Annotated in this window: 54 protein-coding genes (1 of these 54 only partly in view); 28 read left to right on the plus strand and 26 right to left on the minus strand. The window is 68.2% G+C overall.

Annotated features, from left to right (window positions below):
- Nucleotides 1-33: 33 nt before the first annotated feature.
- Both AZG88_RS35630 and AZG88_RS35635 read right to left on the minus strand, forming a co-directional pair.
- Entirely contained in the window at nt 34-897 is an 864-nt protein-coding gene (locus AZG88_RS35630; protein ID WP_005243707.1) for a MaoC/PaaZ C-terminal domain-containing protein, read from the minus strand.
- A complete protein-coding gene (locus tag AZG88_RS35635; RefSeq protein ID WP_005243705.1) occupies nt 897-2,243 on the minus strand; it encodes a 3-oxoacyl-ACP reductase in 1,347 nt (448 codons plus the stop codon). Before AZG88_RS35635 ends, AZG88_RS35630 begins: the two co-directional genes overlap by 1 nt.
- 130 nt (nt 2,244-2,373) lie before the next feature.
- Between AZG88_RS35635 and AZG88_RS35640 the strand changes: the two genes are divergently transcribed.
- Nucleotides 2,374-3,708, plus strand: coding sequence for an acetyl-CoA C-acetyltransferase (locus tag AZG88_RS35640; RefSeq protein WP_061700443.1), 1,335 nt, complete (start codon nt 2,374-2,376; stop codon nt 3,706-3,708).
- Nucleotides 3,709-4,038: 330 nt separating this feature from the next.
- Nucleotides 4,039-6,312: a VanW family protein gene (locus AZG88_RS35645; RefSeq protein WP_061700444.1), complete on the plus strand. Its 2,274-nt coding sequence runs from the start codon at nt 4,039-4,041 to the stop codon at nt 6,310-6,312.
- 43 nt (nt 6,313-6,355) lie between these two features.
- On the opposite strand, the gene AZG88_RS35650 is transcribed toward AZG88_RS35645, so the two are convergent.
- The 4 genes from AZG88_RS35650 to AZG88_RS35665 all read right to left on the minus strand — a co-directional run bounded on the left by AZG88_RS35650 (nt 6,356) and on the right by AZG88_RS35665 (nt 11,247).
- Nucleotides 6,356-7,339, minus strand: coding sequence for a hypothetical protein (locus AZG88_RS35650; RefSeq protein ID WP_061700445.1), 984 nt, complete (start codon nt 7,337-7,339; stop codon nt 6,356-6,358).
- Between the two features lie 229 nt (nt 7,340-7,568).
- Nucleotides 7,569-9,404 carry an acyl-CoA dehydrogenase gene (locus AZG88_RS35655; RefSeq protein ID WP_005243698.1) on the minus strand — a complete coding sequence of 612 codons (1,836 nt, stop codon included), beginning with the start codon at nt 9,402-9,404 and terminating at the stop codon, nt 7,569-7,571.
- An 82-nt stretch (nt 9,405-9,486) separates the two neighbouring features.
- On the minus strand, nt 9,487-10,110 hold the full coding sequence (locus AZG88_RS35660) for a class I SAM-dependent methyltransferase (RefSeq protein ID WP_061700446.1): 624 nt from the start codon (nt 10,108-10,110) through the stop codon (nt 9,487-9,489).
- 21 nt (nt 10,111-10,131) lie between these two features.
- A complete protein-coding gene (locus tag AZG88_RS35665) occupies nt 10,132-11,247 on the minus strand; it encodes a DUF4185 domain-containing protein (RefSeq protein ID WP_025431974.1) in 1,116 nt (371 codons plus the stop codon).
- A gap of 285 nt (nt 11,248-11,532) precedes the next feature.
- On the opposite strand from AZG88_RS35665, the gene AZG88_RS35670 reads away from it, so the two are divergent.
- The gene (locus tag AZG88_RS35670) at nt 11,533-12,552 is read left to right on the plus strand and encodes a beta-ketoacyl-ACP synthase III (RefSeq protein WP_005243692.1); all 1,020 of its coding nucleotides are present in this window, start codon (nt 11,533-11,535) and stop codon (nt 12,550-12,552) included.
- Nucleotides 12,553-12,586: 34 nt separating this feature from the next.
- Complete coding sequence (locus AZG88_RS35675; RefSeq protein ID WP_005243690.1) at nt 12,587-13,210, plus strand: DUF3060 domain-containing protein; 624 nt, start codon at nt 12,587-12,589, stop codon at nt 13,208-13,210.
- On the opposite strand, the gene AZG88_RS35680 is transcribed toward AZG88_RS35675, so the two are convergent.
- From AZG88_RS35680 to AZG88_RS35690, 3 genes are all read right to left on the minus strand, one after another.
- On the minus strand, nt 13,211-13,972 hold the full coding sequence (locus AZG88_RS35680) for an HNH endonuclease family protein (protein WP_061042453.1): 762 nt from the start codon (nt 13,970-13,972) through the stop codon (nt 13,211-13,213). It abuts the gene before it with no gap.
- Nucleotides 13,973-14,046: 74 nt separating this feature from the next.
- Nucleotides 14,047-15,207: an alkaline phosphatase family protein gene (locus tag AZG88_RS35685; protein ID WP_005258515.1), complete on the minus strand. Its 1,161-nt coding sequence runs from the start codon at nt 15,205-15,207 to the stop codon at nt 14,047-14,049.
- 59 nt (nt 15,208-15,266) lie between these two features.
- The gene (locus AZG88_RS35690) at nt 15,267-16,640 is read right to left on the minus strand and encodes a cytochrome P450 (RefSeq protein ID WP_061700447.1); all 1,374 of its coding nucleotides are present in this window, start codon (nt 16,638-16,640) and stop codon (nt 15,267-15,269) included.
- 87 nt (nt 16,641-16,727) lie between these two features.
- On the opposite strand from AZG88_RS35690, the gene AZG88_RS35695 reads away from it, so the two are divergent.
- Together AZG88_RS35695 and AZG88_RS35700 are read left to right on the plus strand one after the other, a co-directional pair.
- Nucleotides 16,728-17,345, plus strand: a complete 618-nt coding sequence (locus tag AZG88_RS35695) for a TetR/AcrR family transcriptional regulator (protein WP_061700448.1) — start codon at nt 16,728-16,730, stop codon at nt 17,343-17,345.
- 49 nt (nt 17,346-17,394) lie between these two features.
- Complete coding sequence (locus AZG88_RS35700; protein ID WP_005258512.1) at nt 17,395-18,324, plus strand: alpha/beta fold hydrolase; 930 nt, start codon at nt 17,395-17,397, stop codon at nt 18,322-18,324.
- Nucleotides 18,325-18,357: 33 nt separating this feature from the next.
- On the opposite strand, the gene AZG88_RS35705 is transcribed toward AZG88_RS35700, so the two are convergent.
- Nucleotides 18,358-19,131, minus strand: coding sequence for a VOC family protein (locus AZG88_RS35705; protein ID WP_005243682.1), 774 nt, complete (start codon nt 19,129-19,131; stop codon nt 18,358-18,360).
- A 111-nt stretch (nt 19,132-19,242) separates the two neighbouring features.
- Between AZG88_RS35705 and AZG88_RS35710 the strand changes: the two genes are divergently transcribed.
- Complete coding sequence (locus AZG88_RS35710; RefSeq protein ID WP_025431976.1) at nt 19,243-20,529, plus strand: alpha-hydroxy-acid oxidizing protein; 1,287 nt, start codon at nt 19,243-19,245, stop codon at nt 20,527-20,529.
- A 4-nt stretch (nt 20,530-20,533) separates the two neighbouring features.
- On the opposite strand, the gene AZG88_RS35715 is transcribed toward AZG88_RS35710, so the two are convergent.
- Together AZG88_RS35715 and AZG88_RS35720 are read right to left on the minus strand one after the other, a co-directional pair.
- Entirely contained in the window at nt 20,534-20,830 is a 297-nt protein-coding gene (locus AZG88_RS35715; protein ID WP_025431977.1) for a response regulator transcription factor, read from the minus strand.
- Between the two features lie 106 nt (nt 20,831-20,936).
- A complete protein-coding gene (locus AZG88_RS35720) occupies nt 20,937-22,031 on the minus strand; it encodes a GmrSD restriction endonuclease domain-containing protein (protein WP_061042449.1) in 1,095 nt (364 codons plus the stop codon).
- Between the two features lie 143 nt (nt 22,032-22,174).
- On the opposite strand from AZG88_RS35720, the gene AZG88_RS35725 reads away from it, so the two are divergent.
- The 3 genes from AZG88_RS35725 to AZG88_RS35735 all read left to right on the plus strand — a co-directional run bounded on the left by AZG88_RS35725 (nt 22,175) and on the right by AZG88_RS35735 (nt 24,263).
- Nucleotides 22,175-23,197, plus strand: coding sequence for an alpha/beta hydrolase (locus AZG88_RS35725; protein ID WP_061700449.1), 1,023 nt, complete (start codon nt 22,175-22,177; stop codon nt 23,195-23,197).
- On the plus strand, nt 23,194-23,655 hold the full coding sequence (gene arfB, locus AZG88_RS35730) for an alternative ribosome rescue aminoacyl-tRNA hydrolase ArfB (RefSeq protein WP_061700450.1): 462 nt from the start codon (nt 23,194-23,196) through the stop codon (nt 23,653-23,655). Before AZG88_RS35725 ends, arfB begins: the two co-directional genes overlap by 4 nt.
- A gap of 125 nt (nt 23,656-23,780) precedes the next feature.
- Nucleotides 23,781-24,263 (plus strand): sigma factor-like helix-turn-helix DNA-binding protein, encoded by a 483-nt coding sequence (locus tag AZG88_RS35735; protein ID WP_061042446.1) that lies wholly within the window; start codon nt 23,781-23,783, stop codon nt 24,261-24,263.
- Nucleotides 24,264-24,269: 6 nt separating this feature from the next.
- Here the strand turns inward: AZG88_RS35735 and AZG88_RS35740 are convergent, their stop codons facing one another.
- From AZG88_RS35740 to AZG88_RS35755, 4 genes are read right to left on the minus strand one after another with little or no spacing between them, the layout of a single operon-like run.
- A complete protein-coding gene (locus AZG88_RS35740) occupies nt 24,270-24,620 on the minus strand; it encodes a VOC family protein (protein WP_005243670.1) in 351 nt (116 codons plus the stop codon).
- Nucleotides 24,621-24,660: 40 nt separating this feature from the next.
- A complete protein-coding gene (locus AZG88_RS35745) occupies nt 24,661-25,224 on the minus strand; it encodes an SRPBCC family protein (protein WP_005243668.1) in 564 nt (187 codons plus the stop codon).
- A complete protein-coding gene (locus AZG88_RS35750; protein ID WP_005258499.1) occupies nt 25,221-25,538 on the minus strand; it encodes an ArsR/SmtB family transcription factor in 318 nt (105 codons plus the stop codon). Before AZG88_RS35750 ends, AZG88_RS35745 begins: the two co-directional genes overlap by 4 nt.
- 32 nt (nt 25,539-25,570) lie before the next feature.
- The gene (locus tag AZG88_RS35755; protein ID WP_061700451.1) at nt 25,571-26,188 is read right to left on the minus strand and encodes a TetR/AcrR family transcriptional regulator; all 618 of its coding nucleotides are present in this window, start codon (nt 26,186-26,188) and stop codon (nt 25,571-25,573) included.
- Between the two features lie 125 nt (nt 26,189-26,313).
- Between AZG88_RS35755 and AZG88_RS35760 the strand changes: the two genes are divergently transcribed.
- From AZG88_RS35760 to AZG88_RS35805, 10 genes are all read left to right on the plus strand, one after another.
- The gene (locus AZG88_RS35760) at nt 26,314-27,240 is read left to right on the plus strand and encodes an AurF N-oxygenase family protein (RefSeq protein ID WP_005243663.1); all 927 of its coding nucleotides are present in this window, start codon (nt 26,314-26,316) and stop codon (nt 27,238-27,240) included.
- A complete protein-coding gene (locus tag AZG88_RS35765) occupies nt 27,237-29,048 on the plus strand; it encodes a DUF4873 domain-containing protein (protein ID WP_061700468.1) in 1,812 nt (603 codons plus the stop codon). Before AZG88_RS35760 ends, AZG88_RS35765 begins: the two co-directional genes overlap by 4 nt.
- Nucleotides 29,049-29,099: 51 nt before the next feature.
- Complete coding sequence (locus AZG88_RS35770; protein WP_061042481.1) at nt 29,100-30,242, plus strand: XdhC family protein; 1,143 nt, start codon at nt 29,100-29,102, stop codon at nt 30,240-30,242.
- A gap of 76 nt (nt 30,243-30,318) precedes the next feature.
- Nucleotides 30,319-31,224 carry an FAD binding domain-containing protein gene (locus AZG88_RS35775; RefSeq protein ID WP_061700452.1) on the plus strand — a complete coding sequence of 302 codons (906 nt, stop codon included), beginning with the start codon at nt 30,319-30,321 and terminating at the stop codon, nt 31,222-31,224.
- 2 nt (nt 31,225-31,226) lie between these two features.
- A complete protein-coding gene (locus tag AZG88_RS35780; protein WP_005243655.1) occupies nt 31,227-31,811 on the plus strand; it encodes a (2Fe-2S)-binding protein in 585 nt (194 codons plus the stop codon).
- Nucleotides 31,808-34,210 carry an aerobic carbon-monoxide dehydrogenase large subunit gene (locus AZG88_RS35785; RefSeq protein WP_005243653.1) on the plus strand — a complete coding sequence of 801 codons (2,403 nt, stop codon included), beginning with the start codon at nt 31,808-31,810 and terminating at the stop codon, nt 34,208-34,210. Before AZG88_RS35780 ends, AZG88_RS35785 begins: the two co-directional genes overlap by 4 nt.
- A 29-nt stretch (nt 34,211-34,239) precedes the next feature.
- Nucleotides 34,240-35,133, plus strand: a complete 894-nt coding sequence (locus tag AZG88_RS35790; protein ID WP_061700453.1) for an XdhC family protein — start codon at nt 34,240-34,242, stop codon at nt 35,131-35,133.
- The gene (locus AZG88_RS35795; protein WP_061700454.1) at nt 35,130-36,017 is read left to right on the plus strand and encodes an AAA family ATPase; all 888 of its coding nucleotides are present in this window, start codon (nt 35,130-35,132) and stop codon (nt 36,015-36,017) included. Before AZG88_RS35790 ends, AZG88_RS35795 begins: the two co-directional genes overlap by 4 nt.
- Nucleotides 36,018-36,029: 12 nt before the next feature.
- A complete protein-coding gene (locus AZG88_RS35800; RefSeq protein WP_005243647.1) occupies nt 36,030-36,671 on the plus strand; it encodes an SRPBCC family protein in 642 nt (213 codons plus the stop codon).
- Nucleotides 36,668-37,888, plus strand: a complete 1,221-nt coding sequence (locus AZG88_RS35805; protein ID WP_061042440.1) for a vWA domain-containing protein — start codon at nt 36,668-36,670, stop codon at nt 37,886-37,888. The genes AZG88_RS35800 and AZG88_RS35805 overlap by 4 nt, the downstream gene beginning before the upstream one ends.
- A gap of 410 nt (nt 37,889-38,298) precedes the next feature.
- Here the strand turns inward: AZG88_RS35805 and ligD are convergent, their stop codons facing one another.
- Nucleotides 38,299-39,270: a non-homologous end-joining DNA ligase gene (gene ligD / locus AZG88_RS35810; protein ID WP_005243643.1), complete on the minus strand. Its 972-nt coding sequence runs from the start codon at nt 39,268-39,270 to the stop codon at nt 38,299-38,301.
- A 114-nt stretch (nt 39,271-39,384) separates the two neighbouring features.
- A complete protein-coding gene (locus AZG88_RS35815; RefSeq protein ID WP_005243642.1) occupies nt 39,385-39,822 on the minus strand; it encodes a PAS domain S-box protein in 438 nt (145 codons plus the stop codon).
- Between the two features lie 170 nt (nt 39,823-39,992).
- Here AZG88_RS35815 and AZG88_RS35820 point away from each other — a divergent pair, with 170 nt between their 5' ends.
- Nucleotides 39,993-40,481 carry an FBP domain-containing protein gene (locus AZG88_RS35820; protein ID WP_061700455.1) on the plus strand — a complete coding sequence of 163 codons (489 nt, stop codon included), beginning with the start codon at nt 39,993-39,995 and terminating at the stop codon, nt 40,479-40,481.
- Between the two features lie 206 nt (nt 40,482-40,687).
- Here the strand turns inward: AZG88_RS35820 and AZG88_RS35825 are convergent, their stop codons facing one another.
- Entirely contained in the window at nt 40,688-41,806 is a 1,119-nt protein-coding gene (locus tag AZG88_RS35825; RefSeq protein WP_061700456.1) for an AbrB family transcriptional regulator, read from the minus strand.
- A gap of 93 nt (nt 41,807-41,899) precedes the next feature.
- On the opposite strand from AZG88_RS35825, the gene AZG88_RS35830 reads away from it, so the two are divergent.
- Nucleotides 41,900-42,598 carry a GntR family transcriptional regulator gene (locus AZG88_RS35830; RefSeq protein WP_061042438.1) on the plus strand — a complete coding sequence of 233 codons (699 nt, stop codon included), beginning with the start codon at nt 41,900-41,902 and terminating at the stop codon, nt 42,596-42,598.
- Between the two features lie 9 nt (nt 42,599-42,607).
- On the opposite strand, the gene AZG88_RS35835 is transcribed toward AZG88_RS35830, so the two are convergent.
- From AZG88_RS35835 to AZG88_RS35855, 5 genes are all read right to left on the minus strand, one after another.
- Nucleotides 42,608-43,987 (minus strand): tripartite tricarboxylate transporter permease, encoded by a 1,380-nt coding sequence (locus AZG88_RS35835; protein WP_061042437.1) that lies wholly within the window; start codon nt 43,985-43,987, stop codon nt 42,608-42,610.
- On the minus strand, nt 43,984-44,463 hold the full coding sequence (locus AZG88_RS35840) for a hypothetical protein (protein ID WP_061042436.1): 480 nt from the start codon (nt 44,461-44,463) through the stop codon (nt 43,984-43,986). The genes AZG88_RS35835 and AZG88_RS35840 overlap by 4 nt, the downstream gene beginning before the upstream one ends.
- Nucleotides 44,464-44,494: 31 nt before the next feature.
- The gene (locus AZG88_RS35845; protein WP_082833555.1) at nt 44,495-45,463 is read right to left on the minus strand and encodes a hydroxymethylglutaryl-CoA lyase; all 969 of its coding nucleotides are present in this window, start codon (nt 45,461-45,463) and stop codon (nt 44,495-44,497) included.
- A gap of 1 nt (nt 45,464) precedes the next feature.
- On the minus strand, nt 45,465-46,739 hold the full coding sequence (locus tag AZG88_RS35850; protein WP_005243630.1) for a hydroxymethylglutaryl-CoA reductase, degradative: 1,275 nt from the start codon (nt 46,737-46,739) through the stop codon (nt 45,465-45,467).
- Between the two features lie 150 nt (nt 46,740-46,889).
- Nucleotides 46,890-48,794, minus strand: coding sequence for a helix-turn-helix domain-containing protein (locus AZG88_RS35855; protein ID WP_061700457.1), 1,905 nt, complete (start codon nt 48,792-48,794; stop codon nt 46,890-46,892).
- Between the two features lie 141 nt (nt 48,795-48,935).
- Between AZG88_RS35855 and AZG88_RS35860 the strand changes: the two genes are divergently transcribed.
- Nucleotides 48,936-50,003, plus strand: a complete 1,068-nt coding sequence (locus tag AZG88_RS35860; RefSeq protein ID WP_080578212.1) for a LacI family DNA-binding transcriptional regulator — start codon at nt 48,936-48,938, stop codon at nt 50,001-50,003.
- Between the two features lie 13 nt (nt 50,004-50,016).
- Here the strand turns inward: AZG88_RS35860 and AZG88_RS35865 are convergent, their stop codons facing one another.
- Complete coding sequence (locus tag AZG88_RS35865) at nt 50,017-51,201, minus strand: FAD-dependent oxidoreductase (RefSeq protein WP_061700458.1); 1,185 nt, start codon at nt 51,199-51,201, stop codon at nt 50,017-50,019.
- A 273-nt stretch (nt 51,202-51,474) separates the two neighbouring features.
- On the opposite strand from AZG88_RS35865, the gene AZG88_RS35870 reads away from it, so the two are divergent.
- Together AZG88_RS35870 and AZG88_RS35875 are read left to right on the plus strand one after the other, a co-directional pair.
- A complete protein-coding gene (locus tag AZG88_RS35870) occupies nt 51,475-52,653 on the plus strand; it encodes a Gfo/Idh/MocA family protein (RefSeq protein WP_005243624.1) in 1,179 nt (392 codons plus the stop codon).
- A 50-nt stretch (nt 52,654-52,703) separates the two neighbouring features.
- Nucleotides 52,704-53,705 carry a sugar phosphate isomerase/epimerase family protein gene (locus AZG88_RS35875; protein WP_005243623.1) on the plus strand — a complete coding sequence of 334 codons (1,002 nt, stop codon included), beginning with the start codon at nt 52,704-52,706 and terminating at the stop codon, nt 53,703-53,705.
- A 76-nt stretch (nt 53,706-53,781) separates the two neighbouring features.
- On the opposite strand, the gene AZG88_RS35880 is transcribed toward AZG88_RS35875, so the two are convergent.
- Nucleotides 53,782-54,681 carry a LysR family transcriptional regulator gene (locus AZG88_RS35880; RefSeq protein ID WP_005243622.1) on the minus strand — a complete coding sequence of 300 codons (900 nt, stop codon included), beginning with the start codon at nt 54,679-54,681 and terminating at the stop codon, nt 53,782-53,784.
- 83 nt (nt 54,682-54,764) lie between these two features.
- Here AZG88_RS35880 and AZG88_RS35885 point away from each other — a divergent pair, with 83 nt between their 5' ends.
- The 3 genes in view from AZG88_RS35885 to AZG88_RS35895 are tightly spaced (at most 42 nt apart) and all read left to right on the plus strand, a layout consistent with a single transcriptional unit that may run on beyond the window.
- Nucleotides 54,765-55,655: an EamA family transporter gene (locus tag AZG88_RS35885; protein WP_082764537.1), complete on the plus strand. Its 891-nt coding sequence runs from the start codon at nt 54,765-54,767 to the stop codon at nt 55,653-55,655.
- 42 nt (nt 55,656-55,697) lie between these two features.
- Nucleotides 55,698-56,282, plus strand: coding sequence for a biotin transporter BioY (locus AZG88_RS35890; protein WP_007299149.1), 585 nt, complete (start codon nt 55,698-55,700; stop codon nt 56,280-56,282).
- Nucleotides 56,279-56,409, plus strand: the start of a protein-coding gene (locus AZG88_RS35895; RefSeq protein WP_061700459.1) for a class I adenylate-forming enzyme family protein. Its footprint extends 991 nt past the window's final position; the window shows 131 of its 1,122 coding nt (coding positions 1-131); its start codon is at nt 56,279-56,281; its stop codon lies off the right edge, out of view. The genes AZG88_RS35890 and AZG88_RS35895 overlap by 4 nt, the downstream gene beginning before the upstream one ends.

Consider the following 56,409-nt stretch of genomic DNA (forward strand, 5'->3'; position numbering starts at 1 on the left):
CGGCGTCGAAAGGTACATTCGCCCGGGCAGCAGCTACCGCAGCGTCGCGGTGAGGTGCGGGTACCCCTTCTTCGGGTGCTTGATCGACAGATCCCAGCCGTCGCCGGTCTGATCGGCGTACACGTTCAGCGTCGACGGCAGCAGGATCGGCTTGCCGAAGCGCACGCTGTACGTGACGGCGTCCGGGATCCGGCCCTCCACCGACCCGAGGACGGCGGCAGCACTCCACATGCCGTGCGCGATGCTCTTCGGGAATCCGAAAGCCTTGGCGCCCAACGTCGACACGTGAATCGGGTTCCGGTCGCCGGACACCGCGGCATACTTGCCGATCGTCTTCTGATCGACCCGCAGCGTCCGCAGCGGACGCGGCGGCTCCTCCTCGGCCTTCGGCTCGGGACCGGGCTGACCGGACAGCGACGTCTTCTGCTGACGCAGGAACGTCGACGTCTGCTTCCACACCAGTTCGCGTCCGACCCGGATCTCGCTGATCACGTCGATCAGGAGTCCCTTGCGGTGCTCACGCAGATTCTCCGCGTGCACCGACACGTCCAGGGGCTCGATCACCGAGATGGGACGGAACTGTTCGATGACGTTCTCCGCGTGCACGGAACCGATGGCGGGGAAGGGGAAGCCTTCGGACACCATCAGCTTCATCACGACCGGGAACACCAGCGTGAACGGGTACGTGAGCGGCAGGTGGTCGCCGAAACGCAGCCCGGTCACCCGGTCGTACGCCGCCAGGTTGTCGAGGTCCACGCGCACCCCGTTCAGGACCAGCGTCGTGTCCGGGGCGCTGTGCCCGCTCGCGCCGATGACCGGCAGCGCGCTGCGCACGGCCCGGGTGTAGATGTCGAGCGTGCCCGGCTTCTCCGTGAGTTGCACGACCTTGCCGGACATCAGGCGCCCAGCAGGCTCTGGCCGCAGACACGGACGATCTGTCCGGTGACGGCGTTGGACGCGGGGCTCGCGAAGTAGGCGACGGTCTCGGCGACGTCGACGGTCTCGCCGCCCTGCAGCAGGGAGCTCATGCGACGTCCGGCCTCGCGGGTGGCGAACGGGATCGCCGCGGTCATCGCCGTCTCGATGAAGCCCGGTGCGACGGCGTTGATCGTGATCTTCTTCGTCGCGAGCACCGGCGCCGAGGCCTGCACGAGTCCGATGACACCGGCCTTGGAGGTGCCGTAGTTGGTCTGGCCCCGGTTGCCCGCGATACCGGCGATGGAGGAGACGTCGATGACGCGGCCGCCTTCCTTCAGTGCGCCCTTGGCGACGAGGGCATCGGTGATGCGCTGCGGCGCAAGAAGGTTGACGCCGATCACCATGTTCCAGCGGCCCTCGTCCATGTTGGCGAGGGTCTTGTCGCGGGTGATGCCGGCGTTGTGGACGATGATGTCCGCGCCGCCGTGCCGTTCGAGGACGAACTCGGCGAGCTTGTCGGCCGCGTCGTCCGCGGTCACGTCCAGCGCGAGGGAGGTGCCGCCGACCTTGTTGGCTGTCTCCGACAGTGCCTCACCGGCGGCCGGGATGTCGGCGCAGATGACGTGGGCGCCGTCGCGGGAGAGGACCTCGGCGATGGTCGCGCCGATGCCGCGGGCCGCACCGGTGACGATGGCGACCTTCCCGTCGAGCGGCTTGTCCCAGTCGGCGGGTGCGACGGAATCCTCGGCGCCGACCCGGATGACCTGGCCGCTGACGAACGCGGACTTGGCCGACAGCAGGAAGCGCAGCGTGGATTCGAGACCCGACAGTCCTGCGGACGCCTTCGGTGAGACGTAGACGAGCTGAGCCGTGGCGCCGCGCTTGACCTCCTTGCCGACGCTGCGGGTGAAGCCTTCGAGCGCGCGCTGGGCGATGTGCTCGTCGACGCCGGACGTCTCCTCGGGGGTGGTGCCGATGACGACGACGCGCGCGGACGGCGCGAGGTTGCGGACGACCGGCTGGAAGAACTCGAACAGCTGCTCGAGTTCGGTGACCGAACCGATGCCTGTGGCGTCGAACACCAGAGCGCCGTACGTGTCGTCGCCCGTTCCCGCGGCGGGGTAGTCGGACAGCAGTTCGCGCAGCGGTTCGACGAGGCGGCCCTTGCCGCCGATCAGGACCGGACCGGCGAGCGGCGGTTCGCCGTGCTTGTATCGGCGCAGGTTCTCGGGTCGCGGCAGTCCTGCTTTCGCGGCGATGAACGCGCCGGGTGCGGATGAGAGGAACTGGGAATAGAGGTCGGGAGCTCCCTTGCTGGCTGCCACGGTCCTACCTTCTGTCGTCGTTTGGCGGTCAGTCACCGAGCACCGAGTGAAGTGCGGTGTCGACAAGTAACTTACTCCTGAGTAAGAATAGTAGCCAACAGGTAATCGCACCAGATCCTTGGAGACGTCAGTGACCAGCAAAGCTCGCACCAATTCGAACTCCGCAGCGGCGCCGAAGCCAGGCGGAAAGCAGCAGCGTCCCGTCGCGATCGTCGGCGGAAACCGCATTCCGTTCGCCCGCTCCGACCGGAAGTACGCGCAGGCGTCCAACCAGGACATGTTCACCGCCACCCTCGACGGACTGGTGAGCCGCTTCAACCTCCAGGGCGAGAAGCTGGGCCTCGTCGCAGGCGGCGCCGTGCTCAAGCACAGCCGCGACTTCAACCTGATGCGCGAATGCGTCCTCGGCAGCGCTCTCAGCCCGTACACGCCGGCCTTCGACCTGCAGCAGGCCTGCGGCACCGGACTGCAGTCGATCGTCGCCGTCGGTGACGCGATCGCGGCCGGACGCATCGATGCGGGTGTCGGTGGCGGCGTCGACACCACGTCGGACGCGCCGATCGGCGTCAACGACGAACTCCGCGAGTTCCTGCTGTCCCTGAATCGCGCGAAGAGCACCGGCGACCGCATCAAGCTCCTCGGCAACGTCCGGCCGTCCATGCTCGGCATCGAGATCCCCCGCAACGGCGAGCCCCGCACCGGGCTGTCCATGGGCGAGCACGCCGCGATCACGGCGAAGGAATTCGGCGTCCGCCGCGAGGACCAGGACGAACTCGCCGCCGCCAGCCACCAGAACATGGCCGCCGCCTACGACCGCGGATTCTTCGACGACCTGGTGACGCCGTTCCTCGGGCTCACCCGCGACGACAACCTGCGGCCCGACTCCAGCGCCGAGAAGCTGGCCAAGCTGAAGCCGGTCTTCGGGGTGAAGGCGGGCGACGCCACGATGACGGCGGGTAACTCCACCCCGCTCACCGACGGCGCGTCCGCAGTCCTGCTGTCCACGGACGAATGGGCCGCCGAGCGCAAGCTTCCGGTGCTCGCGCATCTCGTCGACTCCGAGACCGCGGCCGTCGACTACATCCACGGCAAGGACGGGCTCCTGATGGCGCCGACGTACGCCATCCCGCGCCTGCTGGCCCGCAACGGCCTCACCCTGCAGGATTTCGACTACTACGAGATCCACGAGGCGTTCGCGTCCGTCGTGCTGGCGACGCTGCAGGCGTTCGAATCGGACGAGTACTGCAAGGAACGCCTGGGCCTCGACGGCGCACTGGGGTCCATCGACCGCAGCAAGCTGAACGTCAACGGGTCCTCCCTGGCGGCGGGGCACCCGTTCGCCGCGACCGGCGGCCGCATCGTCGCCTCGCTCGCCAAGATGCTGGCGGAGAAGGGCTCGGGCCGCGGCCTGATCTCGATTTGCGCCGCCGGCGGCCAGGGTGTGACGGCAATCATAGAGGCGTGATCCGACTGGCCTTTCCGGTAGCTGGGAGACCGGAAAGACCAGCGTGCGCGCAGTGCGAGCGGGGATCCGGCAACGAGGGGTGGCCGGATCCCCGAAATCTTTTCCGACAGGTGTAACGCTGGAGATTAGCTGGCGATATCCCTGTCAGCCCCGTGTTGCTGCCTGACCCCCGACCTGGCAGCAGCGCGGGGCTCTTGCATTTCCGGCGGCCGGTACGCTGACGTGGGGGTCTCGACCGGGCCTCGCTCGGATCGGATCGCGCTTGAAATGCAACGAGCACCGACGGCAAGCTGAGGCCCGCACGAAGGACAACTCGGTGAGAGGGCCACGGTGAACGACGAAGACGGCGACAAGGGGAGCAAGGCACCCGAACGGTCGACGCCGGACCCTTCCGCGACGCCCGAGAGTGTCGAACCCGAGAATGTGGCCGACCCGCCCGCTCCGGAACCGGACGAGGTCCCGGAACCGGAATCCGCTCCGGCTCCCGACGACGCTCCGGCTCCCGAGGATTCGGCGGAACAGCCGAGTGCCGACGACGCCCCGACGACGCAGCTGAACCTCGGTGACCTGGGGGAACGCTCCGAGGAGCCGGCTCCCGACGCGCCGTTGTGGGTGGAGCCGCCGGCGAACGAGGACGTCACACAGGTAATCCCCGCGATTCCGCCGGGTCCCGTTCCCGGGCCCACGCCGGCGTATACCACACCGGCCGACGAGCCGACCGTGGTGACGCCGGCCGCCGCGGCGCAGATCCCGCCGCAGCCGGCACCGGAACCTTCCGCGCCCGCCGAGCCCTCCGCAGAACCGACCACCCCGGCCCGTGCTCCCTGGGTGAAGATCGCAGCAGTCACCGGTGGTGTGATCGCCCTGATCGGCATCGCGTACGCCGCGGACCTCGCGGTGTCCTCCGGGAACGTCCCGCGCGGGGTGACGGTGGCAGGCGTCGACGTGGGCGGTTCGTCCCGCGAGGAGGCCGAGGCCACTCTGCAGGCGCAGGTCGGCCCGCGCGCCGACCAGCCGCTGACGGTGACGGCCGGCGACGTGTCGACGCAACTCGTTCCGTCCGCCGCCGGGCTCGGTGTCGACTGGGATGCCACCCTCGACCGGGCTGATTCGCAGCCGCTCAACCCGTTCACGAGGCTCACGTCGTTCTTCACCACCGACGAGATCGGTGTGGTGTCGACCCGCGACGAGGCCGCGCTGGCCTCCGCCGTCGACGGCCTCCGCAGTGAGACCGATCGCGCCTCCCGCGAGGGGACCGTCGTGTTCGAGGGTCCGACCCCGGTGCCGGTGGACCCGTCGACCGGGCAGAACCTGAACGGGGAAGGCGCCGAGGCGGCGTTGACCGAGCAATGGGCGTTCGGCCGGACGGTGGACCTGCCCGTCGACGTCGTGCCCGTGACGGTGACGAAGGAAGGCGTCCAGAGGGCGCTCGACGAAGTGGCGGCGCCCGCTGCCTCCGCCGATCTGGTGGTGACCGGACGCGACGGCAAGGTCGCGACCGCGGCGCGTCAGCAGATCGGTGCCATCGTCGGCTTCGAGCCGGACGGCAACGGCGGGCTGAAGCCCACCTACAACATCGAGGCTGCCACCGGCATCCTGGCGCCGCAGCTGGTCTCGACGGAGATCGCACCGAAGGACGCGACGATCACCCTCGACGGCGGATCACCCACCGTAGTCCCCGCGGTCGTCGGCGACCTGGTGCAGTGGCCCAAGACGCTGGAGACGCTGCCCGAATTGTTGCGCGGCAACGGTTCTCACACCATCGCCGCGGTGTACGGGCCCGTCCCGCCCGCCCTCACCACGGAGGCCGCGCAGGCGCTCGGCGTGAAGGAAGTGATCGGCGAGTTCACGACCGGCGGCTTCTCTGCGGCGTCGGGTACCAACATCCGGCTCGCTGCCAGCGAGATCAACGGGGCGCTGATCAAGCCGGGCGACACGTTCTCCCTGAACGGGTACACCGGCCCGCGCGGCACGGCTCAGGGCTATGTGGAGTCGGGCATCATCAACAACGGTCGCCCGGACACCGCCGTCGGGGGCGGTGTGAGCCAGGTGGCGACGACGCTCTACAACGCCGCATATTTCGCCGGCATGGAGGACGTCGCGCACACCGAGCACTCGTACTACATCTCGCGATACCCCGAGGCGCGCGAGGCCACCGTCTTCGAAGGCGCCATCGACCTGCAGTTCCGGAACACCGGCAAGACGGGTGTGATGATCCAGGCCATCGGCGGCGCCTCGGATCTGACCATCCGGTTCTGGGGAACCAAGTCGGTCGACGTCGAGTCGATCACCGGCAACCGGACCAAGCCGACGGAGCCCGACACGGTCACCCTGCCCGCCGGCGATCACTGCATCGCCTCCAGCGGCGCACCGGGATTCACGGCCAGCGACACCCGGGTGATCTCCGACCACGCCACCGGCCAGGAAATCTCCCGGGACACCAGGACCGTCCGGTACGACCCCGTCCCGATCGTCAAGTGCGAGGCACCCGCCGCCGCACCCAAACCCGACGAGCGCACTCCCGCCGCCTCGCCGGCGCCGTCCGCCCCGGCGGAAAGCCCGAAAACCACCACCCCGAAGCCGAAGCCGAACGACGGCGAGTAGACGCACTACTTCTCAGGAGAGTGCGAACCGAGAAAGGGTGCGGCTACAGCGACCGCACCGTAAGCCGCTGGGCGGACGGGAGCGGGGCCTGCGTGACCCAGCCTCGTGGCATCGCGGCACGCGCGATCGCGCGGCGGACACGCTCCGCCACCTGCCCAGGTGCCTCCAGGTCGTCCCACGTCCACCGCACCACCTGGAAGCCGAGGTCTCGCAGCGCGTCCTCGCGTTGCTTCTCGGCGAAGACCGCGTCGCCGGGGGATTGCCCGGGTTTCAGCAGCCGGCCGTACTTGACGCGTCCGTCGAACTCCCCGAGCACGATGCCGTCGAAGTGGAAGTCGACCCGCCCGATTCGGCGCCCGCCGGGTTCGAACACCTCGCCTTGCTGGGACGGGGCGGGCAGCCCGGCACGCGACAACATCACCCGGCTTCGCGATTCACCGACACTTTCGCTGTGCCCGCTCAGGAACCGGACGACCCTCCGCGCCGCATCGACGCCGTGACGACGCGCAGCGCGGGCGAGTTCGGCCTCCAGGTCCTCACGGCCGACCCCGAATCTGCGGACGGCCGCGTCACCCACCACGACGGCCTGCTCGAACGGCAGCGTTCTCGCGAGGTCGATCACCGTCCGCGCCGGGAGAGTCAGCGCTTGGCCGTCCACTACTGCCATGTGCTCTCCGATCGGGGCGCAGTGCACCGTGGTCCGCCGCGTGATCCGGCCACCTCCGCGTCGATTTCTGGTGAGGTGCACGCGGTCGAGGGGCGTCTTCCACAGCGGCAGTCCGTACACGACGGCCGCGGATTGGTGACTGAGCACCGCGTCGTCCGACACGGCGTGAACTGTCGAGTCGATCAGGAAGCGATGGCGTTCCTCCTCGCTCAGGGCCGTGTACATCGACGCGGAGAGGTACGCGCCGCGCCCGATGCGTTGCCACTCGCCGCGTGTGTACAGGCGTCGGATCTCGTCGTCGCTGTAGCCGCGGCTCAACGCCTCCTGGCGTCGCAGCATCGCCCCCGGGGCATGTTCCATGGGAACGATTCTCGCCGGGGCCACCGGAAGAATCCGGTCCGAAGGACCCTGCTGTGGATGAACTGAAGCTTGTGGACAACTCCCGCACTCCTTCTCGGCTCGCGCACTGCTTGCCGGGCCCGAAAAGGTGTGCGTCGACGGAGAAAGAGTGCCGGAGGTCGGCCGGTCGGGACACGAAAAGGCCCGGCGGCCGGGGAAGTACCCCGGCCGCCGGGCCGTGTGAAGCCGATCAGAACGCTGCTTCGTCGAGCTCCATGATGTCGTTGTCGATGTTGGCGACGATGCTGCGGGTGGCGGTCAGTTCCGGCAGGACGTTCTTCGCGAAGAAGGACGCGATGGCGACCTTGCCCTCGTAGAACGCCTTGTCCTTGTCGGAGGCACCCTCGTCGAGGGCCTTGATCGCGATCTCGGACTGGCGCAGGAGCTGCCAGCCGATGAGCAGGTCGCCGACGGACATCAGGAAGCGGACCGAGCCGAGGCCGACCTTGTACAGCTCGGACGGCTGCTCCTGTGCACCCATGAGGTACCCGGTGAGGGTGGCGGCCATGGTCTGGACGTCCTCGAGGGCGGTGGCGAGCAGGGCGCGCTCGGCCTTGAGGCGACCGTTGCCTGCCTCGCTGTCGATGAACTTCTTGACCTCGCCTGCGACGTGGGCGAGTGCCACACCACGGTCTCGGGCGATCTTGCGGAAGAAGAAGTCCTGCGCCTGGATGGCGGTGGTGCCCTCGTACAGCGAGTCGATCTTGGCGTCGCGGATGTACTGCTCGATCGGGTAGTCCTGCAGGAAGCCGGAGCCACCGAAGGTCTGCAGGCTGTCCGTCAGGTACTGGTATGCCCGCTCGGAGCCGACGCCCTTGACGATGGGGAGCAGCAGGTCGTTGACGCGGAACGCGAGGTCCTTGTCGGCACCGGACACCAGCTTGGCGGTGGCCTCGTCCTGATGCGCCGCGGTGTACAGGTACACGGCGCGCAGGCCCTCCGCGTACGCCTTCTGCATGGCGAGGGCGCGACGGACGTCGGGGTGGTGCGTGATGGTGACGCGCGGCGCGGCCTTGTCCGTCATCTGGGTGAGGTCTGCGCCCTGGACGCGTTCCTTCGCGTAGTCGAGGGCGTTGAGGTAGCCGGTGGAGAGGGTGGCGATGGCCTTGGTGCCGACCATCATCCGGGCGTGCTCGATGACGTCGAACATCTGCGCGATGCCGTTGTGGACCTCGCCGACGAGCCAGCCCTGGGCGGGAATGCCGTGGCCGCCGAAGGTGACCTCACACGTGGCGGAGACCTTCAGGCCCATCTTGTGCTCGACGTTGGTGACGAATACGCCGTTGCGCTCGCCCAATTCGTTGGTCTCGAAGTTGAAGTGCGTCTTCGGGACGAAGAACAGCGACAGTCCCTTGGTGCCGGGGCCTGCGCCCTCGGGGCGGGCCAGGACCAGGTGGAAGATGTTCTCGAACAGGTCGTCGGAGTCGGCGGACGTGATGAACCGCTTGACGCCCTCGATGTGCCAGGAGCCGTCGTCCTGCTTGATGGCCTTGGTGCGGCCTGCGCCGACATCGGAGCCGGCGTCGGGTTCGGTGAGGACCATGGTGGCACCCCAACCGCGCTCGACGCAGGTGGCGGCCCACTTCTTCTGCTCTTCGGTGCCGTTGTGGAACAGCACGTCCGCGAACGCGGGTCCGGCCTGGTACATGTGTGCGGCCGGCTGGGCGCCGAGGATCAGCTCACCGATGGCCCACACGACGGACCGGGGGACGGGAACGCCGCCGATCTCCTCGGAGAGTCCCATGCGGTACCACTCGGCGTCCCACAGCGCGCGGAACGACTTCTTGAAGGATTCCGGCAGGGTGACGGTGTGGTTCTCGGGGTCGAAGACCGGAGGGTTGCGGTCGGCGTCGGCGAAGGACTCGCCCAGCGGTCCCTCGGCGAGGCGGGCAACTTCGCTGAGCATGTTGCGGACGGTGTCGGCGTCGAGATCGCCCCACACGCCTTCACTCAGCGGCTGCTCGAGACCGAGTACCTCGAAGAGGTTGAACTCCAGGTCGCGGACGTTGCTCTTGTAATGGCCCATGTCTTCTGTCTCTCCCAGTGAGATGGTGCGGTCTATCCGTTAGTACCGCCCAAGTTATTACTCGTCGGTAACATCAGCGATATTACGCCCCATTTACCTGACTGCCAAGACTCGGGCGGTGCGCGACGACGAGCGCGTCGATCGACGTTCCGGCGTCCGTCTCGCGGAAGCGCCGTTCGGCAACGTCGACGACCAGCCGCCCGTCGAACGAGTTCACCAAATCGTCTGGTGTGTACAGGATTTCGGGGTCCTGGGGACCCCCGACTCCCTGCGACAAGTTAACGGCGTCATGCCCCAAAATCATGAGGATTCCATCAGGTTTCAGCGCAGATATGGCGCGGTTCACAACCTGTAGACGCTCCTCGGGGGCGAGATGGAGGTAGATCATGAGCACGAGGTCGTACCCGCCGCCGAGGTCCGAATCGGTGACGTCGGCGACGCGATAGTCGAGCCGTTCCCGGACGGAGCGGGGTGCTTCGGCGGCCACCCGGCGAGCCTTGTCGAGGGCCACGGCCGAGTAGTCGAGCCCCGTCACCTCCCAGCCGCGGGTGGCGAGCCAGTGCGCGTTGCGGCCCTCCCCGCACGCGAGGTCGAGTGCGCGGCCGCGGGTGAGCGAAGTGACCCGCTCGACCACGACGGCGTTGGGTGGCGCGCCCCACACCAGTTCGCTCTGTGAATACCGTTCGTCCCAGGCAGCTGCATCCATGCCCCGACGCTAGTACGCGGGCTACGGAGTGAGTGTGGTCCGCATGAGGAGCACGTTGTAGTTGTTGTGCACCGTCGTGAGGAAGTAGAGGTCGCGCCCGGACGACCACGGGTGGATGTAGGCGCCGTACGCGGTGGGCAGCTCCCGGGTGTCGACGAGTACCTCCGGTGGGCCCCACGGTCCGGTGACCGACGGTGAGCGGCGCATGACGACGGAGTTGTACTGGTCGGTGGTCAGCATGAGGTATTGGCCGAGGTACTCGTTGTACGCGACGGACAATTCGCCGACTCCGCCCGGCATGATCGGCTTGGCGACGTCGGGGTTGCCCTTGATCCACTTGGCGCCGTCGAAGTACTCGTACGCGCCGAGGTCCATGATCTGGGGTTCCGGGACCCGCGCGATGTGGACGAGTCCGCCGCGACCGGCAGGCGTGCCGTATTGGTAGACGAAGCCGTCGGCCTTGACGAACGCGCTCATCTGGAAGTTGGCGTTGCCGCCGACGTTCGGGCGCTGGGTCTCGGGGGCGACGGTCCAGTTCTCGCCGTTGTCCTGTGAGTAGACGAGACCGGAGTAGTTGGTGTCCCACGTTCCCGCCGGTCCCCAGTTCTTCACCGACATCATGCTCAGAACCTGGGTGTTGCCGACGGCGACGCCGGCGGTGGGGATTCGGCTGATCTCGACGAACGGGATCTTCGGGCTCGGGACGAGCTCCTTGGACTGGCCGAAGATGTCGCGCGGTGAGCTGTCGAAGTTCATCCCGTCGGAGAGGATGCCGTCCGAGCTGCGGAACAGCGTGCTGCTGCGCCAGGCCCACAGGCTGCCCGACAGCAGGTTGGGCAGTCCGAGCCCGGCGGAGTCGCCGAACGCCGTGAGGACCTGGCCCTGGCCGTTGTCCCACATGATCCCGAGGTCGGTGCCGAGGACGTTGGCGTCCTGGGTTCGGTTCGGACTGAGCATGCCGGTCTGCTGTGCGACCGCCTGGGTACGGCCGGTGAGGTGTGGAATCCCGTTGGTGCCGTTGAGTCCGGGGATCGGATTGATGGCGTTGGGATTCGCGGCGGCCGGGCCGGCGAATGCGATCAACGTCACGGCCGCGCCGACGAGTGACGCTGCTGCAAGAGCTCTGGTTCGCTTCACGAAGGACACTCCATCTCTAGCAGCAGGCGGCACTGCGTGGCCCGAAGAGACCACTCCCCCTACCGGTGATCAACTGCTGGAAATCGCCAGAAGTCTAACAAGTCTGTTCTTACGACAGTGTCGGTTTGACCGCCCTGTTCGTTTCATCGGCACCACCACCGAACCGATATTACCGACGAGTAACAGGAACCGGTGCTACCCGCTGGGCGGTCGCCGACGTAACGTGTGCTGGCGACAAGTCCACACTGCGCGTAACCACGCGGGACCTGATGAGGAGATCGATCGATGGGAAAGCAGATTGCCACCGTGGCTGGAGGTCGGCAGTCCGCCCTTCTCGGGCTCGGCGTGTACCGGCCCGAACGGGTCGTCACCAACGACGAGATCTGTGAACTGATCGACTCGAACGACGAGTGGATCCAGTCGCGCTCGGGGATCCGCAACCGGCGGTTCGCGGCGGAGGACGAGAACGTCGTCACGATGTCCATCGCCGCCGGGCGCAAGGCGATCGAAGCGAGCGGGATCGATCCCGAGCAGATCGGCTGCGTCATCGTCGCCACGTCGACGTACCTCCTGCTGACGCCGCCCGCCGCGGCGGTGGTGGCCGACGCGCTGGGCACCAACGGGCCCGGAGCGTTCGATCTCGGCGGTGGTTGTGCGGGCTTCTGCACCGCGCTGACGGTGGCGTCGGATCTGGTTCGCGGAGGATCCGTCGACTACGCCCTCGTCGTGGGTGTCGAGAAGATGAGCATCACCACCGACCCCACCGACCGCTCGACGCGGTTCATCTTCGGTGACGGCGCCGGCGCCGTGGTCGTGGGCAAGAGCGACGTCGCGGGCATCGGACCGGTGGAGTGGGGTTCGGACGGCGCCCAGGCCGACGCCATCGTGCAGGATCTCGATTGGTACGAATACATCACGACGCCGGGTGCCACACGCCCGTACATCAAGATGGCCGGTACCGCGGTGTTCCGCTGGGCCGCCTTCGAGATGGGCAAGGTGGCACTGCGGGCGGTCGAGAAGGCCGGCATGTCGGTCGACGATCTCGACGCGTTCGTTCCGCACCAGGCAAACTCGCGGATCACGGAGGTGATCGCGCGCAGCATGAAACTCCCCGAGAACGTGCCCGTGTCCGACGACATCGCCGAGAGCGGCAACACGTCGGCGGCATCGGTGCCGCTCGCCATGGAGGAGATGCTGCAGTCCGGCGCCACCAAGCCCGGCGACACCGCCCTGCTGCTCGCTTTCGGTGCCGGTTTGTCCTACGCGGCCCAGGTCGTGACGATGCCGGTACTCGCGAAGGACTGACCCGGCCCCGTAGGGGACAGGAAAGCAGGGGTCGATGAGCGTCACCCGGCAGTCGGTCGCCGTCGCTGTCCTGATGTCCGGCGTCGTGTTCCTCGCGGGCTGCGGCGGCGGGAGCACCGGCGGCGGCAGCACCTCGACGGTGTCCGGCTCAGCGGTGGAACTGAACTCGGGCGGTGACTGCGCGGGCCGCGACGTGATCGTCAACAAGGACGGTGCCGGGGTCGTCCTCGACGGCGAGTGCGGCACCGTCACCATCGAGGCCAACGGCGTCTCGGCGAACGTCGCCACGTCGAACGCGGTCATCGTGCGCGGTCAGGACACCAACGTCGTCGGCGGGCAGACCGGAACGCTCACCATCTCGGGGCGCAGCAACAGTTCCACCATCGACGTCGTCGAGTCGATCGAACTGCAGGGCAACGCCGTGAACGTGCTCGGCAAACAGGCGGAGCGGATCTCGATCAGCGGAAGCGGGAACTCCGTGAACGTGGACGATTCCGGTGCCATGACGGTGAGTGGCAACGACAACTTCGTGCGCGCCGTGTCCCTCGACTCCCTCGAACTGACCGGATCCAACAACTCCGTCGACTGGGATTCCGGCGCGACGGCCCCGACGGTCGACACGGGCTCGGAGAACCGGCTCACCCCACCCGGAGCGTGATCACCGGGCGCCGCAGCCGGTGAGTACGGCGGCCATCGCATCGCGCTCGGGTGGCGTCACCCAGAGACGGTACGCCACTTTCACTTCCACCTGACGCGCCACGTAGGTGCAGCGGTACGCCGCCAGCGGGGGCAGCCACGTCGACGCGTCGGCATCGCTCTTGCGCTGATTGGTCGGCCCGTCCACCGCCTGCAGGTTGCGGGGATCGTTCGCGAGGTCCGCCCGCGTCTGCGTGTCGAGGAGCTGAGCTCCCTTCTGCCACGCGTCCGACAGGGCCACCACGTGATCGATCTGCACGGCGTCCGACGTCTTCGTGCCCCGGGTGAACGCAATGATGGTGCCCGTGTAGAGATCCCGCAACGTGCCCGACTGCACCACGCAGTTGCGGGTGCGGTCCCGTGAGGTGATGTCGACGAGGTCGCGCCGCAGGATGTCGTTGCGGGTGTCGCAGCCGTTGCGCCCGAGGTCGACCGACACGTTGTCGGTCCAGCTGGCGCCGAACAGTTCCCGGTCGTATCCCGTCTTGGGTGCCCGGCCCTTCACCTCGAGGGTGGACAGCTGGGCGAAAGCCGTCTGTATCTGTTGTGCGTCAGTGACTTCCGAGGGTGCGACCGGTCCGGTTCCGGCGGCGAGGGTGTCGTCGGGGTCCGGGGTGAGCATCGTGACGAGCACGACGACGAGCAGCCCGGCGAGGATCCAGGGCCACTTGGTGCGGATGGTCGTGATGATGGAGCCGGTGTTCGGTACCGCAGAGCGGGGCATGAATCTCTCCTGAAATCAACGCTGTTCGTCATTTCTATCAGGAGTGGCCCCGCGGGCCGGTGATCGGCCCGGGTTTACGTGGTCGCGTTGTGCAGCAGGGGAATCAGCAACTCGTCGTCGGTGAGGGCGCCGTGTTGCCCGGGGAGGGCGGACAGCCTCGACTCCGCCTTGCGCCGGACCACCGCGACGCCGCCCTGTGCGATGGCGACGACGTCGCCGATGCGGCCCTGGACTTCGGATCGCACGGCCGGCCCGAACAGTCCCGCGGTGACGGCCTCGTCCCTCGTGCCGATCCACATGCGGTGTCCCAGTTCGCTCCTCCACCGGGCGGCGACGTCGTGCCCGGCTCCGGCTCGGGTGTGGACGTGCCGGCACCGGGGTTCGCCGGCGAGCGCCACCACGTCGTCCGACAGGGCGGGAGTGGCATCGAAGTCGATCTTGTCGGCGTCGTCGACGGTGACCATGCCGTGGTCGGCGGTGACGTACAGCGTGGTGTCGGGTTGTGCCGCCGCGAGTCCCGCGGCGAGCTTCTCGACGAGCCGGTCGACGAGGGCGACCTGGTGCAGCCAGGATTCGGATCCCGGTCCGTAAATGTGCCCGAGCGTGTCGATTTCGCTGAGGTAGCAGTAGGTGAGGGTCCGTTCGCCTCCCCGGGCCGCGGTGACCACGTGCGCGATCAGGTCGCCGTACGCGTGTATTCCTGTGAACGTGCCGCCGCGGAGGACGGCGCGGGTGAGCCCGGACCCGTCGAATTTCGCGGGAACCACGGTCGTGCACGTGATGCCGGCTGCCGCGGCGCGTTCGAACACGGTGGGCGCGGGCTGGACGACCTCGGGCACCAGGCGGGTGAGTTCGTCGCCCTTGTGGCCCGCGCGCCACGACAACCAGTTGAGAGTGCCGCGAACCTCACGAACGTATGACTGGTAGCCGGTGATGCCGTGACCGCCGGACGGCAACCCCGTACCGAACGACGCGATGCTGGTGGCGGTCGTGGTGGGGAAGCCCGCCCGGATCGGCCGTCCGGTCAGGCTGTCGAGGAACGGGGCGTGGTCGCGGTGGCGACGCAGCGACGTCCAGCCGAGGCCGTCGATCAAGAACACCACGGTGTGCCTGCTGTCCGGCAGGTGCAGCCGGTTGGGTTCGCCGGCAACGCCCAGTGCGGCGAGGACGGACGGCATCAGGGCGGACAGCGTGGGCTGCGAATACACGTCGAGCGGGGGCGCCGTAACGGTCATGACCTCCACTATGGTGGATCGGCTCGGAGTGCACTATGGGTTGTCGGCTCCGGCTGCACTTATGGGGTGTCGGCTCCGCCGACGCGGTGATGCAGGTCCACGGGCTGGCCGTCGGAGGGAAACGGCAGCGAGGTGTAATTGAGCGGGGCGACGTAGCCGGGGCTCACCTGCCAGTCGAATCGCCGCAGCAGGTGGTGCATGACTGTCTTGATTTCGGCGCCCGCGAAGTGCATCCCCAGGCATTTGTGTACGCCGCCGCCGAACGGCTCCCACGCGAACCGGTGAACCTTGTCCTCGCGGCGTTCGGGTGTGAACCGTTCGGGGTCGAACCTCTCCGGATCGGGCCAGTACTCGGGCATGTGATGGGTGAAGTGCACGACCACCGACATGTACGTGCCCCGGGGGATGTAGTGGCCGAGCACCTCGGTGTCCTCGACCGCGCGGCGGGCGACCACCGGGACCGGCGGAACGAGGCGCAGGCATTCCTTCATGACGAGGTCGAGGTCGGTCAGTTCGTCGAGTTGACCGTAGGTCGGGGTGGACGTGCCCAGTGCCGCCGACTGCCGCCTGCACCGCTCCTGCCAGTCGGGGTGCTGGCCGAGGTACTGCATCATCGTCGACAGCGTGATGGTGGATGTGTCGTGCGCCGCCATCAGCAGGAAGATCATGTGGTTGACGACGTCGTCGTCGCTGAACCGTTGCCCCTCTTCGGATTCGATGTGGCACAGCGCGGAGAACAGGTCGTCGCCGGCACCCGCTCGACGCGCGGGCAGGTAGCGGCGGAAGAACTCCTCGAGTCGTGCGCGCCCGTCGATGCCGCGCTTCCATCGTGTTCCGGGCAGGGGGTACCGCACCACCGACGTGGCGGCCTGCACGCTGTCGATGAAGGCCGTGTTGATCTCGGCCATCTCCCGGGGCGTCGACCCCTCGGCACCGCCCATGAAGATGCTCGTGGCGAGATCGAGTGTCAGCTCCTTCAGCGCGGGGTACGCGGCGAAGCCCGGGGTGGGTTGCCAGCCGTCGAGCCCCTTCTCGACGGCCGGATGGAGTGCCTCGGTATAGCGCGACAGCCGGTCGCGGGTGAAGGCCTGCTGCATGATTCGCCGGTGGGCGAGGTGTTCGTCGCCGTCGAGGAGCATCAGCCCGCGGTGGAAGAACGGCCCGATCAGCACGCTCCAGCCGTCGCTGTTGACGAAGGCACGGTCCTTGTTCTGCAGCACCGTCTGGCAGCCGTCCGGTCCGAGCACGGTGACCCACCGCTTGCCGGCCATGCTCAGCCACGACACGGGGCCGTAGCGATCCCAGCGACTCTGCAGTAGTCCCATCGGGTCGCGGAAGTAGTCCAGTGAGTGTCCGATGACGGGGAATCCGGCATTGCCCGAGATGGGTTGCAGGGTGCTTTGCGGTGGGGGAGCAGCGAGAACTTTGGGCATCGGCCCTCCTCGTCGGCATATGTGACAGGACACTCTGTCAGATGTGTGTAGTGTGCGTCACGCCTGTGGGTCTGTCAACATCGAGTCATGAGTCAGCCGGCGCGCCAGTACCGCGGTCGAAGTTCGGAGGAACGCGCCGCGGACCGTCGCGCGCGACTGCTCGAGGCGGGCCTGCAGGTGTTCGGCACCGTGGGCGGCGAGAAGGCGACCATGACCGCGATCTGCGCCGAGGCGAAACTGACGGAACGCTATTTCTACGAGAGCTTCCACAGCCGGGACGACCTGCTGGTGCAGGTGATCGAGGCCATCGCCGCGGAGATCGCGGAGGCGGCGCGGGTCACCCTCCAGGCCGTGACCGGCGACCCCGAGGTACGGGCGCGGGCGGCGATCGCGACCTTCGTCGAGATCCTGACGGCGGACCCGCGGAAAGGGCGGGTGTCGATCATCGAATCGGCGGGCGCCGAACCGCTGCGGACGCGTCGGCGTGAATTGTTGCGGGCGTTCGCCCTGCTGGTCGCGGAGGAATCGAAGGAACTCTACGGCGACCGGGCGTGGTCGTCGCCGCAGGACGAGATCACCGCGCTGCTGTTCGTGGGTGGGCTCGCGGAGCTCATGACGTCGTGGCTGAACGGCGAGATCGAGGTGTCTCCCGAGCAGATCGTCGATGCCGCGACCTATCAGTTCACGTCCACCGCACACCGCTGAGCGGGTCCCGGGCGGAAACGTGACGGGTGTCACGTGCGAAGCTGTGGGCATGGTGGATATCGCACGCCCGCAGTTGGAGGGCACGGTCGCGGTAGGCGAGGGGCGTCGGCTCGGCTTCGCGGAGTTCGGTTCGGCACAGGGCAGGGCCGTGTTCTGGCTGCACGGCACGCCCGGAGCGCGGCGGCAGGTGCCGATGGAAGCGCGCGCGTTCGCCGAACGCGAGCACGTCCGGCTGATCGGAATCGACCGGCCGGGGGTCGGTTCGTCGACGCCGCACCGCTACGGCGCCGTGATCGACTTCGCCGAAGATTTGCGCACGGTCGCCGACACGCTGGGCATCGACCAGATGGCCGTGGTCGGCCTGTCCGGGGGCGGCCCCTACACGCTGGCCGCGGCATACGCGATGCCCGACCGCGTGGTCGCGACCGGCATCCTCGGGGGTGTCGCGCCGACGAAGGGTCCCGACGCGATCCGCAGCGGGTTGATGGATCTCGCCGTCCTGGCGGCTCCGGTGCTGTCGGCGGGCGGTGTTCCCGTCGGGTTGGCGGCGAGTTCCGTGATCAGGCTGGCGAGACCGTTCGCGTCGCCGATCATCGACCTGTACGGACGGCTTTCTCCGGAAGGCGACCGTCGTCTGCTCGCGCGGCCGGAGTTCAAAGCGATGTTCCTCGACGATCTGCTCAACGGCGGCCGCAAGCAGCTCAGTGCACCGTTCGCCGACCTCGTCCTGTTCGCCCGGGACTGGGGATTCCGGGTGAACGCGGTGAAGACCCCGGTGCGGTGGTGGCACGGCGACTGCGACCACATCATCCCGCTCCGGCACGGGCAGCACATGGTGTCGCTTCTTCCCGACGCCGAATTCCACACGATGCACGGGGAAAGCCATCTCGGGGGCCTGGGCATGTCGGAGGAGATTCTCCGCTCGCTCCTCGACATCTGGGACGCCAAGGAGGCGCAGGCGCCGTTCGGCCCGGTGTGACGGTGGCGCGGTCTGCACGCCACCGTCGCCGGGTCAGGACTGCAGGGTCGTGATCTGGAACGTGGCGCCGAGGGGATCGGCGACGGACGCGAGCCGCCCGAACGGTGTGTCCTCCGGTTCGCGCCGGACGCTGCCGCCCAGTTCGGTCACCTTCGCGACTGCCGCGTCCGTGTCGTCGACGCCGATGTAGAACTGCCAGAACGAGGGGACGCCTTCGGGCAGGAACGAGTCGGCGTCCATGACTCCGGCGACCGTGCGGTCGCCGAGGTCGGCCTGTGAGTACCGGAATTCGTCCGTGTCGCCGAGAGTCCGATAGGTCCAGCCGAAGACGTCCGCGTAGAAGGGGAGCGCCGCCGCGTAGTTCCGCGACAGCGTTTCGTGCCAGACGGGCGCGCCGGGTTCGTCCACGAGGCCGAAGCCGTCGTGTTGATCGGCCTGCCACACGCCGATCACGGCGCCGGCGGGATCGCCGAGGATGGCTATCGTGCCCTGGTCGCCCACGGTCATCGCGGGCATCATCACCTGCCCGCCCGCCTCGGCCGCCTTCGCGGCGGTGGCCTCCGCGTCCTCGGATGCGATGTAGGTGGTCCACACGTTGCCGTACGGGTTGCCCTGTTGTTGCGGACCAAGGCCCGCAATGGGTTTGCTGTTCTTGCTGAAGATGGAGTACCCGCCGTACTGCGGATCCTCGTTGGTGTCGGACCTCCAGCCGAACAGCCCGGTGTAGAACGGAATGACCTGTTGGGGGTCGGAACTGGTGAGATCGATCCAGCAGGGAGCGCCGGTGAGGGACGGACGGTCGGGCATCTCGGTCTCCTAGGACATGGTCGGGGCAGCGCACGGTGTGGTGCCGGTCACAAACCTACGCGTCCCGACGACCTGCCGTCGGTTCGCGACGCGCTGTGGAAGACTCGGCGCATGTCTGCGAGCGAGAACCAGGACAGCCCGGGCCGGGCCCGCCAGAATCTGATCTATCGCGACGGCGTCCTCGGTCGCACACCCTCCGTTCCCACCGATTTCGACACGCTGGAGCGACGCGCGCGGAGGAAGATGAGCGCGAAGGGTTGGGCGTACGTGCACGGCGGCGCGGGACTGGGTCGCACGATGCAGGCCAACCGCGATGCGTTCGACAAGTGGCAGATCGTTCCCCGGGTGCTGCGCGATGTCTCGAAGCGCGACATCGGCGTCGAGTTGTTCGGGCGCAGGATTCCGGCCCCGGTCCTGCTCGCCCCGGTGGGTGCCGCCGAACTGGCCGGCCCCGAGGCGGATGTGGCGATCGCCGCCGCTGCCGCCGAACTGGGTGTGCCGTACATCTTCTCCAATCAAGGCTGCGCGCCGATGGAGGAGAGCGCCGCGGCGATGGGCGACGCGCCCCGGTGGTTCCAGTTGTACTGGAGCACCGACGACGATCTCGTCGACAGCCTGCTCCAGCGCGCCGAGAACATTCGTGCGGACGCGGTCGTGGTCACCCTCGACACGACCATGCTCGGCTGGCGCCCGGAAGACCTCAACCTCGGCTCGCTGCCCTTCGCGCAGGGGCAGGGGATCGCGCAGTACACGTCCGATCCGGTGTTCCGCCGGATCGTGCACGAGCGGATCAAGGCTGCCGCCGGCAAGGCGGACGTCGAGGTGACGCTCGGCGCGATCCGGTCACTGGTGTCGATGACCCGGCGCTTCCCGGGCCGCTTCCTCGACAACCTGCGGTCGCCGGAACCGCGGGCCGCCGTGGAGACGTTCCTCGACATCTACTCCCGGCCGTCGCTGAGCTGGGCCGATATCGAGACCCTCCGCAGCAGGACGTCGCTGCCGATCCTCCTCAAGGGCGTGCTGCACCCGGACGATGCCAGGCGCGCTCTCGATGCCGGGGTGGACGGCATCGTCGTGTCGAATCACGGTGGGCGGCAGGTGGACGGCAGCGTGTCGTCGCTGGACGCGCTCGTGGACATCGCGCCCGTCGTGGACGGCAGGCTGACGCTGCTCCTCGACAGCGGAATCCGCACGGGAGCAGACGTCTTCAAGGCCCTCGCGCTCGGTGCGGACGCGGTGACGCTCGGCCGGCCCCACCTGTACGGCCTGGCCCTCGCAGGTCAGGCCGGTGCGCGGGACGCCACGGCCAACGTGATCGCCGAGTTCGACCTCACGATGGGGCTCAGTGGCCTGACGTCGGTGGCCGAGATCGACCGGGACGCCCTGCGCAGGGCGTAGGCCGTCAGAGTTCGGCGATCGTGATTATCCCGTCCTGAAGGGCCCGCACCAGCAGCGCCGTCTTGGTGGACGCGTCACGTCCGACCAGCGCGTACTTCTCGCGGATGCGGGTCAGGTGGGTGTTGACCGTTCCGAGGGCGATGTGGAGGTCGGCGGCGACGGCGAGCTTGGAGTCGCCGCGCAACCAGTGCCGTAGAACCTCGACTTCGCGAGCCGACAACGCCGGCTTCGGATAGATGCGGGTTACGGGCGGTTCGCCCGTATGTGGGGGGTGCCCGAGTGCGTCGGGTGCAGTGGTCATGCCGATTCCATCTTTCTGACATGTACAGAGAGCTACAGGTACCCGACGTCCCTGCAGGCAGTTCAGGTTAACCTGCGGCGGCGGTGCGTGTCTCGGCAGGCCCGGATCAGCTTTCACAGCCGACACCGTCACCGTCGCGGTCCAGATGCGTCCCGTAGCCCGGCTCGCCGATCCGTACCGGCGCCGCACCGGCCGCCTTCGCCGCGGAGCAGTTCTTGTAGTAGACGTCGCTCGGCTGTGCCGTGTCGACGAACGGGACGGGTGCGGGCGCCGGTGCCGGAGCGGGAACGGGTGCGGGCGCAGGTACCGCTTCCGGCACCGTGGTGGTCGTCGGAGCCGGCGCCGCGGCGGGCGCTGCGGCCCCGCAGTCCTGCAGTACCCGGGCGATCGCGTCGTGCTCGGCCTGGGTCACCCACAGGCCGTACACGGCCTTCACCTCCACCTGATCGGCCACGTACGTGCACCGGTAGCTCTTGTTCGGGGGTAGCCAGGTGGCGGCGTCGCCGTCCGATTTCTGCTGGTTGGCGGGTCCGTCGACGGCTTTGAGGTTCCGCGGATCGTTCGCGAAGTTCACCCGGGTCGCGGTGTCGAGCTGCTGGGCGCCCTTCTGCCAGGCATCGGACAACGCGACGACGTGATCGATCTGTACGGCATTCGACGTGCCCTCACCGCGGACGAACGAGATGGTGTTGCCCGTGTACGGGTCGAGCAGCGTTCCGGTCTGTACCGCGCAGTCGCGGGTGCCCGGCTTGAACACGATCTGTTCGAGGTCGCGCCCGAGGATGTCGTTCCGCGTGTCGCACCCGTTGTGGCCGCCCTCGACCGTGACGTCGTCGGTCCACGCCTGGCCGAAGAGATCACGGTCGTAACCGGTCTTCGGTGCGCGTCCCTTGATCTCGAGGCCGGCGAGTTGCTGCAGCGCGGCGGTCGCCTCGGCGCCGCCGACCGCGGCGGGTTCGACCGGCGAGAGGGCGAGCGCAGACGAAACCGGCACCGGTGTCGACGAACTCGACGCGGCACGCACGGTCGTCGAATCGGCGACCGTGGGTGTCACGGACGCGGATACCGCTGTGGCCTGGGCCGATTGGTCGTCCTGTCCGGGGCTGAGGAACGAGACCGCGGCCACGACTACGACGATCCCGGCGGTAATCCAGGGCCACTTCTTGCGAGTGGCAGGTGATGAGGGCGGGGGAAACGTCATGCCGGTCCTTCAATGAACGTGGGGGGTCGAATGTTCATCGCGCGGAAAGGCTCTTCCGTTACTCGGCATCGCGGGAACTGTTAGCATGCCCCGGGACCGGAATTCGTGCGGGTGGAGGGCGGTAGTCGGTCGTGAGACGACACATGTTTCGGGGGAAATTGCGCACAGCGGCCGTCGCGGCCGTGACCGTGGTCTCTCTCTGCCTCGGTGGCACCGTCGCGGCGGCCGCCGATCCGATCGTCGACACCGGTCAGGCGCTCGGTTCCGCGGTGGCGTCGAACGGGTCGACGCTCGATCACGTCACCGTGATCGATCCGAGACACCTGACGTTGCACGTCTTCTCGGCGTCGATGCAGCGGGTCGTTCCGGTGTACGTCCAGCGCCCTGCCGACACGAGCGTGCCGAGGCCGACGCTGTACTTCCTCGACGGTCAGGTCCGTCGGGAGAAGACCGATGTCGAAGAGTTCCTGGCCGATCAGAACGTGAACGTCGTCAGCCCTTCCGGCGGCGAGAACGCGTATTGGACGGACTGGAAGAGCCCCGACCCGGTGATGGGGGTGAACAAGTGGAAGACCTTTATGACTCAGGAACTTCCGCCGGTCGTCGACGCGGCCCTCGGCACCAACGGAGTCAACGCGCTCGCCGGCATGTCACGGGTGGGTACTGCCGCTCTGCAGTTGGCGATCGCCGCCCCCGGTCTGTTCCGTGGCGTGGCCGCCTACAGCGGTTGCGCTCTGACCAGTGATCCGCTCGGTCAGCTCCTCATCAAGATCACCATGGACAACTACGGCTACGGCAACCCGGCCAACATGTACGGCGAGGCGGACGATCCGGCGTGGGCGGCGAACGATCCCTACGTTCACGCCGCCGAACTGCGCGGAACGGAACTGTTCCTCTCCAACGGCAACGGTCTGCCGGGGCGCCACGAGACCCTGGACGGCCCCGGGATCGACGGGAACGTCGCTACGCTCGCGCGTCAGATCTACGCGGGCGGTCCCATCGAAGCGGTGACCAACTACTGCACCCATCGATTCACGGATCGCCTGGGGGAACTGGGAATACCTGCAACCGCGAGTTTCCGTAACTCGGGCACACACTCGTGGGGATACTGGCAGGACGACCTGCACGATTCCTGGCCGGTGCTGGCCCGGGCGCTGGGAGTGTGAGCGAAGTTCCTCCGGTGTTTCCCGGTGGCGAGGTCACCGACGACCTCGAGATCACGCGGTCGCTCGTCGTTCCGGCCGCCGAGTTGCAGTGGAGGTTCTCCCGCGCCGGCGGTCCCGGCGGTCAGGGCGTCAACACCACCGACTCGCGGGTGGAGTTGCGGGTGAACCTGTGGACGTTGTCGACGCTGTCGCCGCCCCAGCTCGAACGCATGCAGGTTCAGCTGGGGCACAGGATCATTGACGGGGTGGTCACCGTGACGGCGTCCGAAACCCGTTCGCAGCTGCGCAATCGGCGCGCGGCGCGGGCCCGGATGGCGGCGTTGCTGCGCGCGGCCGTCCTCGCCGAATCCCGCACCCGGCGTCCGACCAAGGCGACCAAGGGTTCGCACCGACGAAGACTCGACGCCAAGAAACAACGCGGCCAGACCAAGAACCTGCGGAGGAAGCCGGACATGTAGGTGGTTTCACGCACCGGGAAATGGGGAATCTCCCGGATGTGGTGACCCCTCGTGTGCCGGAAGATGAGTACGGAAGCGCCGTGACGGATGACCGGAGGCGGCGAGGTCGGGGGATCGAGGGTCACATGAGTGTGCTTGACGAGGAATTGCATTCGGCAGCGACGGCCGCCGCGGCGGGGGATCGCGAGGCCGTCGAGCGAGTGATGACGACGCTGTGGCCGCAGGTGGTGCGGTATTGCCGCACGCGCGTGGGGAATTCCACGCAGGTCACGCGGCCGGCGGACGAGGTGGCGCACGAAGCGCTGCTCGCGGTGGCGCGCGAGCTTCCGACTCTCGCTCGCAGTGACCATCCCGTCCGCGAGGTGTATCGCGTCGTGAGCCGGACCGTCGCGGACGCGCACGGCGGCGCGGCCGGAAGCCCCGACGTTCCGGCGGAAGTGGCCGGGCTGCTGCACCATCTCGACGCCACGGCCCGGGAGATCGTCCTGCTGCGGGTCATCGACGGGCTGTCCGTGCACGACACCGCGGGCCTCCTCGGCCTCCCGGTAGGCCGGGTCCTCGTAGTGCAGCACCAGGCGCTGCGGACCCTGCGGGCGAAGGTGGCCTGACCGGCGTCAGCGCCGACCGGACAGGACGCAGAACTCGTTGCCCTCGGGATCGGCGAGCACCACCCAACTCTGCTCGCCCTGACCGACATCCGCGTGCCGGGCGCCGAGTCCGAGAAGCCGTGCAACCTCGGCCTCCTGATCATCGGGCCGGAAGTCGAGATGCAGCCGATTCGGAATCCGTTTCCCATCCGGAACGGCCACGAACAGAATTTCCGGGTGGCTGTCGGCCCGGGGCCGGATGTGGACGTCGCCGTCGGAGTCGGTCACGGCGCCCCAGCCCAGGGCCTCGGCCCACCAGCGTCCCAGGGCTGTCGGATCGAGAGCGTTGACCACCACGGCTTCCCATTGCAGTCCCATGCGTCAACGGTACGGGGAGCGGTCGGCGCCCGTCACGGATTCACTGCAGCGTCGGATCGATCGGTTCGACGCCGAGGCGTGTGGAGTACTGCTCGTTGAGTTCGCGCCAGCCGTAGTTCATCGCCTCGGCACCGACGATCGGTCCGATCGGATTTCCGTCGAGCAGGGCGTCGGCGACGTCCAGGCACATGTGCCACCCGGCGGCCGTCATCGCAGCGGTGTGCTGGTCGTCGAGCGTGTGTCGCAAGGTCAGTCGCGTGCCCGCGTCGGTTTCGCCGATCGTCCAGAGCAGGACGTCGTCGCCCCAGGCGTGTTCGAGGACGTGAGGTGAGTCGGCCCGGGTCACGGTGCCGTCGAGTTCGGTGCGATTCTGCCCGTCGACCATGATCAGGGTTGCGGGACCGACCGTTCCGAGGTTCCGGTCCGCGGTGTACGGCGCCCACAGCGGAAGTTCGCCGGGGTCGGTGAGCGCGGTCCACAGCGCCGACGGCGAGTGGGTGAACTCGCGAACGAAGGTGAGGGCCCATCGGGTGCCGTCGGGTCGTGCTTCGACGTGCCGCAGTGGGCCGGGGCGGTAGTCGCGTCGTGCGTCTGACTCGGTCATGACGGGGTCTCCTTCGAATCGAGGTGCCGCTCGAGCGCATCGAGGTGATGCGTCCACAGCCGGCGGTAGGGCTGCAGCCACGCGTCGAACTCGTCGAACGGTTCGCGGTGCAGGCTGTAGATGCGTTGCTGGGCGGCGGTGCGGCAGGTGACGAATCCGGCCTGCCGCAGCACCCGCAGGTGTTTGGACACGGTCGGCTGGGGCAGGGCGAGCTGGTCGACGAGTTCGCCGACGCTGGCGTGGCCGGCCCGCAGCTGTTCGAGGATCCTGCGCCTCTGCGGTTCGGCGACCACGGTGAACACGTCCGGTGCCATAGTGTGAGTATGCTCCTGCGCGTATATACGCGTCAAGGAATATGAACGTTCGGTTCCGGCATGAACGCGATCGACAGCAGGGACCGGACGAACTCGCGCAGAGCCCGCTCGTCGGACGTGTCCACGATCCCCTCCGTGATGATGAGCGAGCCGATGACGCGGAACGCCCATTCGGAGATGGCGGTGGGGCTCACTCCCGACAGTTGCTCGCGCGAGAACAGGCGCTCGAAGTGCGGTGTGAGCAGTTGGGCCCCGAGTTCGATCATCGGCTTCGCCTTGACCGTGAACCAGGGGAGTACAACGTCGGGGTCGTCGCGCAAGCCCTTCTGCAGCAACCGGTGTCCGCGTGCGTACTGGACGGCGAACACGACGGCGTCGACGAATCGCACCTGGAGTTGGCTCTGCCGTCCTCGCAGCACCGGGTCGAGCACGACGAAGAACCGCGAGATCTCCCGCTGGAAGAGGGCCTCGAGGATGGCGGACTGATCGCCGACGTGTTTGTAGAGCGTGGGCCGGGACAGCCCTGCTCGCTCGGCGATGACCGCGTGAAGCCGGGTGCTGTAGCCGAGTTCGATCAGGCATTCCTCGGCCGCATCGAGGATCCGTTCCCGGAGTTCGCCGGGGGTCGGTGTCGTCGGCTGCGTCCTCACGGCCCTGATTGTGCTGTTCGGGTGGGGTGGGCGCAAACAGAAGCGGCAAATGTGAACTCGAGTCACAGATAACCATTGACCTGCGTCACACCCGGGTTTACGTTTTACCTATAAACGGAAACGAGATGGAATCGCGCTCGACGAAGGGAACAGCGATGTCTCAGCGTTCACACACGATCGATCGGGAAGAAGTCGCCGGCCGGCTCCTCGCAGGATCCGTCAAGCGTTCGTACGCTCCCGTCGTCGACATCGACTGGGACGCGCCCCTCGAGGACGGCAAGTACTTCCTGCCGCCGCAGGTCCTGTCCCTGTGGGGAACCGAGATGTGGGACCGGATGAGCGAGGCGCAGCGCATCGAGCTGTCCCGGCAGGAATCGGCGAACATCCTCAGCGTCGGAATCTGGTTCGAGAACATCCTCAACCAGGCGCTCCTGCGCGCGCTGCTGCACAACGACCCGAGCTCGCTGCACACCCGGTACACGCTCACCGAGATGGGCGACGAGTGCAGGCACATGACGATGTTCGGGCGTGCCATCGAGCAGATGGGCGCCAAGCCCTTCCAGCTCCGGTGGTATCAGGCAGTCGTGGTCAATCTGCTGCCCAAGACATTTCGCGGAACCATGCTCTGGGTTGCGGCTCTGATCGGCGAGGAGATCTTCGACGCCACGCAGCGGCGCGTCCTCGAGGACCCGCAGTTGCAGCCGATGATCTCCCGGCTGATGCGGATCCACGTCACCGAGGAGTCCCGGCACATCCGATTCGCGCGCGAGGGGGTGCGTCGCCGCGTCGCGGAAGGCCACCGGATCGACCGGCTGTGGGTCGGAACGCTGCAGGGGATCGGCGGCCCGCTGTTCCAGCGGCTGTTCACCAACCCGGCCATGTACGAGCGGGCCGGACTGGACCCGAAGGAAGCGCGTCGACAGGCGCTGGCAAACCCCAATTTTCGCGAGAATCAGCGACGCGGGTTCGAGTCGCTGGCCGCGTTCCTCGAGGAGAACGGGTTGATGCGAGCCACCTCCCGCGCGCTGTGGCGGCGCGGGGGATTCCTGTGACACCCGGGGTCGCCGAGCCGGACGTCCTCGTCGTCGGCACCGGATTCGCCGGATTGTGTATGGCGATCAAACTGAAGGAGGCGGGCGAGGAGAACTTCGTCGTCCTCGAGAAATCCGATCGGGTGGGTGGAACGTGGCGGGAGAACACGTATCCCGGGTGTGGCTGCGACGTGATGTCGCTGATGTATTCGTTCTCCTTCGCGCCCAACCGGAAATGGACGCGGATGTACGCGCGGCAACCCGAGATTCTCGACTACATCGAACGGGTGGTCCGCGAATACGATCTGGCACCACACATCCGGTTCGGCTCCGAGGTGATCTCCTACGAGTTCGACGAGACCACCGACCGGTGGCGGGTGGAGACCCGGTCGGGTTCCGTCTATCACCCCCGTATCGTCGTCGCCGGTCCGGGACCGCTGCACAAACCCAGCGTCCCGGATTTTTCCGGACGGAAGTCGTTCTCGGGTGCGGCATTCCATTCCGCCGAGTGGGATCACTCGGTCGACCTGAGCGGTAAGCGGGTGGCGGTCGTCGGCACCGGAGCCAGTGCCGTGCAGTTCGTTCCCGAGGTCGCGAAGACGGCCGCGCACGTCGACGTCTTCCAGCGGACTCCGCACTGGATCCTGCCGAAGCTGGACCGCCAGATCACGGCCGGGGAGAAGGCGGTGTTCACGGCTGTTCCCGGAGTCCAGAAGGCCTACCGCGGTGCGATCTACTGGAGTCACGAATCGCTGATCGCCGGGTTCCTGCACCCGCGACTGATGACGGTGCTGGAGTCGGCAGCCCGGGGTCTGCTGCGCAGGCAGGTGCGTGATCCCGAACTGCGCGCCACCCTGACCCCCGACTACACCATCGGCTGCAAGCGGATTCTGGTGTCCAGCAATTTCTACCCGGCCCTGCAACGCGGGAACGTCGATCTGGTCACCTCGGGCATCTCGGAGGTCACCGAGCGCGGGATCCGCACCGAGGACGGAACGATGCACGAGGCGGACGTCATCGTCTACGGCACCGGTTTCGCCGTCGGCGACCGGTTCGAGAACGAGCACATCGTGGGCCGGCGTGGGCTGACGATCCAGCGGGCGTGGCGCGACGGCATGGAGGCGTACCTCGGTGTCGCGGTCACGGGGTTCCCGAATTTCTTCCTCATGATGGGGCCGAATTCCGGTGGCGGCAATCAGTCGATCGTCTTCGTCATCGAGGCCCAGGCGCACTACATCACCCGATGCCTGGCGCTGATGAAGAAGCGCGACGCGACGCGGATCGAGGTGCGTGCGGGCGCGCAGCGCGAATTCAACCGGGTGGTCCACCGCAAGCTCGCGGGCTCGGTGTGGAATTCGGGTGGTTGCGACAGTTGGTATCTCGATTCCACCGGCCACAATCGGGCGGCGTGGCCGGGGTCGAGCGCATCCTACTGGCGGCGCATGCGCAGCCCCGACGATCGGCACTTCGAGCTGAGTTCGCTCGCCGAGCGCGAGGACGACACGGAGTGCCGCGGGCCCGGCGTGCTCACGTCCGGCGACCTGACGGTGGCCGTCGAGGTCTTTCTGAACGGTCACATCGAACCGCTGGACGGCCGCTACCACTGGTACGGCCGCGTCGTCGGTGACGGCGTCGACGCGGCGAAGCAACGCAACCGCACGCCGTTGTTCCTCACGATCGGGGACGGTCCGGAAGCGCCCGCGGCGCTCGCGGAGCGCGACCCGTGGGGCCACTATCGGATCTCCGGGGTGGGGACGCCGCCGTTCCCGCTGACGCCGGTCGAAGTCGAGGTTCCCGTCTCCCGGGCCAAACTCGCCTCGGCGGAATAGGCTTGTAGCTGAGCGTGTATCACACGTCGGACTCGAGCGGGAAGGGTGCTGATGCGCGACGTGCTGGCGGACCTGATGGCGGTGTGGACCGCGGGTGGGACGGCGGGTGTCGGGACGGTGGTCCGCACGTTCCGCTCCGCGCCGCGACCGCCGGGGGCGTCGATGGTCGTGGCGCCCGACGGCAGCGCGTCCGGTTCGGTGTCCGGCGGGTGCGTCGAGGGAGCGGTCTACGAACTCGCATCCGAGGTCACGGCGTCCGGCGCGCCGCTGCTGCAGCGGTACGGGATCAGCGACGAGAACGCGTTCGAGGTGGGTCTCACCTGCGGTGGAATCATCGACATCTTCGTCGAGCCCGTGTCGCGGGACAATTTTCCGGAGCTCGGTGAGATCGCCCGGGACATCGAGAACCACCTGCCGGTCGCGGTGGCCACCGTCGTGGCGCATCTCGACGCGGCTCGGGTGGGGCGCCGGCTGGTCGTCCGGCCCGAGCACGTGAGCGGTTCGCTCGGCTCGGACCGGGCCGATTCCGCGGTCACCGACGACGCCCGGGGCCTCCTGGCGGCGGGCGGCAGCACGGTCCTGACGTACGGCACCGACGGTCAGCGTCGCGGCGAGGGCATGGAGGTGTTCGTCGCCAGTTACGCGCCGAGGCCGCGCATGCTCGTGTTCGGGGCCATCGACTTCGCCGCCGCGGTGGCCCGGCAGGGCGCCTTCATGGGATACCGGGTGACGGTCTGCGACGCCCGTCCGGTGTTTGCGACGCACGCGCGGTTCCCGACGGCCGACGAGGTGGTGGTGGACTGGCCGCACCGGTATCTCGCTGCCCAGGCCGAGGCCCAGGCCATCGACGGCCGGACCGTGATCTGCGTGCTCACCCACGACCCCAAGTTCGACGTTCCTCTCCTCGAGACGGCGCTGCGCCTCCGGGACGTCGCCTACATCGGCGCCATGGGATCACGCAGAACGGACCTGGACCGGCGCGAACGCCTGCGCGAGGCCGGTCTGACCGACACCGAGCTCGACCGGCTGTCGAGCCCCATCGGCCTGGACATCGGTGCCCGGACACCCGAGGAGACGGCCGTGTCCATCGCCGCCGAGATCATCGCCCGCCGGTGGGGTGGCACGGGGCGCCCGCTGGCGGAGTCGAGCGGTCGGATCCACCACGAGGAACCCGTCGATTTCTGCGTCGACTAGGGCGGTTCACCCGGGGTTGACGGACCACCGGTTCTTGCGGAGGCTGAGAGCATCCACGTTTGTGAGGTAGGTCACAATGCAAGTTCCAGGATCCTTCGAATACGAGCGTGCCACGGGCGTCGACGACGCCATCGCCCTGCTCGACCGGCTGGGCGACGAAGCCCGCCTCGTCGCAGGCGGCCACAGCCTGCTCCCCATGATGAAACTTCGCCTCGCCAATCCCGAGTACCTCATCGACATCAACGACCTCGAGGGCGAACTCGGCTACATCACGACCGAGCGGTCGAGGCTGCGGATCGGTGCGATGACGCGGCACCGCCGGCTGCTCGAATCGGACGAGCTCGCGGCGGCGTTCCCACTCTTCCGCGACGCGGAGAAGGTGATCGCCGACCCGGTGGTCCGCAACCGCGGGACCATCGGCGGATCTCTGTGCCAGGCCGATCCGGCCGAGGATCTCACCACTGTCTGCTCTGTTCTCGACGCCACCTGCGTGGTGCGCGGGCCCGGCGGACGCCGCGAGATCCAGATGTCCGAGTTCCTCGTCGGACCGTACGAGACGGCGCTCGCACACAACGAGATGCTCATCGAGATCGTGATACCGGTCCACGGCCACAGCTCCAGTGCGTACGCCAAGGTCGAACGGCGGACCGGAGATTGGGCGGTCACCGCGGCCGGAGCGGCCGTCACGGTGGAGGGCGGCGAGATCGCCCGGGCCGCTGTCGGCCTGACCGCGGTCCACCCGGATCCGTCCGGACTCTCGGATGTCGCCGACTACCTGACCGGACGTCCCCCGTCCGAGGAGGCGTTCGCCCAGGCCGGGCGGATGGCCGCGCAGGCCTGCGAGCCAGTCGCGGACGCACGCGGCACCGTCGACTACAAACGCCATCTCGCATCCGAACTCACGATCCGCACACTCCGTACAGCGGTCGACCGGGTGCTCCGCAGCGACGTGGAGCACGAGCCGACCGGAGAAGAGGCATAGCCATGCAGGTGAACATGACCGTCAACGGCGAGGCAGTGAGCGCCGAGGTGGAACCGCGCATGCTGCTGGTCCATTTCCTCCGCGACCAGCTGGGCCTGACCGGGACCCACTGGGGCTGCGACACCAGCAACTGCGGCACGTGCGTCGTCACCGTGGACGGCGATCCGGTGAAGTCGTGCACGATGCTCGCCGCGATGGCGAGCGGGCACGACGTCCGCACGGTCGAGGGCCTCGAACACGACGGCGAACTCGATCCCGTCCAGCAGGGCTTCATGCAGTGCCACGGACTGCAGTGCGGGTTCTGCACCCCCGGCATGATGATGACGGCGCGGGCACTGCTCGACCGGGAGGAGAGCCCGGACGAGGCCACGATCCGGGAAGCGATCTCCGGGCAGATCTGCCGCTGCACCGGGTACACCACGATCGTGCGCTCGATCCAGTGGGCGGCGGACCATCGGGCGGGCGAGGCCGCCGAGCCGGAACCGGCCGGCGACTTCGACGCGGAGGTCCAGGAGGACAAGACACGGGGCGCCGAGGGCGCACCGATGACAGTCGAGGAACACGCGACCACCGGAAGTGCATCATGACCACCGTCGAATCCCGTCCACCGTCGGGTGACGCCGACGTCGTCGACAACGACAAGAAACCCTGCGGCCACGGCCGCATGCTGCGCAAGGAGGACCCCCGCTTCATCCGGGGGCTCGGAAATTACGTCGACGACATCACGCTCCCCGGCATGCTGCACCTGGCGATCCTGCGGTCGCCGGTCGCGCACGCGCGGATCGTGAGCATCGATACCACTGCGGCACAGGAACACCCGAAGGTGACGGCAGTGGTGACGGGCGCCGACCTCGCCGCGAAGAACCTCGCCTGGATGCCGACGCTGTCCAACGACGTGCAGGCCGTGCTGGCCACCGACAAGGTGCGCTTCCAGGGCCAGGAGGTCGCGTTCGTCATCGCCGAGGACCGGTATTCGGCCCGCGACGCGCTGGAACTGATCGACGTCGAGTACGACATGCTCGATCCCGTCGTCGACGCACGCGCCGCGCTCTCGCCCGACGCGCCGGTGATCCGCGACGACCTCGAGGGCAAGACGGACAATCACTGCTTCGACTGGGAGACAGGCGATGCTGCCGCGACCGAGGCCGTGTTCGCGAAGGCGGACGTCGTGGTGAAGCAGGAGATCGTCTACCCCAGGGTGCATCCCGCGCCGATGGAGACGTGCGGTGCGATCGCCGACGTCGACAAGGTGTCCGGCAAGCTCACCCTGTACACCACGTCCCAGGCACCGCACGCGCACCGGACGATCTACGCCTTGGTCTCGGGGATCCCGGAGCACAAGATCCGGGTGGTGTCCCCGGATATCGGCGGCGGATTCGGTAACAAGGTCCCGATCTACCCGGGATACGTGTGCGCGATCGTGGCGTCGCTCGTGACGGGCAAACCGGTGAAGTGGATGGAGGATCGCAGCGAGAACCTGATGAGCACGGGCTTCGCCCGCGACTACATCATGGTCGGCGAGATCGCGGCGACCAGCGAGGGCAAGATCCTCGCGATCCGCACGAAGGTGCTGGCCGACCACGGTGCGTTCAACGGCACGGCGGCCCCGGTGAAGTATCCGGCCGGTTTCTTCGGCGTCTTCACCGGCAGCTACGACATCGAGGCCGCGCACTGCGCGATGACGGCGGTGTACACGAACAAGGCGCCCGGCGGGGTGGCGTACGCCTGCTCGTTCCGCATCACCGAGGCCGTGTATCTGGTCGAGCGGCTCGTCGACTGCCTGGCGTTCGACCTGAAGATGGATCCGGCGGAGCTGCGGCTGAAGAATCTGCTCAGGCCGGAACAGTTCCCGTACACCAGCAAGACCGGGTGGGTGTACGACTCGGGTGACTACGAGACCACCATGCGCAAGGCCATGGACATGATCGGCTACCAGCAGTTGCGGGAGGAGCAGAAGGAACGCCGCGAGCGCGGCGAGCTGATGGGAATCGGCATGTCGTTCTTCACCGAAGCCGTCGGTGCCGGCCCCCGGAAGGACATGGACATCCTCGGCCTGGGCATGGCCGACGGCTGCGAACTGCGCGTCCACCCGACGGGCAAGGCCGTCGTGCGGTTGTCGGTGCAGACCCAGGGGCAGGGTCACGAGACGACGTTCGCACAGATCGTGGCGGAGGAACTGGGGATCCCACCGGACGACATCGACGTCGTGCACGGAGACACCGACAACACGCCGTTCGGGCTCGGCACGTACGGCAGCCGGTCGACACCGGTGTCGGGGGCGGCCGCGGCGCTGGTGGCCCGCAAGGTGCGGGACAAGGCGAAGATCATCGCCTCGGGCATGCTCGAGGCCTCGGTCGCGGATCTGGAATGGGAGAAGGGCGAATTCCATGTGAAGGGCGATCCCTCGGCGAAGGTGACCATCCAGGACATCGCGATGCGGGCACACGGCGCCGGCGACCTGCCGGAGGGCATCGAAGGCGGACTCGACGCGCAGATCTGTTACAACCCCGAGAATCTGACGTACCCCTACGGCGCGTACTTCTGCGTCGTCGACGTCGATCCCGGCACCGCCGTGGTGAAGGTGCGGCGGTTCCTCGCCGTCGACGACTGCGGCACCCGCATCAACCCGATGATCATCGAGGGGCAGGTCCACGGCGGCATCGTCGACGGCATCGGCATGGCGCTCATGGAGATCATCGAGTTCGACGAGGACGGCAACTGCCTCGGCGGATCACTGATGGATTACCTGATCCCCACCGCGCTCGAGGTTCCGAAGCTCGAGACCGGCTTCACCGTGACCCCGTCGCCGCACCACCCGATCGGCGCGAAGGGCATCGGCGAGTCCGCGACGGTCGGATCGCCCGCGGCCGTGGTGAACGCTGTCGTGGATGCGCTCGCCCCGTTCGGTGTCCGGCACGCCGACATGCCGCTCACCCCGTCCCGGGTGTGGGAGGCCATGCAGGGCCGCGCGACACCCCCGATCTGAATGTCGCCCGTCGGCTGCGAGGAGGCCCGATGGATCTGAAAGAGCGTGCGGCGCAACTGGCGCGCGACCGCAGGCCGTTCGTCCATGCGACCGTGGTGCGGGCGCAGCCGCCCACGTCCAGTCATTCCGGCGACGAGGCGATCCTCCTGCAGGACGGCACGATCGAGGGTTTCGTCGGCGGTCAGTGCGCGCAGAATTCGGTGCGCACGGCCGCCCTGGGGGCGCTGGCGACCAACGAGAGCGTGCTGTTGCGGGTCCTTCCCGACGGGGCCGTGCAATTCCCGGAGACTCCGGGCGCGTCCGTCGTGGTGAATCCGTGCCTGTCCGGCGGTGCCATGGAGATCTTCCTGGAGCCGCAACTGCCACCCCCGTTGGTGCGGATCTTCGGCACCACTCCGATCGCGCAGGCGTTGGGGGGCATATCGGAACTGCTGGGATTCACCGTCGAGCACGACGACGCCGGTGTCGAGCAGTTCTCCGGGACCACGGCGGTAGTGCTCGCCGGCCACGGCGGACCCGAAGCGGAGGTCATCCGTGCGGCGCTCGACGCCGGGGTCGGGTATGTCGGGCTCGTCGCCAGCCGAACACGCGGTGGGGCCATCCTCGACACCTTGGGTCTCACCGAGTCCGAACGGTCGCGGGTGCACACCCCCGTCGGTCTCGACATCGGGGCGCGGACGTCGGCGGAGATCGCGGTGTCGATCGCGGCCGAGTTGGTGCAGGAACTGCGGACCGCGGGACTTCGCGCGCCCGAGGGCGATTCGCCTCCGCAGGCGGCGGTGACCGAAGCGGTCGATCCGGTGTGCGGGATGCGAGTCGTGGTGGGGTCGGATACCGCCCATCTGCGGCGGGACGACGCCGACTTCTGGTTCTGCGGGCCGGGTTGCCGGGCATCGTTCGCGCAGGAGACGGGAGCGGTATGACGGAGGCGTTCGAGGACGTGGCGGACGTGGTCCGGCGCTTCGATGCCGAGGACTACCTCCTGGACTTCGGAACCGCGTCGGCCCTGTATCTCGCGGCAGCCCTGCGCCGCCCGCTCCTGCTCGAAGGCGAACCCGGAGTCGGCAAGACCACCGCGGCGAAGTCTCTCGCGACCGTCCTCGGCGCCCCGCTGATCCGGTTGCAGTGCTACGAGGGTCTCACCGCGAACGAGGCTCTCTACGACTGGAACTATCAGCGGCAGTTGCTCACCATCCGGCTGGCCGAATCGCGGGGCGACGGCCTGACCGAGGACGACCTGTTCACCGAGGAATTCCTGCTGGAACGTCCCATCCTCCATTGCGTGCGATATCGGGGACCGACCCCGCCCGTACTTCTGATCGACGAAATAGACCGAGCCGACGACGAGTTCGAGGCACTCCTCCTCGAATTCCTGGGGGAGGCATCGGTCACCGTTCCCGAACTGGGAACGTTCACGGCCGAACATCACCCCGTCGTCGTGCTGACGTCCAACCGGAGTCGCGACCTCCACGACGCGCTGCGCCGACGATGCCTCTACCACTGGATCGACTACCCGGAGCCGGCGCGGGCCGCCGCCATCGTGCGCCGCACGGTGCCCGCGGCGGCGGCGCCCCTCATCGAGCACGCCACCCGCTTCGTCGGCCGGGCCCGCGAACTCGATCTCGACAAACCGCCCGGAATCGCCGAGACGATCGACTGGGTGTCCGCCCTCGCGGCGCTGGGAGTGGCCGATCTGGTTCGCGACGACGCAATCCAGAGCCTGAGTGCCCTCGCGAAGACCCCGGACGACCGCACAATAGTTCAGGACGCATTCACCGACTACGCGCACGGCCTGGCCACCGGATGAGAGGCAACTGCCATGAAGATCGCCAACGAGTTCACCGTCAGCGCCCCGATCGAGCAGGCGTGGGAGGTGCTCAGCGACCTCGAGGAGGTTGCCCCCCTGCTACCCGGAGCCCAGATGACCGGGAGGGAGGGTGACGATTACCTGGGGAAGGTGAAGGTCAAGGTCGGCCCGGTGACCAGTGAGTTCAAAGGCAAGGCCGCCTTCGTCGTGCGTGACCCGAAGGAGCACCGCGCCGTGATCGACGCCCGCGGGAGGGACTCGCGCGGTTCCGGCAACGCGTCCGCGACGATCACCGCCCAATTGCACGAGGTGGGCGACCGCACCCGCGTCACCGTGGACACCGACATGAAGATCGTCGGCAAACTCGCGCAGTTCGGCAGCGGAATGATCCAGCAGGTGTCGGAGAAACTCATGGGGCAGTTCGCGGAATCGCTGGAAGCGAAGCTCGCCGGGGGACCCGCCGACCAGGCCGCGGCTGCGCCCGAGGCGGCCGGCACCACGAACCTTTCCGTGGCCCCGCCTGCCGCCGAACCGGCGCCGCTGGATCTGCTCGCGCTGTCCGGCGCGGGTGCGTGGAAACGGTACGCCCCCATTCTCGCCGCCATCCTCGCGGGAATAGTGGTCGTCCTCGTGGTGGGCCGCCGCAGGCGATGAGCGCGTCGGGTGTCCTGCGGGGCGTCGATCTCGCGGCGTTCGCTGTGGCACTCGTCGCCCGGTTGCGCTCCCGTGGCGTCGTCGTCTCGGCGAGTGGCCCCGCGGTGTTCGTGCAGGCGCTTCATCTGTCGCCGCCGAGTTCGCGGTCGCGGCTGTACTGGTCGGCGCGCCTGACCCTGGTCAACCGCGTCGACGACCTCGCGCCGTTCGACGCGGTGTTCTCCGCGGTCTTCGAGGACGCCGTGCTGTCCGTGGATCCGCACGCGCGCCGCGCCGGTGCGGCGGGACGGGAGACGGCCCTCGCCGGTGTCCGCGACGGTCGCGACCGGCCCGGTGACGCGCAGGACGTCGGGGGCGTGCCGTGGATGACACGACCGGTGATGACCGGCGGCGACGACAGCGGCGAGGACGACATTCACGACGCGCTCACCGCCGTGCCGGACACCCTGCCCAGCAGGCTCGTGGCTCGCGCCGACGAACCCTTCGCCCGATTCGACGCCGGCGACCTCCGGCTCCTCGGATCGTGGCTGGAGCAGGCCACCGCCGCGTGGCCGTCCCGCCGCACCCGGCGTCGCGAAGTGCATCGCCGCGGCCGGCGTATCGACCTGCGGGCCACCATGAACCGGTCGAGGGCCACGGGCTGGGAGCCGGTGGTCCTCGCGCGGAGCCGTGCCCGGAACCGTCCGCGGCGCATCGTGATGCTGTGCGACGTGAGCCGGTCGATGCAGCCGTACGCCGCAATCTATCTCCATCTCATGCGGGCGGCGGTGCAACGACAGACCGCGGGCAGGCCGGAGGTGTTCGCGTTCTCCACGTCGCTGACGAGGCTCACGCCTGTGCTCGCCCACCGCAGCGCCGAGACCGCGGTCCGTAAGGCGAACGACAAGGTGGTCGACAGATTCGGTGGCACCCACATCGCGGGCAGCGTGAGCGAACTGCTCGCGTCCCCGCACGGCAACGCACTGCGAGGGGCAGTCGTGGTCATCGCGTCCGACGGTTGGGACAGCGACGACCCGAAGCGCCTGGCACATGCCCTCACCCGGGTCCGTCGCCGCGCCCACCGACTGGTGTGGCTCAACCCCCGTGCCGGTGACCCCGACTTCCGGCCGCTCGCCGGATCGATGGCGGCTGCGCTGCCCTTCTGCGATGCCTTCCTCCCCGCGCACTCCGTGTCCGCGCTCCGCGACGTGCTGGACGTGATCAGCCGGATGGGATAGCGGGTGGCGCGATTTCCACCCCAGGGTGCCTGGCCGCCGTCGTGCGATTCGCCGAAGCTCTATGGACGGTGCACACCGTTCTTCGGCTCACAGGAGGAACCCACATGTCGATTTCCAGAACTTCCGCCAGAATCGTGGCGGCCATCGGGGCGGTCCTCGCAGCCCTCTCGATCTCACTGGTGGGGACGGCCGAAATCGCCGGCGCCAGACCATGTCAGAACGATTGTCACGCACCCGTTCCCAAACCACCGATCGGCGACAGCTGCCAACTCTGCAATCCCAACCCACCACCACCTCCACCGCCCCCGCCGCCACGGTAGGGAAGAGTTCGGCATGCGAGACACGCGCCTCGGTCGCACGATCGGGGCGTGTGTCGCGTCATGGAGACGCCCTCGACCTGTCGTCCGCGATCAGTCCTCCGCGCCACCGGGATCCGACTCGCCTTCGGCCTCGTCCCGGTCGGCCCATTCGAGCAGCGGTTCGAGCGAGAACACGGCTTCGTCGATTCCGGCGTGCAGGTCACCGAGTTTCGCGAAGCGGTCGGGGACGGTGGCGATGGTGAACTCGTGCGGGTCTACGTCGTCGATCTCGTCCCACGTCACCGGCGTCGACACGGTCGCGTCGGGCACACCCCGCACCGAGTACGCGCTGGCGATGGTGTGATCGCGGGCGTTCTGGTTGTAGTCGACGAACAGTTTGCGCGGATCCCGGTCCTTCCGCCACCAGGTGGTGGTGACGTCCTGCGGGGCCCGGCGCTCCACTTCGCGGGCGAAGGCCAGCGCGGCCCGCCGGACGTCGCCGAAACCCCAGTCGGGCCGGATCCGGACGTAGACGTGTATGCCGCTTCCGCCGGACGTCTTCGGCCAGCCCGTCGCACCCAGTTCGTCGAGCACCTCGTGCACCACCCCGGCCACGCGCTTCACCGTGTCGAACCCGCATTCGGGCATCGGATCTAGGTCGATCCGCCACTCGTCGGGTCGTTCGACGTCCGCGCGGCGCGAGTTCCACGGATGGAACTCGACCGTGGACATCTGCACCGCCCAGATCACGTCCGCCGGGTGCGTCACGCACAGTTCGTCGGCGTGACGGTTGTACCGCGGAAACGTCACCCGCACCGTCTGGACCCAATCCGGCGCACCGTGCGGCAACCGCTTCTGGTGCACCTTCTCGCCGCTCAGGCCGTCCGGAAAGCGGTGCATCATGCAGGGGCGTTCGCGCAGGGCTCGCACGATCCCGTCGGCGACGCTCAGGTAGTAGTTCGCGAGGTCGAGCTTCGTGGCACCGGTCGCGGGGAAGTAGACGCGCTCCGGGTGCGAGATCCGCACCGTCCGGTCGCCGACCTCCAGTTCGACAGCGGGAGCCTTGCTCTTACCGGTCGCCATGCAGTCAACCTAACCCGCACTCGTTCGCTCCCGCGCTGTTTGCAGACGGTTTCGCTGGATTCACAGGCAATTGCATCGGAATCCGGCCAATGTCCGTGCGTCTGTGGGGCGGGGTCAGAAGCCGGGCGCCCGGCCGCCGTTCCACAGTTGTTCGGTGACGTCGTGGAAACAGACGAGGGTCACCGGATCGTCCTGCCGACGGAGGATGGGCCGGCTGACGAGTGCGCGCACTCGGGACCCGTCCTGATGTGCGAGGTCGACTGGGGAGGTGGCGGACCCGCGGAGGTGCTCGACCGCGTCGGCACCCGTCGGCGCGTCGTCGTCCAGGGCGAGGAGTTCGGACACCGGGTGTCCGCGCAGTGAAGCGACGGGATAACCCAGCATCTCCTCGAAAGCACTGTTCGCGTGGACGACGGTGCCGTCGCTCTCGACCGCCAGGACGGGAACCGGAAGGCGCTCGAGCAGGACGAGGGCGGGTAGCTGCTCTAGGTAACCCAACGGAGTGTCCGGGATCGGGCGACGTCTCTCCTCATGCTCTGCCTGTGCGCTCACAGACCTATACTCTCACCGATTCCGACCGCTCGTCCCGTTGTCGCCGCAGACGGCGATTCAACGGCCGCAACGCAGCCAGAGATCGTTCCGAAAATCCGTTGCTCGACCTCACTGCGGTCCGTATTGTCACGTGGCTTTGTAACCCGTCGACAGAAGGAGTTCATCTCGTCATGGAACCCGTCACCGAACGCGACATCAGGTCGTCGTTCATCAACTGCTCCAAAGGCGACGCCAAGCGTCTGCCCGTCCCTCGTGACCTGGACGATCGGCCCTGGGACGATCTCGACTTCCTCGGCTGGGGTGACCCGTCGTTTCCGGGCCGCTGCTATGTGGTCGTGCCACGGGACGGCGGTCTGGTCGGCGTCGCGCTGCGCTACGAAACGGGCGGTTATCGCCGCGCGCAGATGTGCACCGTCTGCATGACCACACACGCCAATGGCGGGGTCTCGCTGATGACCGCCCGCAAGTCGGGTGAATCCGGACGGCGGGGCAACTCGATCGGCACCTACATGTGCGCCGATCTCGCCTGCTCGCTCTACGCGCGCCGGAAGAAGTCGCCCGCACTGGGCAGGCAGTACCGCGAGGATCTCGAACCCGAGGAGAGGATCGAGCGGGTCCGCGTCAACCTCGCCGCCTTCATCTCGAGGGTTTACGGCTGACCGACCCGACACCGACCCGCCATGCAGCTCGGTAGCTGCTCTAGAGAATCGGAGGTAGATGCCATGCGCCGACATTCGAGGAACCCACTTCCCGGTGCACCCCGAGTTCGGAGAAACTGCAACGAAACTCGGGGTGTACGGGACTCCTCTCCGGTCGAGACGGCCCGGACGCAGGCCGGACCGTGCTGTCCGGAGAGGATCCCCGGCTACGCTCGTCGGCGCCGAGAACTGAAGTGGGCAAACACCTTCACCATGATGGGGGTGGTGACGAGCATGATGACCAGGCGCAACACCTGAGCGGCCGCGACGAACGTGACGTTGGAGGCGGTGGATGCCGAGACGGCCAGCACCGCCGCCAGGCCACCGGGCGTGGTGGCGAGATACGCCTCGAGGAGGCTCGCGCCGGTGAGGTGGGAGAGTAGGACACCCAGCCCGGCGCAGGCCGCCCCGACCAGCAATGTGAGCAGCGCCGCGTACGGCAGGATTCGCCCGATCGCCCGCAGGCTCGCCCGGTCGAACGCGAGCCCGGCCTGCCAGCCGATGAGGATCAGCGCGGCGGTCATCAGCATCGGCGGGACCGCGACCGCGTCGCTCCAGCCGCCGAGTTCGAAGCCGGCACTCACGGCCAGCGGACCCAATGTCGCGGGTGCGGGTAGTCGCACGAGAGATGCCACAGCGGTGCCGCCCACGATGAACAGTGCCAGGAATGGCAGGGTCACATACCATTCGGACCCGCCGCCATCGGTGCCTGTCACGGTCTCTGCACCGGTATCGGCACGGAAGCCGAACGTGACGATCATCGGCATCGACACGACGACGAGCGCCACCCTCAGGTACTGCACCACTGCGACGACCCGGTCGTCGCCGCCGAGTTCACGCGCCATCGCGACGAGTCCGGTGGCGCCGCCCGCAGTCATGGAGAGGGATCCGGTCACCGCGTCCACGTCACGGTGCAGCGCGAGGAGGGCGCCGGCCGCCACGCTGAGCGCGAGAGTCGCGGCCGCGATCGAGACCACCGGCACCCACATCGAGCCCAGGGCGGCGTTCGTGTCCCGGTGCACCATCAGCCCGACCGCGCTCGCCAGCACCCCCTGGGCAAGCTTTCCCAGCGGGCGCGGCACTCGGGAGGGCCCCCAGCCGGTGACGGCCAGGGTCGCCGCGACGATCAGAGCCGAGAAGAGACCCGCCGCTGTCAGTCCGACGCTCTCGCCGAGCGCCCAGCCGCCGATCGAGAGTGCGATCAGTGCAGCCCATCGGAGTCCGTGACGGCGCAGTTCGGACGCGCGCGTCGGCACGGATCGTTCGGTGGATTGCACGTCGTTCACGCGTGGACGCCTACTCCGGGATGCTGTCCCTGTTCTATGGTGCGCATTAGCGTATACCTTAGCTCATACGGTAGCGAACGTTAGGATGTATGCATGGCGGGCGAAAGCAAGAGCGAACTGGTATACGTCCAGCTCAAGCAGGACATCCTGAACGGGACACTATCTCCGGGTCAGTCGCTGAGTGCCATCGACGTGGGCACGCGGTTCTCGGCGTCTCGCACCCCGGTGCGTCAGGCCTTCCTTCGGCTCGAAGCGGACGGGCTGGTCTCGCTCACCGACCGGCAGGGGGCACGGGTCGCTCCCATCTCCATCAAGAGTGTTCGGGACTTGTTCGAGCTGCGCATCCTGCTCGAAGCGGCCGCGGCGCGCATGGTCGCCGAGGCCGTCGGCCGGGACGCGGCGGCCCGGCAGCAATTCGAAGAGGTAGCGGAAGCACTCGGGGCGATCTCGGAGGAGGACCCGTCCGAGTCCCGGCGGGATCGCTTCTACGAACTCACCGAAACCTATGACCAGGCCGTGATCGCGCACACCCGGAACTCGCAACTGGCCCGATCGATTGCCGAGCTCCGGCCGCACACCGAGAGACTGCGCAACATCGCCCACTCCCACCCGGAACGACTGGACGTCTCGCTGGCTGAGCACCGGGCGATGTGCCGTGCGATCCTCGCCGGCGACGGACCGGCGGCTGCCGCGGCCTGCACCGAGCACCTGACCCAGACGCAGAAGACCATCCTCGACGCGGTCGTCGATCCGCAGGGATCGGCCGTCGCCATCGACCTGGTCACCACGTAGTCGGCACGGTCAGAGCGCGAGGATGGCGGGCACGCTGAGGACTGCCACGTAGTACCCCATGAACAGGACGCCTGCGTGGATCTTGAACGCCCGCGACAGCAGACCGCCGACGAGTCCGACGGTGAGGGTGACGGCGAGTCCGAGGACGCCGCCCTCCCAGACACTGATGACGACGACCAGGCCCGTGAACGTGGCGATGATTGCCTCGTGGCTGACGTACCGGACGACGAGCGTGGCCGCGCGGTGAGCGAAGTTCATCGCGAACGGGTACGCGATGATCGCGGCGATCACCACCGCGCCGAGACCGTAGAGCAGGAACTCCCAGTTCGTCAGTGCCGTGGACAGGTTGCGGATCTGCCCGGTGCCGTCGTCGGTCGTGAAAACCGGTGGCGCGTTGAACAGCGGGGCGGCCGGCCCCGCGGCGACGGGGCTCAGCGGCAGACCGAACGCGATGAGCGGAATGAGGGCCTCGGCGATGTAGGTCGATTCGGTGGTTCCGTTGCGGGCGGCGATCACCGACGTCAACCGGTGGTAGCCCTGCTTGACCCGGGAACCGACGACTTCACCCATGAGCACGGTCATCGCGACCGGGCTGAAGACGAATGTGGCGCTCGAGACGGTCGCAGTCGCCGCGACCTGTGCCGTCTGCTTGCCGTCGAGCATCCGGAACGGGTTCGGGAAGTAGCCCTTCCACCCCTTGATCTCCGGGGCGAGCCACACCGTCGCCGGTTCCGTGCGGGCCATGTCCTTGCGCCCCGACGCACCCAGCACGAGGAACAGGTCCGCGATGAGCGGGCCGACCGCGATGCCGAGGAAGTAGCTGATATTCAGGGAGACGTCGTAGCTCTTCGTCAGCGACTTGAGCGCCAGGATGAGGACGACGAACGGCACGAGCGCGGCGACGCCGGACCACCTGCCCGGCGACGTGTAGGCGATCGCGACGGCGGCGACGAGGAACAACCACGGTGCCACCGACTGGACGGTGTCCGCCACCGGTGCGAGCAGGGTGGCGAACAGCACCGCCACGGGGACGGCGATGAACGCGGAGATGATCGCGCCCGAGATCGCCTTGCGCAGAGCGATGTGCGGCACACCGAGGCTGCGCAGCAATCGCGCCTCACGCATCAGCGGCACGGCCATCGTGTCGCCGGGGATGCCGAGCAACGTGGTGGGCACCGCGTGGGTCATGTGCTTGGCGACGGCGCCGGCGAGGAAGAAGGTGAACACCGCCGCGGGCGGGGCACCGAGCAGGATGACCAGCAGCGTCAGCGGGGCGATGGTGGCCGTCTCGTCGGTCCCGGACACCAGCCCGATCAGGGAGAACACGATGGCGCCGATCACGCCGAGCGCGATCGCGACGAGGACGTCGTTGGTGAACAGCACACTCATGATCGTCCGCCCGTCTCGTGTGCCTGCGTCTCCGCCTCGACGAACCGGTCGTAGAGGTCGAGATCCTTCAACTCCCGGACCGTCTGGGCGGGCAGGTCGCCGACCGACCCCAGCCCCTGCCGCTCTTCCTGCAGCACCCGGATGACGTCGCCGACGGTGTCGCCGTCGGACGAGTCGACGGCGATGTTCCGCTTGGGGCGGAACAGCTTCCCGCTGACGACGCCCGCGACGAGGCATGCGGCGATCCCGACCAGAAGCGCATATGCCTCTGCCAGAGACGAATCCGTGACGAAGGAGTTGAAGAGTGCGGTCGCGCCGAGGAGCGCGCAGACGCTCACAACGATACCGATGACGACGGAGACGGCGAGATCTCGCCCGACCACCGTGTCGCCCCACACCTCGAGGTAACGAGGCCGAGGCGTCTGATCGTCGGTGGGCGGGGGAGCCTGCGGTGCGGGCTGGCTATCGATGGACATCGTCTGTTCTTCCGTGTGAGGGGGTCGTGCTTCAGGAGCGGGCGGCGGTCAGGGCCGTCGCCACCCGCGACGGGCTGGGATGGCCGATGTGCCCGGCCATCCAGCGGGAGGTGTCGGTCAGTGCGTCGAGATCGATGCCCGTGTCGATGCCGAGGCCGTGCAGCATCCACACCAGATCCTCGGTGGCGAGGTTCCCGGTGGCGCCCTTCGCGTAGGGGCAGCTGCCGAGTCCCCCTGCTGCGGTGTCGAATTCGGTGACTCCTGCGATCAGTGCGGCGTGCACGTTGGACAGCGCCTGACCGTAGGTGTCGTGGAAATGTCCCGCGATGGAGTCGATCGGAACATCCTCGGCCTGCACTGCGTCGAGCACGGCTCGGACGTGGCCGGGGGTGGCGACGCCGATGGTGTCACCGAGCGAGATCGACGAGCATCCCATGTCCGTCAGTTGCGCGGCGATGTCGGCGACACGGCGGGGATCGACCAGCCCCTCCCACGGATCACCGAAGCACATCGAGATGTAGCCACGGGTGCCGATACCGGCCGCCCGGGCACCCTCGACCACCGGCCGGGCGTTGTCGAGGGCCCCGGCGACGGTGGTGTTCAGGTTCTTCCGGGCGAACGTCTCGGTGGCGCTGACGAAGACGGCCACTTCCCGGGCGCCGGCGGTGAGCGCCCGCTCCAGCCCCCGCTCGTTGGGGGCCAGCACGACCTGGCGGACGGTGTCGGGGAGGTCGAGTTCGGCCATGAGCGCTTCGGCGTCGGCGAGTCGCGGAATCCATTTCGGGGAAACGAAACTCGTCACCTCGAGTGATCGGATGCCGGCGGACACGAGCCGACGGCAGAACTCGGCCTTGACCGCGGTGGGAACGAGGGTCGACTCGGCCTGGAGTCCGTCGCGCGGTCCGACCTCGTAGACGCGAACCGCAGGGGGCAGTGAGGGGTCGGCGAACTCGTGGGGCGCCGGACGCCACACCGGGTCGAGATCCGCGGGGGTGGTCATGTCAGTGTCCGGAACGAAGGTCGGCGAGCACCTTTTCCGCGTGCTCGACCCGGATGCGCTGGTCGTCGATGAGTCGCTTGACCACGACGTCGAGTTCGTCGCCGGTGGCGCCGGCCGAGGCGGCGATGGTGCGGGCGTGCAGACTCATGTGGCCGCGTTGGATGCCCTCGGCGGCGAGCGCGCGGCAGGCGCCCAGGTTCTGTGCGAGTCCCACCGCGGCGATCACGTCCGCCAGCTCCGAGGCGGTGGAGACGCCGAGCATCTTCACCGCTGCCTGCGCGACGGGGTGGACCTTGGTGGCACCGCCGACCAGGCCCACGGCCATCGGTACCTCGAGGGTGCCGGAGAGGTGACCGTCCGAGGTCTTCTCGAAGTGCGAGAGCGCCGTATACCGGCCGTCCGCGGCGATCGCGTGCGAGTGGCAGCCCGCCTCGACGGCGCGGGTGTCGTTGCCGGTGGCCAGGACGGCGGCGGTGATGCCGTTCATGATGCCCTTGTTGTGGGTCGCGGCGCGGTAGGGGTCGGATTCGGCGAGTGCGGAGGCGTGCACGATGTTGTCGACCACCTCGTCGCCGCCGAGCAGGTCCTTGTCGAATACGGCCCGGGCCCGGGTGATTCGCAGGTCCGCCTTGTTCGTCAGGATCCGCAGCAGCGAACGACCGCCGGAGATCTCGGCGAGCCGCGGTGCGATGGCCTCGGCCATGGTGTTGACGGCGTTGGCGCCCATGGCATCTCGCACGTCGACGTGGATGTGTGTCACGACGTGCACGCCGGTGCGCGTCGGGACGAGTCGGACGGTGAGGTCGCGGGCGCCGCCGCCGAACCGCACCAGCATAGGGTCCTGCGCGTTGGCCAGTTCGAGGATCTCCGTGCGGGCCTCGAGCACCCGCAGCCGGGCGGCCTCGGGGTCGGGGCAGTCGAGGATCTGGATCTGGGCCTGCATCACCGGATCGGTGCTCGAGGTGTGGAAGCCCCCGTGCACCCGCGCCATCCGGGCGGCGTTGCTGGCCGCGGCCACCACGGACGGTTCCTCGGTGGCCATCGGCACGAGGTAGTCACGCCCGTTGACCGTGAAGTTGGTCGCGACACCCACCGGGATTCCCATCACCCCGACGACGTTCTCGATCATGTGATCGGCCTGGGCGACGCCGAGACCCTGTTCGGGATCGAACACGGCGACGTCGAGGTCGGACAGGCCGGTCCTCTCGGCGACCACCTTGCGGCGCTGCTGCGCGCTGGAATCCTTCAGACCGGGGATGCGGCTGTTGACGGGCACTGGCGTTCCTCCACGTACTCACGGGCGGCCGGACGTGTGGTGCGTTCCGGCGGCAACCCTGTCATGTGCTTCGGTTCACACGGTAGGGCTGTTCCGCCGGCCCCGACATGTATCAATCGCACATGTATTTCATTCAGGAATGTGTGACTGTCACTGCTCGCGGAGTTCGTCGAGGCGGACCGCGGCCGAGATGCGGAACAGGTGTTCATCGTTGCGCCACTCGGGCCCCAACAGCATCTCCAGTCGGTGGAGGCGCTGCAGAATCGTGTTGGTGTGATAGTTGAGGGCCCGTGCCGTCTTCGTCGGACTGCCCTCGTTGCGGACGAAGGCGCGCAACGTGGCGAGGAGGTCTGTGCCCTTGCCGTCGTCGTAGGCGCGCACCGGACCGATCGTCTCGTCGATGAACGCGTTCAACGTTCGGGCATCGGTGTCGAACAGGAGTGCGTACGGCAGGTAGGCGTCGGTGCTGGCCGCGGCGTCGGTGGTGCCGAGCGCAGCCAGCAGGCGAGCGGTGCGGAGCCCGGACTCGAATCGTGCGGGGAGCGCGTCCGGCGACTCCGCCCGGGGTGTCGTGATCGCGAGGACCGGGCCGTGCAGCGTTTCCCGCAGGTAGTCGCGCAGGTCCGTGACGAGGTCGGGCGGGGCGGTGGTGGTGAGAACCACCGCGACCATGCCGGCATGCTCCCCGACCAGACCGCGATCACCGACGAACGCGGTGGCCGCACGGGCGGCGGTGGCCCGGTTCTCGGCCGGGACCGAGATCAGCACGACGATGGCGAGGGCAGCGAGGGTGACTCGCTGGGCGCGCACTCGTCGTTCCAGATCGCGCCGCCGCTCCGGTGCCGGGTCGAGCAGGTCCGCGACCAACTCGACGCGGGCCCGCAGGTCTGCGTCGGCCACCGCGTTCTGCTGCAGCACCAGCAGTGCGCCCACCTGCGCGGCGCGTTCGATGGTGCGCTCGTCGACCGGTCCGAGTTCGACGTCCCCGGACCCGACCAGCACCGCGCCGAAATACAACTCGCCTGCGATGACCGCGGCCACGATCGGCGTCCCGGGGTCGTCGACGTGAACGCAATGGCCGGTGGTCCGGCTCCTCGTGATGGCATCGAGCATCACCGGCGGCAACTGGACGGATACCTGCCCGGCAGGCGTGGGGTGGGAGGCGACGACGTGCAGATCCCGGTCGACGATCGTGACCGTGCGCCCGAGTGCGGTGGCAAGAGTGCCGGCCACCTGCTCGAATCCGCCCCCCACCAGAACTGCCTCGATCAGTTCCTGGTGCACCACCGTGGACCGGTCGCGGACCTGCAGGTAGTCGGTCAACCGGTCGAGTGCCGTGCGGGCCTCGTCCTCGGACCTGCGAACCTGTTCGAGGGTGCTGGCGGTCTGCAGCACCACCGACGCGTGATCGGCGAGCGCGGACAGCACGGCGATCTCGTCCGGGGTGAAGGCGTACTCCTGGCGGGTCGCGGCGAACAGCACACCGAGCACGCGACCGTCCGAGAGCATCGGTACCCCGAGAATCGACACGATCCCCTCCGCGGCGACAGCGTCGTCGATGAGTTCCTCGTGCAGTCCCTCCGCGTAGTCCTGATAACGCAGAACCCATTGCGCGGCGCGGGAATCGGCGATCTGACTGGCCAGCCCCATTCCCGGGGGAACGCGGAGGTGCTGGAACTGCGGCGTCACCGAGCCGGCGGTCTTGCGGACGTTCAGTTCCCGCGTCGCCGGATCGAACTCCGACAGGTAGGTGACGTCGGTGCCCATCATCTCGTGGGCGCGGCTCACCAACCGTCCGAGGAGGGCGTCGATGTCACGGAGTTCGGCGAGTTCGCGGGCACTGGAGAACAACACCCCGAGTTCGCGTTCCCGTCGCCGCAAACGGGTCAGCTCGAGCTGGTGCCGGCGCACCTTCTCCGCGAACGCCGCCCTGTCGGCCGGGCCGGCAGCGACCCCGTCGAGTGCTTCGCGCACCGCGGCCGAGTCCACCGTCAGTTCGCCGACCATCGCGTCGGCGAGTATCCCCAGCGCGTCGCCGCTCTCCCGTGAATCCATGCCCACACTCTGCCCTGGCGCCGGGGGAGAAACTACTGGCTGAGATCAGCGCCGGTTCAAGTAGGTAGCCCGGTCTAGTACCTCGGTCTATGTCGGATACTCTGGGTGTGCCTCGTGCTCGGCGAGCGAAAGGGTCTGCACATGCGAAGCGACGACGACGCCCGGAGTGGTGGTCCTGCTCCGATGCCCCGGCAGGCCGTGACCATGCAGGACATCGCCGACCGCGTGGGGGTGTCGAAGGCATTGGTCTCCATGGTGTTTCGGCGCGTTCCCGGACCGAGTGCCGAGACGCGGAAGCGGGTCCTCGACGTCGCGGACGAGCTCGGGTACCGACCGAACCGTACGGCCGCCCTGATGTCGCTCCGGCGGACCCACCTCGTGGGTGTGACGGCTGATATTCGCAACAGCTTCCACGCCGAGATGGTCGAGTACATCGTCGCCGCCGCCGACGACCACGGGTACGAGGTGGTGCTCGGTGCGCTGACTCCCACGCACGCCGAACCGAAAGTCGTCGAAACGCTCCTCGATTTCCGCTGCGAAGCCTTGATCCTGCTCGGCACCGAACTCGGCACCGACGTTCTCGACACGCTCGGGGAGCGGGTACCGGTGGTCGTGGTCGGTCGCCGCGTCGGAGACGGCGCCGTCGACGTCGTGCGGACAGCGGACGGCAAGGGGATCGGCACCGTCGTCGACCATCTCGTGGAGCTGGGGCATCGCCGAATCACGCACCTCAGCGGTGGTACGGGCACGATTGCGGCCGACCGGAAGTCGGGATACACCCGTGCCATGCGTCGTCACGGACTCGACATCGACGTCGTCGAGGGCGACTTCACCGACAGCGCCGGAACGGTCGCCGCGGAGACGCTGCTCGGGCGGTCGCAGCTTCCCACCGCGGTGATCGCGGCCAACGACCGCAGTGCCATCGGGCTGATCGGCGAACTGCGGAGCCGGGGCGTGCGTATTCCCGAAGACGTCTCGGTCTCCGGATATGACGACAGCGTGCTCGCCCAGCTCGCGCACATCGATCTGACGTCGGTCAATCAGCAACCGCGGGAGCAGGCCGCCACGGCGGTGGACGCTGTCATCCAGCGGCTGGACCGGGGGAGGACCGAATCGGTCGCGACCGTCCTCCGCCCGCGGCTCGTCGCGCGCCGTACCACCGGGCCCGCGCCCGAGCCGATGGAAGGATCCCAGTCGGGCGTGTCCTGACCTGCGGCGGCCGTCAGTGTTCGGCGGGCCGGGATTCCTCGGCCTGCGCGGGCAGTGTGCCCAGATCGTGGGCGTAGAGCCAGGTGGTGGCCTTTTCGTAGAAGTGCCCGAAGGCGATCGGCATGACGAGGTCGCGGAGCCGGCGCGCGAGCGGGCCGCTGGTCTTGGCGTCGCGGTTGGTGCGGGCCGCCTTGGCCATCTTCCCGATTCGGGCGCGGCGGAGCCGGTCGTACTCCGCGAGACCTTCCCCGGTCGAGCCGGCCTCGGCGAGTACCCGGGCCAGGACCACGGCGTCTTCGATGGCCATCGAGGCGCCCTGCCCCGCGCCGACCGGGTGAGCGGCGTCGCCGACGAGGACGACGCGTTCGTCGTGCCAGACGGGGACTTCGGCCAGCGTGTGCATGAGCGTCGGACGGTGCAATTGCGTGGTCGCCCTGATGATCTCGAGCGCCTGCGGCTCGAACCGGTACAGCTCGGCGAGTCGCTCGAGCCACCAGTCGTCGCCGACACCGGTCAGGTCCGGTGGCCGGGGATCGGCAACCTGCGCGGACCACCACACGGTTCCGTCCGGCGCCGGGATGTGGAGAAAGGCGCCGCTCCGCGCGAAAATCATGTTGAACGCGCCGGTCTCGGCCGGGACGCCGCCGGCGATGCCCGAGACGCTGTAGAGGCCCCCGTAGGCGGGTCGGGGCGCGCCCGGATCGAGGACCGACCGGATAGCCGACCAGAGGCCGTCGGCGCCGACCAGTAGGTCGGCGCGGACGCTGGGACCGTCGGCGAACAGCGCGCGGATACCGTTTCCCGCGGGCTCGGCCCCTACCAGTCGGCGGCCGGTGACGATCCGTACCCCGGCCTGGGCGGCGCACTCACGCAGCACCTCGACCAGGGAACCCCGCATCAGCGTCGTACTGTGCAGCGGATCCCCCGACAGCCGTCCGCGCGGAACTTCCGCCAGCAGCCTCCCGGTGCCGGACCACATCCGCTGAGTGGCCACCGCGAAACCGGCCTGCCGGACCTGGTCCAGGCAACCGAGCGCCTTCAGCCCCCGCAGTCCGTTGGATGCCAGACTCAGAAATGAGCCCACCTGTCCTGCCGGGTCGGGGTGTGTTTCGTACAGGGTGACGTCGGAACCGGTGCGGCGCAATGCGATTGCAGTCGCGGTCCCGGACACACCTCCGCCTGCGACGATGACCTCCATACATCCTCCCGACTTCCCATCCGCTGAATCAATATTCAGTGAAATTGCATTCAGTATGTGCGCGTCAAGGGTGTTCGTCAAGGGGCGCGGCCCGCTCGCCGGCTCGCGAGCCGGGGCTTGACAGGGTGGCGTGACTCAGCTCATAGTAGTCGTACTAGACCGGTTAAATAGACCGAACTAGCCGGAGGGCGTCTTCACTCATCCGTGCGGGTGTCTGCGGGTAGCCGACGTGCACTTCCGCCGGGTCAACATCACACCGAAAGGCTTCCACTCATGACTTCCAACTCGATCGGTGTCGCCGTCATCGGCGGCGGCATGGCCGGACGAGCACACGCCGCCGGATATCGCATGGCGTCGACGCTGTTCGGAACCGACCGCCCCGACGTGCGTCTGGTTGCGATCGCCGACACCAACCAGGCCGTCGCCGACGACACCGCGAAGCGGTACGGGTACGAGCGGGCCGAGTACAGCTGGCAGGCCATCGCCGAATCGCCGGACATCGACGCCGTGAGCGTCGTGGTCGCCAACCAGTTGCACCGGGAGATCGTCGAAGGGCTCCTCGCCGCGGGGAAGCACGTGCTGTGCGAGAAGCCCCTGGCCGGGTCCATCACGGACGCCGAGGCCATGGTCGCGGCCGCTGCGGATGCCGACACGATCGCGACGGTCGGGTACACCTACCGCCGGTCGCCGGCCATCCAGGCGATCCGCGACGAACTCGCGACGGGCCGACTCGGCGACATCATCCACTTCAACGGGCACTACTGGTGCGACTACGGCCTCGACCCCGCCTCGCCGATCACCTGGCGGTACCGCGGGGGTCCCGGAACGGGCGCTCTGGCAGACGTCGGCAGTCACCTGCTCGACATGGCCGAATTCGTGTGCGGTCCGATCGTCGAGATCAGCGGCGCGACCTTCGCCACGGTGATCACGGAGCGTCCCGTGCCTGCCGGAGTCACCTACGGTCACACCAAGGCCGAGACCACCGGTGAGATGGCACCCGTCGAGAACGAGGACCTCGCGACGTTCACGGCGCGCTTCCAGAACGGCGCGGTCGGCACGTTCTCCGCTTCCCGTGTCGCGCACCAGCTTCCGGACGGACTCGGTTTCGAGCTGTTCGGGACGTCCGGCTCCGCGGCGTTCGACCTGGCTCGCGCCGCCGAGTTCTCGGTGTCCAGCGAGGGCCTCGACCGCACCGTGAACGGTCAGCGACGGGTGATCATCGGACCGCAGCACCCGTACATCCAGGGCGGCCTGCCGATGGATGCCGGCGGCGTCGGCCACGGCAAGGCGGAGTTCTTCGCCTACCAGGCCCGGGCCTTCCTCGACCAGATCGCCGGCATCGACGTCCTCGGCCCGCTGCCGTCCTTCGCCCACGCCCTGCGCGGCATGCAGATCGTCACCGCCGTCGCGGAGTCCGCCCGCGCCGACGGAGCAGCCGTCAAGATCGGCTGAACCGCAAAACTACTGAACCCCAACTTCTTCCCACCACGCAAGGAACCCTCATGAAACTCGGTGTGTACACCGCCGTCCTGCACGACCGCAGCCTGCGCGAGGCGCTGGAGACCATCGCGTCCCTCGGGCTCGAGGGCGCGGAGATCAACGCGGGCGGCTTCCTGCCCACCCCGCACCTGCCTGTCAAGGAACTCCTCTCCGGTGAGGTGTCACCGCAGGAGTACCTGAAGGTCTTCGACGAGACCGGCGTCTCCATCGCCGGCCTGAACTGCAACGGCAACCCCTTGCACGCGGATCCCGAGGTGGGCCCCGAGGACGCCGAGGACCTGCGCAACGCGATCAAGGTCGCCGGCCTGCTCGGTGTGGACCGGGTGGTCACGATGTCCGGGCTGCCGGCCGCGCATGCCGGCGGCCAGTGGCCGGCCTGGCACGTGAACACGTGGGACAGCGGCTATCTCGACTCCCTCGACTACCAGTGGGATCAGGTCGCGGTGCCGTTCTGGAAGGAGATCGACGCGCTCGCCCGTGAGAACGGCGTCAAGGTCGCGATCGAGATGCACCCGCAGAACCTGGTGTTCAACCCGCCGACTCTCGAGCGCCTGGTCGAGAAGACCGGTGCGACGAACGTCGGCGCCGAGATGGACCCGTCGCACCTGTTCTGGCAGGGCATCGATCCGGTCGCCGCGGTCGACTGGCTCGGCGACCTCGTGTTCCACGCCGCGGCGAAGGACACCCGGATCAACGAGAACTGCAAGATCTACGGTGTCCTCGACGACCGGTTCACCCGGATCCCGGCCGACCAGAACCCCACCGGACTCGGTGGCAAGCACGTGGTCAACAAGTGGCCCGAGGACTCGGCGTGGGACTTCGTCGCCGTCGGTCGCGGACACGACGTCGATTTCTGGTCCCGTTTCCTCGCCGCCTTGCAGCGGGTCGACCCGGACATGGCGGTCAACATCGAACACGAGGACGTCGAACTGGGACAGCTCGAAGGGCTGCAGGTCGCGGCCCGCACCCTGAAGGACGCGGCTTCCGCGGTGGCCTCCCGCTAGAACCCACCCTGCGCGCTCCCGCTCGAAACCGCCCCGCCTGGTACTCCCGCAGGCGGGGCGTCGTGTATCCGGTGGGTCATGTCGCGCCGGCTGATCGCCGTTCCCGGGTGACGGCTGCCAGGCGGTCGAGGACCAGCCGCAGCGGTGGCCAGGTCGACCTCCCGCGGCGGGTCACGGCGTAGGCCGTCAGCACGACCTTCGGGTTGGTGAGCGGGCGGACCGTGACTTCCTTGCGCGTGGGACGGTCGGCGGGCAGCAGGCCCACCCCGTAGCCGGCGGCGATGAGGTCCTCGACGAGGTCGAGGCTGTCGATCTGATGGGCGATGTGCGGTGTGAAACCCGCGAGCGAGGCCAGGGTGCGGACGGCGTCCTCGTCGGCAGTGTTGCGAGAGTTCACGATCCAGGGCGAACCGGCATAGGCGGCGACGTCTGCGGGTCCGTTCCCGGCGGGCGTGGGGACGCCGAGTCCCCAGGGAGTCGACCACAACGGGACGGCCTCGAGCGCGGTGCCCGGGGATGCCGGTGCCAGGTTGTAGTCGTAGGTCAGGGCGAGATCGAGTTCGTCGTCGGCGAGCAATGCGAACGCCTCGACCGGCTCGTATTCGCTGATCACCACGTCCACCTGAGAGTGGGTGCGTGCCAGTTCGGCGACGACCGGGAGCAGCGACACCCGGATGCCCGTCGCGAAACCCCCGACGCGCAGGGTGCCGACCGGCTCGGCGTGGGGGTCGAGGTCGAGCCGGGCGGCGTCGACGGCCGCCAGGATGGTGACGGCGTGGTCGGCCAGCCGGCGACCGGCCGGAGTGAGCCGCACCCGGCGGCCGGTCGGTTCGACGAGCTGCGCACCCGTCTCCTTCGCGAGTGCGGCGATCTGCTGGGAGACAGTCGAGGTGGTCAGCCGGTGTGTTTCGGCGACCTCGCGCATGGAGCCGAGACGGGAGAGCTCGAGCAGGAGATGCAGGCGTCGGGTATCCACCCACTAATTGTTCGCGATATCCGAACGGTTTGTCCATGAAAGTCACGTGGACGTGAACGGTCGAGGTGGCCTTCAATGCAGACATGACCAGGAACTCGACTCACGTCGGCGCGACGATGGCGCTGACCTCGATGCTGTGCGTGCAGAGCGGACTCGCGATCTCCGTCGGCGTGTCCGAACGCGTCGGCGCCGAGGGTGCCGCCTGGTTGCGCCTGGCATGGGCTGGGGTGTTGCTGGCCGTGATCGTGCGGCCTCGTCGGAAGGCGTTCACGCGTTCGTCCCTCGGCGCGTGTGTCCTGCTCGGAGTGGTCACGGCGGCGGTCACCCTGCTGTTCATGGCCGCGGTGGACCGGATCCCGCTGGGAACCGCCAGCGCGCTCGAGTTCCTCGGGCCCCTCGGCGTCGCTGTTCTGCACGGACGCGGTCGCCTGAAGTGGCCGGCGCTGGCGGCCGTCGGGGTGCTGCTGCTGACGCAACCCTGGGCCGGCGGCGTCGACCCGGTCGGAATCCTGTTCGCACTGGGGGCGGCCGCGTGCTGGGCCCTCTACATCGTGCTCACCCAGCGCGTGGGCGACGAGGTGGCCGGTCTCAACGGGCTCGCGGTGTCCATGCCGGTCGCCGGGCTGGTCGCGACTGCGGTGGGCGGACCGTCGATGCTCGGAAAGATGACGCCGGACCTGTTGATCATCGGGCTGGGTTTGGCGATACTGCTGCCGGTCGTGCCGTTCACGCTGGAGATGCTCGCCCTGCGCCGGCTGAACACCGCGGCGTTCGGGACCCTGATGAGCCTGGAACCGGCGTTCGCGTTGATCATCGGGCTCGTCGTGTTGCATCAGGTACCGGACCACGCGGCCGTGGCCGGGATCTGTTTCGTCGTCGCGGCGGGGATCGGAGCAGCGCGGGCCGGGGCGCGCACGACGCCCGACGAGGGCGACGTCGCGGAGTCTGCCGCACCGTTGTCCGCGCCGACCTGATACCTTGAACGTCGTTCAAGTTTGAAGCAAGAGGGAGTCGTCATGGCAGGTGTCGAGAGTGCTCGGGTGTCGAGGCTCGGTATTTCAGCGCGGGACATGGCGCAGATCGCGGTCTTCGCCGCGCTGATCGCGGCGCTGGGTCTGCCCGGCGCCATCACGGTCGGCTTCAGTGGAGTGCCGATCACACTGCAGACGCTCGGCGTCATCCTCGCCGGCGCGGTGCTCGGCGCTCGCAAGGGCACAGCCGCCGTCGCGGTCTTCATCGCACTGACCCTGATCGGCCTGCCCCTGCTGTCCGGTGGCCGCACCGGACTGACCGCGCTCGCAGGCCCCAGCGCCGGGTACCTCATCGGCTGGATTCCCGCGACGCTGATCATCGGCCTCCTCACCGCTCGGATCCTGCCGAAGTACCCGATCGCGCTCGGTCTGCTGATCAACGCCCTCGGCGGGATCGTCGTCATCTACGTCTTCGGCACCGTCGGACTCCTGCTCCGCACCGATCTGGGTGTCGGCGCCGCCATCACCACCAACTTCGCCTTCATCCCCGGCGACCTGCTCAAGGTCGTCGTCGCGACCGTGGTCGCCAAGAGCGTGCATCGCGCGTACCCCGGCCTGATCCGTACGTGAGTTCCGAACTCGGCGGCTCCGGCGATCAGCCTGCTCTCGACTTCGAAGACCGCACCTACACCTACGCCGAACTCGACCGTGCCATCGACCGATGGATCCTCGAGCACGGCCAGGGTGCGCCTGCCTA

Source organism: Rhodococcus sp. LB1 (assembly GCF_001583455.1).
Taxonomy (GTDB): domain Bacteria; phylum Actinomycetota; class Actinomycetes; order Mycobacteriales; family Mycobacteriaceae; genus Rhodococcus_F; species Rhodococcus_F opacus.

Excerpts from the sequence above, each read along its gene's own strand:
- AZG88_RS35630 (WP_005243707.1), bottom strand. The coding sequence starts at position 897 with ATGTCCGGCAAGGTCGTGCAACTCACGGAGAAGCCGGGCACGCTCGAC.
- AZG88_RS35650 (WP_061700445.1), bottom strand. The coding sequence starts at position 7,339 with ATGGAACATGCCCCGGGGGCGATGCTGCGACGCCAGGAGGCGTTGAGC.
- AZG88_RS35655 (WP_005243698.1), bottom strand. The coding sequence starts at position 9,404 with ATGGGCCATTACAAGAGCAACGTCCGCGACCTGGAGTTCAACCTCTTC.
- AZG88_RS35660 (WP_061700446.1), bottom strand. The coding sequence starts at position 10,110 with ATGGATGCAGCTGCCTGGGACGAACGGTATTCACAGAGCGAACTGGTG.
- AZG88_RS35670 (WP_005243692.1), top strand. The coding sequence starts at position 11,533 with ATGGGAAAGCAGATTGCCACCGTGGCTGGAGGTCGGCAGTCCGCCCTT.
- AZG88_RS35675 (WP_005243690.1), top strand. The coding sequence starts at position 12,587 with ATGAGCGTCACCCGGCAGTCGGTCGCCGTCGCTGTCCTGATGTCCGGC.
- AZG88_RS35680 (WP_061042453.1), bottom strand. The coding sequence starts at position 13,972 with ATGCCCCGCTCTGCGGTACCGAACACCGGCTCCATCATCACGACCATC.
- AZG88_RS35685 (WP_005258515.1), bottom strand. The coding sequence starts at position 15,207 with ATGACCGTTACGGCGCCCCCGCTCGACGTGTATTCGCAGCCCACGCTG.
- AZG88_RS35690 (WP_061700447.1), bottom strand. The coding sequence starts at position 16,640 with ATGCCCAAAGTTCTCGCTGCTCCCCCACCGCAAAGCACCCTGCAACCC.
- AZG88_RS35695 (WP_061700448.1), top strand. The coding sequence starts at position 16,728 with ATGAGTCAGCCGGCGCGCCAGTACCGCGGTCGAAGTTCGGAGGAACGC.
- AZG88_RS35700 (WP_005258512.1), top strand. The coding sequence starts at position 17,395 with ATGGTGGATATCGCACGCCCGCAGTTGGAGGGCACGGTCGCGGTAGGC.
- AZG88_RS35705 (WP_005243682.1), bottom strand. The coding sequence starts at position 19,131 with ATGCCCGACCGTCCGTCCCTCACCGGCGCTCCCTGCTGGATCGATCTC.
- AZG88_RS35710 (WP_025431976.1), top strand. The coding sequence starts at position 19,243 with ATGTCTGCGAGCGAGAACCAGGACAGCCCGGGCCGGGCCCGCCAGAAT.
- AZG88_RS35715 (WP_025431977.1), bottom strand. The coding sequence starts at position 20,830 with ATGACCACTGCACCCGACGCACTCGGGCACCCCCCACATACGGGCGAA.
- AZG88_RS35720 (WP_061042449.1), bottom strand. The coding sequence starts at position 22,031 with ATGACGTTTCCCCCGCCCTCATCACCTGCCACTCGCAAGAAGTGGCCC.
- AZG88_RS35725 (WP_061700449.1), top strand. The coding sequence starts at position 22,175 with ATGTTTCGGGGGAAATTGCGCACAGCGGCCGTCGCGGCCGTGACCGTG.
- AZG88_RS35735 (WP_061042446.1), top strand. The coding sequence starts at position 23,781 with ATGAGTGTGCTTGACGAGGAATTGCATTCGGCAGCGACGGCCGCCGCG.
- AZG88_RS35740 (WP_005243670.1), bottom strand. The coding sequence starts at position 24,620 with ATGGGACTGCAATGGGAAGCCGTGGTGGTCAACGCTCTCGATCCGACA.
- AZG88_RS35745 (WP_005243668.1), bottom strand. The coding sequence starts at position 25,224 with ATGACCGAGTCAGACGCACGACGCGACTACCGCCCCGGCCCACTGCGG.
- AZG88_RS35750 (WP_005258499.1), bottom strand. The coding sequence starts at position 25,538 with ATGGCACCGGACGTGTTCACCGTGGTCGCCGAACCGCAGAGGCGCAGG.
- AZG88_RS35760 (WP_005243663.1), top strand. The coding sequence starts at position 26,314 with ATGGAATCGCGCTCGACGAAGGGAACAGCGATGTCTCAGCGTTCACAC.
- AZG88_RS35770 (WP_061042481.1), top strand. The coding sequence starts at position 29,100 with ATGCGCGACGTGCTGGCGGACCTGATGGCGGTGTGGACCGCGGGTGGG.
- AZG88_RS35775 (WP_061700452.1), top strand. The coding sequence starts at position 30,319 with ATGCAAGTTCCAGGATCCTTCGAATACGAGCGTGCCACGGGCGTCGAC.
- AZG88_RS35780 (WP_005243655.1), top strand. The coding sequence starts at position 31,227 with ATGCAGGTGAACATGACCGTCAACGGCGAGGCAGTGAGCGCCGAGGTG.
- AZG88_RS35785 (WP_005243653.1), top strand. The coding sequence starts at position 31,808 with ATGACCACCGTCGAATCCCGTCCACCGTCGGGTGACGCCGACGTCGTC.
- AZG88_RS35790 (WP_061700453.1), top strand. The coding sequence starts at position 34,240 with ATGGATCTGAAAGAGCGTGCGGCGCAACTGGCGCGCGACCGCAGGCCG.
- AZG88_RS35795 (WP_061700454.1), top strand. The coding sequence starts at position 35,130 with ATGACGGAGGCGTTCGAGGACGTGGCGGACGTGGTCCGGCGCTTCGAT.
- AZG88_RS35800 (WP_005243647.1), top strand. The coding sequence starts at position 36,030 with ATGAAGATCGCCAACGAGTTCACCGTCAGCGCCCCGATCGAGCAGGCG.
- AZG88_RS35805 (WP_061042440.1), top strand. The coding sequence starts at position 36,668 with ATGAGCGCGTCGGGTGTCCTGCGGGGCGTCGATCTCGCGGCGTTCGCT.
- ligD (WP_005243643.1), bottom strand. The coding sequence starts at position 39,270 with ATGGCGACCGGTAAGAGCAAGGCTCCCGCTGTCGAACTGGAGGTCGGC.
- AZG88_RS35820 (WP_061700455.1), top strand. The coding sequence starts at position 39,993 with ATGGAACCCGTCACCGAACGCGACATCAGGTCGTCGTTCATCAACTGC.
- AZG88_RS35830 (WP_061042438.1), top strand. The coding sequence starts at position 41,900 with ATGGCGGGCGAAAGCAAGAGCGAACTGGTATACGTCCAGCTCAAGCAG.
- AZG88_RS35835 (WP_061042437.1), bottom strand. The coding sequence starts at position 43,987 with ATGAGTGTGCTGTTCACCAACGACGTCCTCGTCGCGATCGCGCTCGGC.
- AZG88_RS35840 (WP_061042436.1), bottom strand. The coding sequence starts at position 44,463 with ATGTCCATCGATAGCCAGCCCGCACCGCAGGCTCCCCCGCCCACCGAC.
- AZG88_RS35845 (WP_082833555.1), bottom strand. The coding sequence starts at position 45,463 with ATGACCACCCCCGCGGATCTCGACCCGGTGTGGCGTCCGGCGCCCCAC.
- AZG88_RS35855 (WP_061700457.1), bottom strand. The coding sequence starts at position 48,794 with ATGGATTCACGGGAGAGCGGCGACGCGCTGGGGATACTCGCCGACGCG.
- AZG88_RS35860 (WP_080578212.1), top strand. The coding sequence starts at position 48,936 with ATGCGAAGCGACGACGACGCCCGGAGTGGTGGTCCTGCTCCGATGCCC.
- AZG88_RS35865 (WP_061700458.1), bottom strand. The coding sequence starts at position 51,201 with ATGGAGGTCATCGTCGCAGGCGGAGGTGTGTCCGGGACCGCGACTGCA.
- AZG88_RS35870 (WP_005243624.1), top strand. The coding sequence starts at position 51,475 with ATGACTTCCAACTCGATCGGTGTCGCCGTCATCGGCGGCGGCATGGCC.
- AZG88_RS35875 (WP_005243623.1), top strand. The coding sequence starts at position 52,704 with ATGAAACTCGGTGTGTACACCGCCGTCCTGCACGACCGCAGCCTGCGC.
- AZG88_RS35885 (WP_082764537.1), top strand. The coding sequence starts at position 54,765 with ATGACCAGGAACTCGACTCACGTCGGCGCGACGATGGCGCTGACCTCG.
- AZG88_RS35890 (WP_007299149.1), top strand. The coding sequence starts at position 55,698 with ATGGCAGGTGTCGAGAGTGCTCGGGTGTCGAGGCTCGGTATTTCAGCG.